The sequence below is a fragment of the Sorangium aterium genome (assembly GCF_028368935.1).
GTDB classification, from domain to species: Bacteria; Myxococcota_A; Polyangia; order Polyangiales; family Polyangiaceae; genus Sorangium; species Sorangium atrum.
In genome coordinates this window covers 1267016-1324686 of record NZ_JAQNDK010000002.1, presented here as the reverse complement: position 1 = coordinate 1324686, position 57671 = coordinate 1267016, and the positions used below count along the sequence as shown (strand labels likewise).

The 57671-nt window shown below is 72.5% G+C and carries 39 protein-coding genes (1 of these 39 cut by a window edge); 25 read left to right on the top strand and 14 right to left on the bottom strand.

The annotated features are described in order from the left end of the window. Positions 1 to 190 precede the first annotated feature (190 nt). From POL72_RS19980 to POL72_RS19970, 3 genes are all read left to right on the top strand, one after another. Positions 191 to 985, top strand: coding sequence for a hypothetical protein (locus POL72_RS19980; protein ID WP_272097053.1), 795 nt, complete (start codon positions 191 to 193; stop codon positions 983 to 985). A 77-nt stretch (positions 986 to 1062) separates the two neighbouring features. Further along, on the top strand, positions 1063 to 2124 hold the full coding sequence (locus POL72_RS19975; RefSeq protein ID WP_272097051.1) for a hypothetical protein: 1062 nt from the start codon (positions 1063 to 1065) through the stop codon (positions 2122 to 2124). Positions 2125 to 2223: 99 nt separating this feature from the next. Continuing rightward, positions 2224 to 2736 (top strand): Fur family transcriptional regulator, encoded by a 513-nt coding sequence (locus tag POL72_RS19970; protein WP_272097050.1) that lies wholly within the window; start codon positions 2224 to 2226, stop codon positions 2734 to 2736. 49 nt (positions 2737 to 2785) lie between these two features. On the opposite strand, the gene POL72_RS19965 is transcribed toward POL72_RS19970, so the two are convergent. Both POL72_RS19965 and POL72_RS19960 read right to left on the bottom strand, forming a co-directional pair. Continuing rightward, positions 2786 to 5224: an HAD family hydrolase gene (locus tag POL72_RS19965; RefSeq protein ID WP_272097049.1), complete on the bottom strand. Its 2439-nt coding sequence runs from the start codon at positions 5222 to 5224 to the stop codon at positions 2786 to 2788. Position 5225: 1 nt separating this feature from the next. Beyond that, positions 5226 to 6488: an aspartate aminotransferase family protein gene (locus POL72_RS19960; RefSeq protein WP_272097048.1), complete on the bottom strand. Its 1263-nt coding sequence runs from the start codon at positions 6486 to 6488 to the stop codon at positions 5226 to 5228. 271 nt (positions 6489 to 6759) lie between these two features. On the opposite strand from POL72_RS19960, the gene grpE reads away from it, so the two are divergent. The 3 genes from grpE to POL72_RS19945 all read left to right on the top strand — a co-directional run bounded on the left by grpE (position 6760) and on the right by POL72_RS19945 (position 13432). Continuing rightward, entirely contained in the window at positions 6760 to 7344 is a 585-nt protein-coding gene (gene grpE, locus POL72_RS19955) for a nucleotide exchange factor GrpE (protein WP_272097046.1), read from the top strand. Positions 7345 to 7531: 187 nt separating this feature from the next. Continuing rightward, on the top strand, positions 7532 to 9394 hold the full coding sequence (dnaK, locus tag POL72_RS19950; protein ID WP_272097045.1) for a molecular chaperone DnaK: 1863 nt from the start codon (positions 7532 to 7534) through the stop codon (positions 9392 to 9394). Between the two features lie 120 nt (positions 9395 to 9514). Next, positions 9515 to 13432, top strand: a complete 3918-nt coding sequence (locus POL72_RS19945) for a serine/threonine-protein kinase (RefSeq protein ID WP_272097044.1) — start codon at positions 9515 to 9517, stop codon at positions 13430 to 13432. Between the two features lie 126 nt (positions 13433 to 13558). Here the strand turns inward: POL72_RS19945 and dnaA are convergent, their stop codons facing one another. Then, positions 13559 to 14974, bottom strand: a complete 1416-nt coding sequence (dnaA, locus tag POL72_RS19940; protein ID WP_272097043.1) for a chromosomal replication initiator protein DnaA — start codon at positions 14972 to 14974, stop codon at positions 13559 to 13561. 819 nt (positions 14975 to 15793) lie between these two features. On the opposite strand from dnaA, the gene POL72_RS19935 reads away from it, so the two are divergent. From POL72_RS19935 to POL72_RS19895, 9 genes are all read left to right on the top strand, one after another. Next, positions 15794 to 16852, top strand: coding sequence for a hypothetical protein (locus POL72_RS19935; RefSeq protein ID WP_272097041.1), 1059 nt, complete (start codon positions 15794 to 15796; stop codon positions 16850 to 16852). Between the two features lie 233 nt (positions 16853 to 17085). Then, on the top strand, positions 17086 to 17682 hold the full coding sequence (locus tag POL72_RS19930; RefSeq protein WP_272097040.1) for a MiaE family protein: 597 nt from the start codon (positions 17086 to 17088) through the stop codon (positions 17680 to 17682). A gap of 33 nt (positions 17683 to 17715) precedes the next feature. Further along, complete coding sequence (locus tag POL72_RS19925; protein WP_272097946.1) at positions 17716 to 19170, top strand: hypothetical protein; 1455 nt, start codon at positions 17716 to 17718, stop codon at positions 19168 to 19170. A 271-nt stretch (positions 19171 to 19441) separates the two neighbouring features. Continuing rightward, positions 19442 to 19924: a F0F1 ATP synthase subunit B gene (locus POL72_RS19920; protein WP_272097039.1), complete on the top strand. Its 483-nt coding sequence runs from the start codon at positions 19442 to 19444 to the stop codon at positions 19922 to 19924. Then, complete coding sequence (locus tag POL72_RS19915) at positions 19921 to 20913, top strand: F0F1 ATP synthase subunit B (protein WP_272097038.1); 993 nt, start codon at positions 19921 to 19923, stop codon at positions 20911 to 20913. The genes POL72_RS19920 and POL72_RS19915 overlap by 4 nt, the downstream gene beginning before the upstream one ends. Then, positions 20910 to 21452, top strand: coding sequence for an ATP synthase F1 subunit delta (gene atpH / locus POL72_RS19910; protein WP_272097037.1), 543 nt, complete (start codon positions 20910 to 20912; stop codon positions 21450 to 21452). Before POL72_RS19915 ends, atpH begins: the two co-directional genes overlap by 4 nt. A gap of 116 nt (positions 21453 to 21568) precedes the next feature. Further along, positions 21569 to 23461, top strand: coding sequence for a F0F1 ATP synthase subunit alpha (gene atpA / locus POL72_RS19905; RefSeq protein ID WP_272097036.1), 1893 nt, complete (start codon positions 21569 to 21571; stop codon positions 23459 to 23461). Positions 23462 to 23467: 6 nt separating this feature from the next. Beyond that, positions 23468 to 24439 (top strand): ATP synthase F1 subunit gamma, encoded by a 972-nt coding sequence (gene atpG, locus POL72_RS19900; protein WP_272097035.1) that lies wholly within the window; start codon positions 23468 to 23470, stop codon positions 24437 to 24439. Between the two features lie 202 nt (positions 24440 to 24641). Further along, the gene (locus POL72_RS19895) at positions 24642 to 25247 is read left to right on the top strand and encodes an L-threonylcarbamoyladenylate synthase (protein ID WP_272097034.1); all 606 of its coding nucleotides are present in this window, start codon (positions 24642 to 24644) and stop codon (positions 25245 to 25247) included. A 69-nt stretch (positions 25248 to 25316) separates the two neighbouring features. On the opposite strand, the gene POL72_RS19890 is transcribed toward POL72_RS19895, so the two are convergent. Both POL72_RS19890 and POL72_RS19885 read right to left on the bottom strand, forming a co-directional pair. Beyond that, positions 25317 to 26255: a DNA-methyltransferase gene (locus POL72_RS19890; RefSeq protein ID WP_272097033.1), complete on the bottom strand. Its 939-nt coding sequence runs from the start codon at positions 26253 to 26255 to the stop codon at positions 25317 to 25319. Then, the gene (locus POL72_RS19885; protein ID WP_272097032.1) at positions 26252 to 27160 is read right to left on the bottom strand and encodes a penicillin-insensitive murein endopeptidase; all 909 of its coding nucleotides are present in this window, start codon (positions 27158 to 27160) and stop codon (positions 26252 to 26254) included. Before POL72_RS19885 ends, POL72_RS19890 begins: the two co-directional genes overlap by 4 nt. 580 nt (positions 27161 to 27740) lie before the next feature. Here POL72_RS19885 and POL72_RS19880 point away from each other — a divergent pair. Next, positions 27741 to 29306 carry a hypothetical protein gene (locus tag POL72_RS19880; protein WP_272097031.1) on the top strand — a complete coding sequence of 522 codons (1566 nt, stop codon included), beginning with the start codon at positions 27741 to 27743 and terminating at the stop codon, positions 29304 to 29306. Between the two features lie 223 nt (positions 29307 to 29529). Here the strand turns inward: POL72_RS19880 and POL72_RS19875 are convergent, their stop codons facing one another. Then, on the bottom strand, positions 29530 to 30861 hold the full coding sequence (locus POL72_RS19875) for a hypothetical protein (protein WP_272097030.1): 1332 nt from the start codon (positions 30859 to 30861) through the stop codon (positions 29530 to 29532). Here POL72_RS19875 and POL72_RS19870 point away from each other — a divergent pair. From POL72_RS19870 to POL72_RS19845, 6 genes are all read left to right on the top strand, one after another. After that, complete coding sequence (locus POL72_RS19870) at positions 30815 to 36133, top strand: tetratricopeptide repeat protein (protein ID WP_272097029.1); 5319 nt, start codon at positions 30815 to 30817, stop codon at positions 36131 to 36133. The two genes, POL72_RS19875 and POL72_RS19870, sit on opposite strands and share 47 nt — an antisense overlap. Before the next feature lie 538 nt (positions 36134 to 36671). Then, positions 36672 to 38174 carry a serine/threonine-protein kinase gene (locus tag POL72_RS19865; RefSeq protein ID WP_272097028.1) on the top strand — a complete coding sequence of 501 codons (1503 nt, stop codon included), beginning with the start codon at positions 36672 to 36674 and terminating at the stop codon, positions 38172 to 38174. A gap of 172 nt (positions 38175 to 38346) precedes the next feature. Continuing rightward, positions 38347 to 40740, top strand: a complete 2394-nt coding sequence (locus tag POL72_RS19860; protein ID WP_272097027.1) for a hypothetical protein — start codon at positions 38347 to 38349, stop codon at positions 40738 to 40740. Positions 40741 to 40899: 159 nt separating this feature from the next. Beyond that, positions 40900 to 42003, top strand: a complete 1104-nt coding sequence (locus POL72_RS19855) for a serine/threonine-protein kinase (protein ID WP_272097026.1) — start codon at positions 40900 to 40902, stop codon at positions 42001 to 42003. A gap of 7 nt (positions 42004 to 42010) precedes the next feature. Beyond that, on the top strand, positions 42011 to 42661 hold the full coding sequence (locus POL72_RS19850) for a hypothetical protein (RefSeq protein ID WP_272097025.1): 651 nt from the start codon (positions 42011 to 42013) through the stop codon (positions 42659 to 42661). Between the two features lie 8 nt (positions 42662 to 42669). Further along, positions 42670 to 43668: an MBL fold metallo-hydrolase gene (locus POL72_RS19845; RefSeq protein WP_272097024.1), complete on the top strand. Its 999-nt coding sequence runs from the start codon at positions 42670 to 42672 to the stop codon at positions 43666 to 43668. Positions 43669 to 43672: 4 nt separating this feature from the next. Here POL72_RS19845 and mobA read toward each other — a convergent pair whose 3' ends face one another. Next, the gene (gene mobA / locus POL72_RS19840) at positions 43673 to 44332 is read right to left on the bottom strand and encodes a molybdenum cofactor guanylyltransferase (RefSeq protein ID WP_272097023.1); all 660 of its coding nucleotides are present in this window, start codon (positions 44330 to 44332) and stop codon (positions 43673 to 43675) included. 126 nt (positions 44333 to 44458) lie between these two features. Here mobA and POL72_RS19835 point away from each other — a divergent pair, with 126 nt between their 5' ends. Beyond that, positions 44459 to 47101, top strand: a complete 2643-nt coding sequence (locus tag POL72_RS19835) for a DUF8189 domain-containing protein (RefSeq protein WP_272097022.1) — start codon at positions 44459 to 44461, stop codon at positions 47099 to 47101. A 32-nt stretch (positions 47102 to 47133) separates the two neighbouring features. Here POL72_RS19835 and POL72_RS19830 read toward each other — a convergent pair whose 3' ends face one another. Further along, positions 47134 to 48024 carry a LysR family transcriptional regulator gene (locus tag POL72_RS19830; protein WP_272097021.1) on the bottom strand — a complete coding sequence of 297 codons (891 nt, stop codon included), beginning with the start codon at positions 48022 to 48024 and terminating at the stop codon, positions 47134 to 47136. A 124-nt stretch (positions 48025 to 48148) separates the two neighbouring features. Further along, positions 48149 to 50035, bottom strand: a complete 1887-nt coding sequence (locus POL72_RS19825) for an FAD-binding oxidoreductase (protein WP_272097020.1) — start codon at positions 50033 to 50035, stop codon at positions 48149 to 48151. 232 nt (positions 50036 to 50267) lie between these two features. On the opposite strand from POL72_RS19825, the gene POL72_RS19820 reads away from it, so the two are divergent. Continuing rightward, positions 50268 to 51563 (top strand): CapA family protein, encoded by a 1296-nt coding sequence (locus POL72_RS19820; protein WP_272097019.1) that lies wholly within the window; start codon positions 50268 to 50270, stop codon positions 51561 to 51563. 164 nt (positions 51564 to 51727) lie between these two features. Here POL72_RS19820 and POL72_RS19815 read toward each other — a convergent pair whose 3' ends face one another. Next, positions 51728 to 52858, bottom strand: a complete 1131-nt coding sequence (locus tag POL72_RS19815) for a glycoside hydrolase family 11 protein (protein ID WP_272097018.1) — start codon at positions 52856 to 52858, stop codon at positions 51728 to 51730. Between the two features lie 25 nt (positions 52859 to 52883). On the opposite strand from POL72_RS19815, the gene POL72_RS19810 reads away from it, so the two are divergent. Continuing rightward, a complete protein-coding gene (locus tag POL72_RS19810) occupies positions 52884 to 53153 on the top strand; it encodes a hypothetical protein (protein WP_272097017.1) in 270 nt (89 codons plus the stop codon). Positions 53154 to 53498: 345 nt separating this feature from the next. Here POL72_RS19810 and POL72_RS19805 read toward each other — a convergent pair whose 3' ends face one another. The 4 genes from POL72_RS19805 to gspC all read right to left on the bottom strand — a co-directional run. Continuing rightward, complete coding sequence (locus POL72_RS19805) at positions 53499 to 53741, bottom strand: DDE-type integrase/transposase/recombinase (protein WP_272097015.1); 243 nt, start codon at positions 53739 to 53741, stop codon at positions 53499 to 53501. 72 nt (positions 53742 to 53813) lie between these two features. Then, positions 53814 to 54656, bottom strand: coding sequence for a hypothetical protein (locus POL72_RS19800; protein WP_272097014.1), 843 nt, complete (start codon positions 54654 to 54656; stop codon positions 53814 to 53816). 60 nt (positions 54657 to 54716) lie between these two features. After that, a complete protein-coding gene (locus POL72_RS19795; protein WP_272097013.1) occupies positions 54717 to 56567 on the bottom strand; it encodes a vWA domain-containing protein in 1851 nt (616 codons plus the stop codon). Positions 56568 to 56839: 272 nt separating this feature from the next. Next, positions 56840 to 57671, bottom strand: partial view of a type II secretion system protein GspC gene (gene gspC / locus POL72_RS19790; RefSeq protein WP_272097012.1) — the 3' portion only. It continues 137 nt past the right edge of the window; 832 of the gene's 969 nt are visible here — the last part of the coding sequence; its start codon lies beyond the right edge, outside the window; its stop codon occupies positions 56840 to 56842.

Below are 57671 nucleotides of genomic sequence, written 5' to 3'. Positions count from 1 at the left end.
ACCCATTTTGAGGCGATCGCGCGGCCCGGTCAAATGTCGCGGTAGGATCGGCGAGTAGCCACCCCGCGCACGGGGCCCCGCTCCGTGGGATGGCGGCGCGATCGGCCACGTGGCACGTGGTCGCTCGGCCCCCCGAGAGGCCCCGAGAGGGCCTGCCTGCCTTGCTTCGCACGAGGGATGTACCGCAACGATGCCGCCCGCACGCCATGCCGCCGCTGCCTGCGCGCTCGCCCTCGCGCTCGGCCCCCTCGCCGCCGCGCCGAGCGCGCAGGGCAAGCCGAAGGTCAGGTACCACCAGGACTGGGCGAAGCACCCGTCGGCGCGCTACGCGGCCATGAGCGCGGCGCAGTGCCGCGCGGCGCTCACGCAGCGGAAGATCGCGTTCGAGCCGGTGCCGCGCGCGCCGGGCGTGCTCGCTCCGGTGCGGCTGATGCAGGGGGTCGGCGGGGTCCTCTACCGGACGGCGCTGCCGGCGCATCAACGCGCGGACAACCCGTACGACGTCTTCGACTGCCGCCTCGCGCTCGCGCTCTCGGACTTCAGCCGGATCCTCCGCGCGCACGACATCGACGAGGCGCTGATGTTCTCGGCCTGGCGGCCTCCGTCCAGGATGTGGCCCGAGGGCAGGCTCGCCACGCGGCACCCGGGCGGGCTCGCGATCGACCTCTACAGGCTCATCAAGGAGCCCGTCGGCGGCGGGTTCGCGGAGGATTGGCTCGACGTGGAGCGCGACTTCGTCGGCAGGCGCGGCGCGCCGGTCTGCGGCGAGAGCGCAGGCCCGGCGGGGAGGCCCCGCGGGGCCGGCAAGGGGGCGGGCAGCGGCCCTCCAGCGGACGCGGCGGCGCGAGAGCTGCGATCCATCGTGTGCGAGGCCGTGGATCAGCACATCTTCACGTCGATCCTCACGCCCAACTACGATCGGGCGCACAAAAATCACCTGCATCTCGAGGTGACCCCCGGCGTCCAATGGCATCTCGTGCGCTGATCCGGGACGGGACGTCGTCCGTCCTCCCGCGCGCAAACCCGCTCTCCCTCCGAGGTCGACCCGCTATGTTAGCCCGCGTGCCCGCACGAAGACCCCCGCTCTCCCGCGCGTCCGCCGCGCTGGCGCTCGCCGCTGTCGCGCTGTCGTTCACGTTCGTCGGCTGCCCCTGCGTCAGCGGCCCCGTGAACGCGAGCCCTGGCCTCCGCTGGTTCCTGTTCTCGAACTTCGGGGCCAGCAAGATCTGCCCCGAGATGCTGAAGAGCGGGGTCTCGCTGCGCCTGCAGGACAGATCGGCGTCCATCGGGCGGTTCTTCCCGATGCAGTGCTCGTACGACGTCAACGACGCGGCCCAGACGATCACCGTCCACATCGCCGGCACGGGGTACGGCTACATGCAGCCGGCCAAGCGGGTGGGCTTCTCGCTCACGACGTCCGTCGAGTACCGACCCGACTTCCAGCTCGCGGACGACAACGTCTACGTGTGGGGACGGCTGAACCGGATCGTGCAAGGCCCGAGCTTCCAGCTGGGCTACGTCGAGAACCCCGTCATCGACGTGATGGCCAACGTCCCGCCGTTCGGAGGGCTCGCCAACCTGCTCGGCAACCAGATCGTCGCGGGCGAGCTGACCCGCGGGTTCACCGTCCTCTACAACGAGGAGACCGGGAAGGATTTCACGCTGGGGATCCTCACGCCGCCCCAGCGACCGCACCACCCGTTCGAGGCCGAGGACGAGGAGCGGTACACCTTCGCGAACGAGACCATCGAGGTGCACGCGCACCAGCGCGACTACCTCGGGCCGTTCGAGATCGCCGACTCGGACCAGGCGCTCTACCTCAAGGTCAGCGCGCAGGGCGCGCCCGTGGACCTCATGATCGTCGACAAGCCCACCGGCGACGCGTGGCGCGAGGCGTACCAGACCGGCAAGCCGCTCGGCCCCCCGCCAGGCCCGGTGCAGGCAGGCGGCCCTCTCCAGCCCGGGATCATCGAGACGCGCCGCTACGCGCTGCGCCCGGGCCTCTACTACGTCGTCGTCGACAACACGGCGGCGGCCGGCCTGGTCGCGCCTCCCATCACGCTGCTCAGCCCCCTCGGGGGGCCGGCCGCTCAGGTCAGCTACATGGCGCAGGTCGGCGAGTAGCGCCGGCGCGCGGGGGCACGGACAGCGTCGGCGAGATCACGCCACGGGGGCTCGGTCGCCGGCCTTGACGCGGTTCGCCGCGAACGGGATAAACTTGCCATGGCCGTCATGGAGAGAGAGGGGAGCAGCGCCAGCCACGTCGACCAAGTTGCCCTCGACCGGCTACGCGCTCGCCTCCAGGCGTACATGGCCAAGAAGGGGCTGAGATCGACGGCGCAGCGCCGGCTGATCGTCGACACGTTCTTCTCCGGCGCCCCGCACATGACCATCGAGGACCTGCTCGCGGAGGTGCGCGCGCACGACCGAGGCATCGGGTACGCGACGGTGTACCGCACGCTCAAGCTGCTCGCGGAGTGCGGCGTGGCCTCCGAGCGCCGGTTCGGGGATGGCCTTAGCCGCTACGAGCTGGCGGACGACGCCAGCGCGCACCACGACCACCTGATCTGCGTCAACTGCGGGAAGATCATCGAGTTCGAGGAGCCGCGGATCGAGGCGCTCCAGGAAGAGATCGCCGCGAAGTACGGCTTCGAGGTGACCTGGCACAAGCACGAGATGTACGGCGTCTGCGCGGACTGCCGCGACGGCAAGGACACCACGCCCGACGTCTCGTAGCCCGCCGCGGCGCGGCGAGGAGCCCCGCGCCGGCGACCGCGCCCGGCGCTCAGCTCTTCGCGTCGAGCGCGCGGGCGTGGACGACCGCCATGACGCCGCCGAGCAGCGAGGCGATGGGCGCGTAGGCCGGCGGGAGCACGAACGCGGCGATGACCGCGGCGCCGACGAGCGCCGGGGCGACGCTGAGCGCGAGCCCGACGCGCGCCTCGAGGCGCGTGCGGTGCGCGAGCGCGAGGGAGAGCGCGGCGTCGCGGACGTCGTCCGACGCGAGGACCGTGGAGAAGTCGGCGGGCGCCGAGCCGGCGGCGCCGAGCGCCACGGAGACGTCGGCGGCGCCGAGCGCGGCGTCGTCGACGCCCGCGTGGCCGAGGACGGCGACGCTCGTGCCCGCGTCGATCAGGCGACGCACCTCCGCGCCGCGATCCGCGGGGAGGATCTCGGGGCGGATGTGATCGATGTCGAGCGAGCGGCCGATCGCCTCGCACGTCTCGCGCGCGTCGCCCGACATCAGCACGGGCTCGATCTGCGCGTCGAGCAGGTGCTGGATGGCGGCCCGCGCCCCGGGGCGCAGCCCGTCCTGCAGGCCGATGATGCCGACGAGGCGAGCGCCGACCGCGACGAGGACCACCGTGCGCCCGAGCGCCTCGAGCTCGGCGACGCGGCTCTCGGCCGCGGCGATCGAGATCCGCTGCTCGAGCATGAGCGCGCGGTTGCCGACGCAGAGGTCCTCGCCGGACGAGGTGACGGCCGTCACGCCGAGGCCGGGGTGGAAGTTGGGGTTGCGCACGCCGTCGGGCCGCAAGCCGCGGGCGCGCGCGGCGCGGACGATCGCCGTCGCGACGGGGTGCTCCTCGGTGCGCTCCGCCCCGGCCGCGAGCGCCAGCACGTCGCTCGGCTTGAGCTTCTGCCCGGTCGCCTCCAGCTCCGCGAGCTCGGGCTCGCCGAGCAGCAGCGTGCCGCGGGCGCAGAACACGGCGACCGAGGTCTTCCCTGCGCGATCCCAGGCGTCGGCGCTCTTGTAGACGATGCCCCGGCGGAGCCCGAGCAAGATGCCCCGCGCGACGTGCACCGACGCGATGGATGCCGTGATCGCCGTGGACAGCGCGGCGAGCACGGCGGCCGCGGTCATCGCGATCTCGACCGGAGCGCGCCCGGCGACGAAGGCGGAGAGCGCGCCGATCGCCGCGGCGCCGATCGCCCAGCGCTCGGTCAGGGCGCGGGAGGCCTGCGCGATGGGCGCGAGGGCGTCCGCGCGCCGGCGGGCGTCGAGCAGGACGCGCGCGACCGCGCGATCGCCGCCGGAGAAGGTGCACGCGCCGACGAGGCGACCCCGGACCACGGTGGCCCCGGCGACGACCGGGTCGCCGTCGCGGCGGCGGGTCGGCGTGGTCGCGCCGATCCAGGGGAGGACCTCGACATCGCCGCCCGTGACGACGAGGTCGACGGGGACGACCTCCCCCGCGTCGACCTGGACGCCCTCGCCCGGTCGCAGCTCGTAGAGCTCATCCCCGGCGCCCTCGAGAGAGCCGCCGTCGCTGCCGCGCTGCGAGGCGCGGTCGGCAGGCGCCTGACCCTGCGCCCACGCGCCAGGCGGCCGGCGCGCCGGCGTCGAGAGCACGGATCCGATCCACGCCCGCTCCGCGAACACGCGATGTCGGGCGCTCTCGATGAGCCACGCGCTGATCGCGCTGGCGGTGGCGATCACGCCGGCGAGCGACGCGGCCTCGGCCGCGAGGGCGCGGTCCTGACCGAAGAGGGCCCAGACGGCGGCCACGAGCCCACCCAGGACGGGCGCGAGCATCGGCGCCGGGTGCGGATCGGTGGCGTCGCGCGCGGTCGTGGCGGCGCGGCCGAGGAGCATCCCGGCGCTCACCGTGGCGAGCACGATGCGCGCGCCGATGACGAGCTTCGCGTCCCCGGCGAGGGTGAGCGCGACGGCCAGCGTCCCAGCGATGATCGCGAGCACGAGCAGGAGCGCGCCGATGTCCCGCGCCTCGACCGCATCGTAGCGCTGCGGCTCCTCGCTCAGGATGGTGTTCCCGATGGGCTCGAGCAGCGCGCGATCGTCGTCGAGGACGGGCAGGTCCGGGAGCTTCTCGTCGAGCGACACGGGCGGGAACGCGTCGACGATCGGCGCGTCGAGGTCCGCGACGCGCGCCGCGCCCTCGTCGGCGCTCGCCCGCGCGGGCTCGGCGCGCGCCGCGGAGGCGTGGTGCCCGCCGGCGCCGGGCGGCGCGCCCGACGGGAGCCCCCGGGGAGGAGCGCCGGCGAAGGGCGCGCCCGACGCCGCGAGGCCAGCAGGCCGGCCGTCGCCCGGCGCAGGCGCCGCTTCACCGAGGAAGGCGTGGCGGCACCGCGCGTTGCAGAAGTAATGGAAGCGCTGATCGAAGATCGCCACCTGCCCCGCGCGCAGCGGATCGATCAGCTTGCTGCAGCCCGAGCACGGGACGGGGGCGGCGGCGGGACCCGCGGCGCGCGAGGCGACCACCTCAACCCGCAGCCGGCGTCTCGGCGAGCGCGGCCTCGACCTCGGCCAGCGCCTCGTCGATCTGCGCCTCGCTCACGATCAGGGGCGGCGTGAACCGGAGCACGCTGTTGCCCGCGATCGTGAGCAGCACGCCGCGATCGCGCACGCGGCCGAGGGCGGCGCGCGCGTCGACGGTCGGCGCGAGGATGAGCCCGCGGAGCAACCCGCGCCCGCGCTCGCCGAGGCACACGCCCGGCAGCCGCGCGGCGATCGCGGCGAGGCCGCGGCCGAGCCGCTCGCCGCGCTTCAGGGCGGCCTCGCACAGCTTCTCTTCCTCGATGACCGCGAGCACCGTGCGCGCCGTGGCGGAGGCGAGCGCGTTGCCGCCATAGGTCGAGCCGTGCGAGCCCGGGGGCAGCGCGCCGTTGAGCCGCTCCCGCAGCACCAGCGCGCCGACCGGGAACCCGCCGCCGAGCCCCTTCGCGAGCGCCGCGGCGTCGCTCTGGACGCCGTCGTACGCCGCGCCGAGCCAGTGCCCCGTGCGCCCGATGCCGGTCTGCACCTCGTCGACGAGCAGCAGCGCGCCGTGCTCGTCGGCGATGCGCCGCAGCTCGGCGAGGAACCCCGCCGGGGCCGGCAGCACGCCGCCCTCCCCTTGCACCGGCTCCACGAGGATCCCCGCGACGTCCGGGCCCATGGCGGCGCGCACCGCGGCCACATCCCCGTAAGGCACGTGCGTGACGCCGTCGAGCGAGGGGCCGAAGCCCTCGCGGTACTTCGGCGTCCCGGTCAGGGCGACCGCGCCGAGGGTGCGGCCGTGAAACGCGTTGTCGAACGCGATGATCCGGTAGCGCCCCTCCTCGCCCCGGTTGAAGAAATGGCGGCGCGCGAGCTTGAGCATCGCCTCGTTCGCCTCCGCGCCCGAGTTGCAGAAGAAGGCGCGATCGAAGCCGGTCTTCTCGCAGAGCTCCTCGGCGAGGCGGAGGTTCTCCGCGTTGAAGAAATAGTTGGAGACGTGCATCAGGCGGCCCGCCTGCTCCGAGATGGTCGCCACGAGCCGCGGGTGAGCGTGCCCGAGCGAAGCCACAGCCACCCCGGCGCACATGTCCAGGTACCGGCGCCCCTCCGTGTCGAAGAGCTCGCAACCCCTGCCGCGGTCGAGGACGAACGGCGGCTGGCGGTAGTTGCCGAGGAGGTGCTTCTGCGCCGCGAGGAGCGGCGCGCTGGCGGGCGTCGAGGCGTTCGCCGGAGGGGGTTCGGCGGCGCGGCTTGTGGCGATGCTCATGGATGGCGATCTAACGCCGGGCGGGGCCTCGGAGCAAACGGTCGATGCGGCGCCCGCAGCGGATCGTGGAGACCCGGGCAAACCATGCGTCCGGAGCGCCTCCGGAGCGCCTCTGGAGCGCGTCCGGAGCGCCCGGGCGCCGACCCACGCGGGCGTCCTGGGCCGGGGCGGCGGCACGCGCCGGCGCGCTCGGGCGCCGGCGCTCGCCTCCTGCCGACCATGGGCGTGGCGATTGCCAGCGGATCGCGGCTGGTTATAGTGCCGCCGTCCTATGAGCGATTCGGAACAAAATGGGTCGAACCAGAACACGGGGGAGACGGCGGAGGCGCAGGCTGAGCGCGCAGAGCCTGCGGAGCAGCAGGCCCCCGCCCCCGAAGACAAGCTAGGCGAGGTGCAGGCGGAGGCCGCGCGGATGCGCGAGCAGCTGCTGCGCACCGCCGCGGATTTCGACAACTTCCGTAAGCGCTCCCGGCGCGAGGTCGAAGAGGCGCAGCGCCGCGGCCGCGAGGCGATCCTGAAGGATCTGCTCCCGGTCTTCGACAACCTCGAGCGCGCGGCCAGCCACGCCGAGAGCGCGCCGGACGTGAAGTCGGTCGCCGAGGGCGTCCGGATCGTGACGAAGCAGTTCGTCGACACGCTGGAGCGCATGGGCATCAAGCGCATCGCCGCGGTCGGCAAGCCCTTCGATCCCAGCGTGCACGAGGCCATCCAGCAGCTCGACTCGACCGAGCACCCCGCCGGCGTCGTGATCGCGGAGGTCCAGCCGGGATACATGCTGGGCGATTACCTGATCCGCGCGGCCATGGTCGTCGTCTCGAAGGGCTCGCCCGTCGAGCCGGCGCCCGCAGCGAACTGAGCCTCCGCGCGGCGTCGCGCCGGCTCCCTCGGCGCACACCTCCGGCACGGTGCGCATCCTGGCGGTGATCCTGTCCGGGATCTGCCGTGCCCCGCTACCTCACCGCACGATCTCCCCAAATATCGCGGGCGCCCAGGTCGTCTCCCCACCCGGCGAGCATCCAGGCCTGTAGTATCTTTCGCCGCATATGGGGAAGGTGATCGGCATCGATCTCGGGACGACGAACTCGTGCGTGGCTGTCGTCGAAGGGGCAGGCGTCGCCTCGGCGAGCGATGTTCGGGTGATCCCGAACGCCGAGGGCGCGCGCACCACGCCTTCCGTGGTCGGCTTCCCCGCGAGCGGCGAGCGCCTGGTCGGGCAGGTCGCGCGCCGCCAGGCGGTCACGAACCCGCAGAACACCATCTATGCGGTGAAGCGGCTGATGGGCCGCAAGTTCACCGCGCCCGAGGTCAGCAAGCAGATCAGCCTCGCGCCCTACAAGATCGTCGAGGCGCCGAACAGCGACGCGTGGGTCGAGGTCAAGGGGCGCAACTACTCGCCCCCCGAGATCTCGGCGGTGATCCTCGGCCAGATGAAGCAGGTCGCCGAGCGGTTCCTCGGCGAGCCCGTGACGGAGGCGGTGGTCACCGTCCCCGCCTACTTCGACGACGCCCAGCGGCAGGCGACGAAGGACGCAGGGCGGATCGCCGGGCTGGACGTGCGCCGGATCATCAACGAGCCGACCGCCGCGGCGCTCGCCTACGGCCTCGACAAGGTGAAGGCCGAGACGATCGCGGTCTACGATCTCGGCGGAGGCACGTTCGATATCTCGATCCTCGAGATCGCGAGCGGGGTCTTCAGCGTCAAGGCGACCGGCGGCGACACGCACCTCGGCGGCGAGGACTTCGACCAGCGGATCATCGACCTGCTCGCCGACGAGTTCGAGGGGAAGAGCCGCATCGATCTGCGCCGGGACCGCATGGCGCTGCAGCGGCTCAAGGAGGCGGCCGAGAAGGCGAAGCACGAGCTCTCGTCGTCGCTCGAGACCGAGATCAACATCCCCTTCATCGCCGTCGGCCCGGGCGGCGGGCCGCTCCACCTCGAGCGGACGATGCGGCGCAACGAGCTCGAGATGCTCTGCGAGGGCCTCATCCGGCGGACCATCGACGTCTGCCGCGCGACGCTCGGGGACGCCAAGCTCCCCGTCTCCGCCGTCAACACGGTGGTCCTCGTCGGCGGCATGACCCGGATGCCCGCGGTGCAGGCGGCGGTGCGCGAGTTCTTCGGCCGGGAGCCGAACAAGGGCGTGAACCCCGACGAGGTCGTCGCGGTCGGGGCCGCGCTGCAGGGCGCCGCGCTCTCCGGACAGGTGGACGAGGTGCTGCTCCTCGACGTGACGCCGCTGTCGCTCGGCGTCGAGACCGGCGGCGGCGTGAGCTTCAAGCTCATCCCGCGGAACACGACCATCCCCACCGAGCGGAGCGAGATCTTCACGACGAGCGTCGACAACCAGAGCTTCGTCCCCGTGCACGTGCTCCAGGGCGAGCGCGAGATGGCCGCGGACTGCCGGAGCCTCGCCCGCTTCGAGCTCACCGGCATCCCTCCGGCGCCGCGCGGGCTGCCCAAGATCCAGGTCACCTTCCGCATCGACGAGAACGGGATCGTCCGCGTCGAGGCGCGGGATCTCGGGACGGGGCGGGTGCAGGAGATCCGGGTGACCCCCACGAGCGGCCTCACGCCGGACGAGGTCGATCGGCTCGTCTCGGAGGGCGAGCGGTTCAAGGAGACCGACGCGCTCCGGCGCGATCTCGCCGAGCTCCGCAACCAGGCAGAGACCCTCGTCTACACGACCGAGCAGGCCCTCGAAGGCTACGGCGATCTGCTCGACGCCGAGCTCCTCGGCGAGGTCCACGCCGAGTGCGCGGCGCTGCGGAAGCTGCTCGAAGGCGGCGGCGACCTCGACGCGCTCCGGGACGCGTACGCGCGCCTCGAGGGGGCGGCGTTCCGGATCGCGGAGTCGATGTATGGAGGGGACGATGACGCCGGCGCGAACAAGGCCGTCGAGACATGACGCGCGGCTAGGCGACGCGGCCGGGGCGACGGCGCCGGCTCGCGCGCCGATCGCGGGCCGTCCCCTCCGGAGCGCCGCGCGCGCCAGAGGCGCGAGGCTGCGTGGCGCGCAGGCGGGGCGATGCTGAGCGAGACCTTCGGGCGGTATCGCTTGCTCGAGCGCCTGGGCGAAGGCGGCATGGCCGAGGTCTTCAAGGCGAAGAGCTTCGGCGTCGAGGGGTTCGAGAAGGTCCTCGTCATCAAGCGCATCCTCCCCAAGCTGGCCGAGCAGGGGCGCTTCGTGGACATGTTCGTGCACGAGGCCAAGCTCGCCGTGCGCCTCTCGCACGCGAACATCGTGCAGGTGTTCGACCTCGGCCGCGTCGACCATCCGAACGGCGATCCGACGAGCTACTTCATCGCGATGGAGTACGTCCCAGGGCTCGACCTGGCGACGCTCCTGGCCCGCTGCCGGAGGGCGAAGAGGCCGATCCCCCTCGCCATGGCTGTCTTCATGACGGCCGAGATCGCGAAGGCGCTCGATCACGCGCACCGGCGGCGCGACGAGCAGTCGCGCCCCCTCGGCATCGTCCACCGCGACATCTCTCCGCAGAACATCCTGCTCTCCTGGGAGGGCGAGGTGAAGGTCACCGACTTCGGCATCGCGAAGGCGACGCAATCGATGACCGACGAGGAGGTCGGCGAGAACCGCGCAGGGAGGATCCGCGGGAAGCTCGCCTACATGAGCCCGGAGCAGTCGCGCGCCGGCGCGATCGACGGCAGGAGCGATCTCTTCTCGCTCGGCACGGTGCTCTACGAGATGCTCGCCGGGTCGAACCCGTTCGCGGCGCCGACGGCGTTCGAGATCATGCGGCGGCTGCAGGCGAGCGAGTATCCGCCGCTCGCGCTCGTGCGCCCCGACGTGCCCCGGTCGCTCGTCGACGTCGTGAGCACGATGCTCGCGAAGAACCCGGAGGATCGGTTCCCCGACGCCGGGCGGCTGCACGAGGCGCTCCTCGGCTTCTTCTATGCGACGGCCGAGCGGTTCGGGGCGAACGACCTGGCCGAGTTCCTGGAGCCGTTCCACGAGGAGAAGAGCGCCGAGATCCAGGCGGGCGCCGTGCTCCAGGAGGAGCCGAACGGGGCCAACGAGCGCACGCCCGTCGAGGTGCCGCACACGACGAGCACGCGCAGCCGCTCGGCGTCGGGGCTCCTCCAGCTGCTCGAGAAGCCCGACAGCGGCCCGGCCGCGCGCGGGCTCGGCGAGCGGCGCGAGGTCACGGCGCTCGTGCTCATCTTCACGGGATCCGAGGACGACGCGGCGAGGCGCATGGCGCGGGCCCGCGATGTGCTGGCCCGCTACGGCGCGCTGCTGCTCGAGCAGGAGGCGTCGCAGCTCGTCGCCGTCTTCGGGCTCGGCGACGCCGACGGCCGCGACACGGAGGCCGCGGTGCGCGCCGCCCTCGTGATCCTGCGCTCGCGCGGCGGGGGCGCCGCCGTCTCCGCCGGCATCCACCTCGCCCGCATCCTCGTCGACAGCGCCGGCGCCCCGATCCGCGACGAGCGGCTCACCTCGCTCATCGCCTCGGCCCAGGCGCTCGCCCGCGCGACCGAGTCCCAGGTCGCCGTGTCGAACCTCACCGGGCGCGTCCTCCGCAACGCGTTCACGACCGAGGAGCTGCCCGGCGCGGGCCGGACGGCGCCCGAGGGGGGGCGCGTCGTCACCTCCGCGCAGCCCCCGGACGGCGCGTACGGCCGCTTCATCGGCCGCCGCGACGAGCTCAAGCAGCTCGGCGACATCCTGGCCGCCGCCACGAGGAAGCGCGCGCAGATCGTCGTCATCCAGGGCGAGCGCGGCATCGGCAAGACGCGGCTGCTCGCCGAGATGGAGCGGCGGCTCTCCAAGGGCGACTACAACGTCGGTGTCTACGTCGCCTCGTGCCCGCACAACGGCGCCGACGTCCCGTGGAGCGGCCTCACCGCGATGCTCCAGGTGCTCTGCGGCATCCAGGAGGGCGACGACGAGGAGCGCATCCGCGCGGTGCTGCCGCGGCTGCGGGCGCTCGGCCTGCGCGAGGACGAGTCCGCGGCCGTCCTGGGTCAGCTCGGCGCGGCGCTCGCCGAGCGGCGGGCGCCGCAGGGGACGACCGCGATCCTGCGCACGGCGTTCCCGCGCATGGTGCAGAGCCTCTGCGAGGATCGCCTCCACTGCTTCGCGTGGGACGACGCGCAGGCGATGGACCAGCTCACCGCCGAGACCCTGCTCGCCACCGCGGGCCGCGCCGGCGGGCTCCGCGCCGTGCTGATGCTGGCGACGCGCAGCGACCCGCCGCCGCTGCTCGAGGCGCACCCCCACTTCTACCGGCTCAAGGTCGGGGAGCTCTCGGACAGCGACAGCGCGCGCCTCATGTCGGCGCGCATCGGCGCGACCTTCCTGCCGCCCGACGTCGTCGCCTTCTGCCGCGAGCGCGCCGGCGGCCACCCGCTCTTCCTCGAGGAGCTCATCAAGGAGCTCCTCGACTCCGGCGCGCTCAGCGTCGCCGGCGGCGTCGTGAAGGCGCGGCTCGACGGCGCGTCGGCGGTGCCGCGCTCGCTGCGCACGCTCATCGCGACCCGGGTGCGGCGGCTCGACCCGAGCGACCGCGCCGTGCTCCAGGCGGCGGCCATCCTCGGCGATCCGGTGCCGACCGAGGTCCTCGCGGCGCTCCTCCAGCAGAAGCTCTCGGTGGTGAACCGCGCGATCTCCGGGCTCGCGACCCGCGATCTGCTGCGGCTCAAGGGCCCCGCGCAGGCGAGCTTCGCGTCGCCCATGCACGGGGAGATCGTCCTCGACGCGATCCCGCCGGAGCTCCGCCGGGAGCTGCACGCCGCGGCCGCGGCGGCGTACGTCGCGGTCGTCGGCGAGGAGAGCGCCGAGCACGCCGAGCGCATCGGGCAGCACTTCTACCAGGCCGGCGATCGCGACCGCGCCGCCACGTTCTACGCGCGGGCGGCGCTCCACAAGATCCGCGCGAGCCAGCTCGATCCGGCGCTCCGGCTCATCTTCCAGGCGCTCGATCTCGGCGACCACGCCCACCGCTCGCCGGCGGAGCTCTCCGCGTGGCTCGGCGCGCTCGCGGACGTCGTCGTGCGCGTGCGCTCCGCGCCCGATCTCGCCGACGTCGCCGCCCGCACGCTGAGGCGCGTCGACGAGGCCGGCACGCCGGAGCAGAAGCTCTCGGCCCGCGTCGACCTGGCGCGCGCCCTCGGCGCGGTGGATCTCTTCGCGGACGCGTACGCGAGGCTCGAGGAGGCCTACGCCCTCGCCGGCGATCGGGAGGACCTCCGCCGCAAGGCGCTCGCGTGCGAGACGGAGATCGGCGTCCGGACGGGCGACTTCGCGCGCGCGGAGCGCGCCGTCGAGCAGCTCGAGGCGACGGGCGCGATCGACGATCCGAGGCTCTTGCTCGCGATCTCCCAGACGCGCGCGGCGACGGGCGACATCGCGGCGGCGCTCCGCGCCCTCGATCGGGCGGAGGCGCTCGGCGATCCGGGCGACCTCGCGGCGGCGAGCGAGCGCGAGAAGCAGCGCGTCCTCGTGCACGTGTTCCTGCGCGACTTCGACGCGGCGGTGAAGAGCTCCGCCCGCGCCGTCGACCTCGCCCGGTCCGCGGGCCTGCGCTTCGAGACCGCCGCCGCGCTGCACAACCTCGGCGACGCGAGCCGGCGGCTCGGCGATCTGCCGCGCGCCTACGCGTCGCTCACCGAGTCGAAGGAGCTCGCCGAGGAGAGCGGCCACGAGCGCCTCGCCTCCATCAACCGCGCGCACCTCGCCTACCTGGACGGGCTGAGCGGCGCGGCCGGCGCCGGCGAGCTCCTGCGCGAGCTCGCGCGCTACGCCGACGCGCGCTCCTACCGCACCGACGCCCTCGAGAGCCGGTACCTGCTCGGCGCGCTCCTGAAGCAGCGGGGCCTGGTCAAGGAGGCGCGGCGCGAGCTCGCCGAGGTGCTCGATCTCGCGTCCGCGTACGGCAACAAGCTCGTCGCGGACGACGCGCGCTCGGCGCTGTCCGAGCTCTGACCCCTCGCGCTCGTCGCTCGTCGCGCGGCGATCCACGCGACGAGCGGCCCGCCGGCGGACAGAGGGCCCGTCAGCCGGCAGGTCGCTCTCGTGCCGCGCGCGCCTTCCGCGTCGCGCGCGCGGGGGTCACTCGTCGGCGAGCTTCTTCTCGAGCGCCTCGAGGTGGGCGCGGACCTGCGGATCCGAGTCCCGCTGCGCCTCGATCTTGCGGACGGCGCTCATCACCGTCGTGTGATCGCGGTTGCCGAAGGCCCGCCCGATCTCCGGGAAGCTGCACTTCAGCCGCTGCTTGCAGAGGTACATCGCCACGTGGCGCGCGAAGGCCACGCTCTTGTGGCGGTCCTTCGAGGTGAGGTCGATCGAGCGCAGGTGGAAGTGGTGGCACACGGCGCGCTGGATGTCCTCGACGCTCATCATCTGCGCGCGCGGCGGCGACGTGGCCGTGATCTCGGCGCGCGCGAACGGGAGGTCGACGGGGCGGCCCGTGAGCGAGCTCTTGGCCGCCAGCCGGATCAGCGTCCCCTCGAGCTCGCGGACGTTGGAGCGGACCATCTGCGCGAGGTAGAGCGCCACGTCGTCCGTGAGCGCGATACCCTCGAGCGCCGCCTTGTTCCGCACGATCGCGACGCGCGTCTCGAGCTCCGGCACCTGGATGTCGGCGACGAGCCCCCAGGAGAACCGCGAGACGAGCCGCTCTTCCATGCGCTCGAGGTTCTGGGGGTACTTGTCGCTCGTCACGACGATCTGCCGGTCGAGCGTGTGGAGCGCGTTGAAGGTGTGGAAGAACTCCTCCTGCGTCTGCTCACGTCCGGCCAGGAACTGGATGTCGTCGACGAGCAGCACGTCGCAGCTCGACCTGTACCGCGTGCGGAACTCGTCCATCCGGTGGTGCTGGATGGCCGTGATGAAGTCGTTCGTGAACTTCTCGGCCGAGACGTAGATGATCCGCGCGTCCGGCCTGCCCTCGAAGACGCGGTGCGCGATCGCGTGCATGAGGTGGGTCTTGCCGAGCCCCGTGCCGCCGCAGATGAAGAGCGGGTTGTAGCGGCGTCCCCCGCCGCCCGCGGCCGCGATCGCGGCCGCGTGCGCCAGCTGGTTCGAGGGGCCCACGACGAAGCTCGCGAAGGTGTGCTTCGGGTTGAGGTCGTCCGGCATCGACGGGACGCGCCGGAGCGTCGGCTCGGGGCGGGGCGCCGGCGCCGGCGCCGCGCTGGTCGGCCGCACCACGAGCGCCCGCGGACGCACCGGGGTGAGCTCCACGCGCTGCGCGATGGGCGAGACGAGGTTCTGATCCACCGTCCACGCGACCTGGACCGACCAGCCGGTGAGCTCTCGGATCTTGTCCGTGAGCGCCGGCAGGAAATTGTCCCTGACCCACTCGAGGACGAACTCGTTCTGGACACGCAGCGTCAGCACGCCGTCGGTCAGATCATCGAACTGAACTCCCCCGAACCACTGATCGAAAGTGGCCGGGGAAAGCGCCCGCGTATGCTCGATCGCCCGATCGAAGACCTCGCGCGGCTCGTGTTTCGGAATCGTCATCGCTGCTCTGAAGTCCGCTCCACGAAAATAGGTTTCGGGGGCGACCGAAAGAACCGTCGCCCCCAACTTATCCACAGGTCTCACAGCGAGGACTCGCCTCTAACTCCTGGAGATCTCTATGTTATTCTGAATGTAATCGAAGGGCGTGTCGACTTTTCAACAGTCCGCCCACGGCCGCTTCGTCCTCGGGGAATCATCCGCATGCCCCCGCAAAATGCGGGCGGACAGTACAGCCCTCCTGTACCGGGACCCGGCCCGGCCGCAGCCGAGCACGTCGATCGAGGTGGGGGTACAGCCGTCGCGTCGAGGTCCATCGCATTGAAAGACAGATCGGCACAGCCGTCCCCCGTACCGCCTCACAGAGCTCGGTAACTCGCAGCGCCCCTTTCGAGGCCACCCTTTGGAGGACCCGGTGCGGCACGGAACCGCCCCGAGGACGAATCGGAGGTAGCACCGGGTGAGTCCGGGCGTCTATCCCCAACTGCGAAACTTGGCTCAAGTATCCGATAGTATTGTTATAAATTCAGTCCCTGACACACTGCGAAGCCGGCTTCGCGTCGACCGAGCTCTGGCTGCCGGACACGAGGCGCCAAAACTCCCGACGCGGGGCGGTGATTTTTACGACGCGCTCACGATTGCAGAGCAAAACCCGCTCATTTCGTCGTCAAGAGGCTCGACGTGGCGGCTTTTCCAGCTTTCTGAGGAAGGCGGAGTTCGTCCAGTACAGAGCGACCGAGGTGCGCCGGTTTTCAGGAGCCAAGAATTTGCCCCCAGGGTCCAGGTGTGCGGTATGGCGAGGCGATGTCGTCGGGGATCCGGTTGACAAGGGGGGCACTCCTGGCGCAGCGGTCGGAGCGGGCGTCGCGCCGGGCGGCGGCCGCCGGGCGGGCCAGGGCCCTCTCGGCGGCAGGCGCGCTCCTGATGGCGTCGGCCGCAGGGCCGGCGGCGGCCGACGAGCTGCCGCCGCAGCTCGCCTATGGCTACGGCGAGAATGAGACGCCCCGCGCCGCGGCCTTCGGGGGTGCGCTGCGCGCCCTCGGGAACGGGACGTCGGCCGTCTTCCTCAACCCGTCCGCCATGGTGGAGACCCGCGTCTATCACCTCCAGGGGCTCTTCCAGGGGAGCCCCGAGGCCGGCCGGCACGCCTATGGCGGCGTCGTCGTCGACTCGGTCACCGGCAAGCTCGCCGGGGCGCTCTCCTTCGTGGGCGGCTTCGTCGACATGGACGGCGGCATCGAGCGCTCGTACCTCGACGCGCGGGCAGGCCTCGCCTACCCCTTGACCGACCGCGTCTTCGCCGGGCTCACCGGCCGCTACGCCAAGATCACGCAGGACGGGACGCTGCGTGAAGGCGGCCTCGGCGACAGCCCCGTCTCGGGCGGGCTGCGCGAGTGGGAGAACGGGAAGCTCGTCGGTCGGCACTCCTTCGTCGACACGTTCACGTTCGACGCCGGGCTCACCGTCAAGGCGACCGACAGCCTGCACATCGCGGTCGTCGGACAGAACCTCACCTACCCCGACCACGGGCTGCTGCCCACGACGGTCGGCGGCGGCGTCGGGTTCGGCACCGCCGACTTCTCGATCGAGGTCGACGGGCTCGCCGACCTCAACTCTTACCGCGACACCACCTTCCGCTTCATGGCCGGCGGCGAGTACCTCGTCGCCGATCACTTCCCGCTCCGCGCCGGCTACCGCTTCGACCAGGGCGCCGACCAGCACGCGCTGTCGCTCGGCCTCGCCTACGTGGGGACCCAGTTCTCCGTCGAGGGCACCGTGCGGCGGGCCCTCGCCAGCGGAGGACCCACCACGTTCGTGGTCGGGCTCGCGTACCACCTCGAGTCGAGCGGGCTGACCCGCGGCTCGTCCGACAGCTTCTAGAGCGGCGGTCACCCGCTTCGGATACGGGCCCATCTCGACGTTTTCGGTGCGCAAGCGCACCGGAGTGCGCTTGCGCGCCGAAAACGCCGATCTGGGCCCGTCTCCTGTGCGGGTGACCGCCGCTCTGCGACGCGTCCGGAGCGAGCTTCGACGGCCGATCGGCGCGCCTGCGCCGACCTCGGGGGCCGGCTCCCCCTTCTCGCCGCGGCGCGCCTGCTCTAGGTCGGCCCTGCGTGCTGTGCCTGACCCTACCGACCGATCCACGCTGGGCTGACGTGGCGCTCGCCGATCTGCCGGCGCTCCTGACCGACCACGCGCACTGCGAGATGAAGGCGGCGTCGAACGCCCTGTCCCTCGCCGCGCGCTGGCCGTCGCTCCCGCGCCTCGCGCGGGCGCTCGTCGACCTCGCCGAAGAGGAGCTCCGGCACTTCCGCGCGCTGCTCGACGTGATCGAGCAGCGCGGCCTCGCGCTCGGCAAGCCGGAGACCGACGTCTACGCGAGCGAGCTGCGCAAGGCGGCCACGAGCACCTGCGCGCGCAACGCGAAGGCAGCGCTCATCGATCGGCTGCTCGTCGGCGCGATCATCGAGGCCCGCTCCTGCGAACGCTTCAGGCTGCTCGCCGACGGGCTGGCGGCGCGCGACCACGAGCTCGCGCCTCTCTACGAGGAGCTCTTCGCGTCGGAGGCCCGGCACTACCGGACCCTCGTCGACCTCGCCGTCGAGGTCGCCGGCGACGAGGGCGCCGCCCGGAGCCGGCTGGCCGACCTCGCGCGCGCCGAGGGCGAGATCGCCGGGCGGCTCGGGACGGCACCGGCGGTGCACGGGTAACATGCGGAACGTGCGTAACGTGCGTAGGTGAACATGGAGATCGATCTGATCCGCCTCGACCGGGACGTCGCCCGCGCGGAGCGTGCGTGGCGCGCGGCGCTCGGCGACCTCGTCAGGCGCGGTCCGGCGCCGCCCGGCACCGACGAGGACGGCCCGAGCGCCGCCGAGGCGAGGGCCAGGCTCGAGAACCCGCTCGATCCCTTCCGGCGCGTCAGCTCGCGGACGACCTACCTCGAGCTCACCGGCAAGACCCCCGGCCTCGGCGCGGAGCTCGGGCTCGCGAGCCCGACGCCGTCCGCCGCGCCGGACCCGACCGGCCTCGCGGCCCCCCTCGCCGACTGGGTCTGCGCGCTCACGCTGGAGCGCGTCGTCTGGGCCGACCGCGTCCGGCTCGCCGCGGCCTGGCACGCGCCGCTGGTCACGATCGACCTGCCCGAGCCGGCGCGGATGTCGCCCCACGAGGCGCGCCTCAGGCTGCTCGCCGACCCGACGAGCGCCGGGCGGCAGATCTTCGCCGAGGCGCTCGCCCGAGGATCCGGCGCGGTCGCCGACGCCGCCCGCGTCCTCGTCGAGCGGAGGCACGAGGCGGCGCGGCGGCTCGCGGAGGAGGGCCTCCGCGCGATCGAGCTCCCCTGCGACCCTCCCGGCGCGGCGATCGGCGCCGCGGACGCGCTGCTGCGCCGGACCGAGTCGGTGATCGAGCTCGAGCCGACCTGGCACGCCGCGCTCGGGCGCGCCGTCGGCCGCGACGCGGCGTCGGGGTGGCCAGCGCGGCTCGGCCCGCGGTGGATCGAGGAGCTGTTCCGCGCGACGAAGCTGACCGACGGCGTCGCGATCGATCTCGGACCGCTGCCGCGGCCGCTCGGCGCGGCGTCGTTCGCGCGCGCGCTCGCCCGCTTCGGCGCGGCGCTCGCGCGTGGTGGTGGAGCGCGCGGGCCGTTCGCGCTCTCCCGCGCGCCGTTCGATCTCCGGCAGGCGCGCCGCGCCGCGCTGTTCGGCGGCCTCGTCGCCGATCCCGTCTTCTGCGCCCGCGCGCTCGGGCTCGGCCAGGGCCGCGCGCTCGATCAGGCGCGCGCCACCGCGCGCAGCCTCCTCCTCTCGCTGCGCCTCGACGCCGCGACCGTGGCGCTCGTGTTCGGCGCCGGCCAGGGCGGAGGCGGGCACGTGCTGCTCCGGGCCTCGCGCGATCGGAGCGACCGCTTCGAGGAGACCACCGCGCGCGCGCTCGGCGGGCCCATCCCGGGAGCGCTCGCCGGCGTCATCCCGGCGCTCGATCCCGGCGCGGCGGTCCGGCTCGCCGGGGCGCTCCTCGCAGCGCGCGATCGGCGCAGCCTGATCGAGCGCTTCGACGAGGACTGGTTCCGCAATCCGCGCGCCGCCGAGGCCATCCGCGACGAGGACGGCGCGCGCGCGCCGGCGCCGCGCGCCAGCGAGGGCGATCTCGAGGCGGGCCTCGGAGAGATGATGCGCTCGCTCGCGGACCTGTAGCGCTAGCATCACCCGCGCTCGCACGCCTGGAGCGCGACCGTCACCCGTTAGCGAAGCGTGCGATCACGAGCCTGTGGCGCCCGTCACCCGCGAGCGGCGCGCGGCCGCGTCGTCAGGAGACGTGATGTTAAAGAGGGGCTCGTCCGCCCTGCGAGAACCCTTCCAGCTTTGACTGACACGTGCTAGTGCCGGCTCGCGAAATCGCCCCCCCGAGGGGCGTGGGGCAGCGAGCGGCTCGCGCTGCGCCGCCCTCGTCGCCGAACAAGCACCCGTGAACCCGAACGCAATGCACCCACTCCTCGCGTCCGGCGCCAGCCCCATCGCCGTCGACTTCGATCTGACGTTCCTGGCGCAGGTCGTCCTGTTCTCGACGTTCGTCGTCGTGCTCAAGCCGCTCCTGTTCGATCCGCTGCTCCGCGTCTTCGAGGAGCGCGAGCGGCGCACCGACGGCGCCAAGCGGGAAGCGCGCGAGATGGACGAGCGCGCCGGCGAGCTGCTCACCCGCTACGAGGCCGAGATCGAGAAGGTCCGGCGCGAGGCCGGGATCGAGCGAGAGCGGCTCCGCGCCGAGACCGCGAAGATCGAGGCGCAGATCATGGCCGAGGCCCGCGCGGAGACGGCGCGGATCCTCGAGGACAGCAAGGCGAAGATCGCGGCCGAGGTCGCCCGCATGCGCGGCGAGCTCGCCGCCGCCCAGCCCGCGCTCGCCGCGGAGATCGCCGCCAGCATGCTCGGCCGCGAGGTGCGCCAGTGAAGAAGCCGCTCCTCCGCTCCTCGCTCGCGCTCGGCCTGGCCACGGCGCTCGCCGCCGGCACCGCGCTCGCGCAACAGCCGGGCTCCGAGCCGGCGCTGCCCCCCGGGCACCCGCCCATCCCGTCGCCTGCCGAAGGGCAGCCGGGCTCGCAGCAGATGCCGCAGCGCCCGCGCGACATGCAGCCCGGCCGGCCGCTCGGGCCGGGCGGCCGCCAGCTCCCGTCGGGCCACGGGGTCCGTCAGCCGGGCATCCTGCCCGGCCGCGGGCGCCCCACGCCGCCGCCGGCGCCCGAGCCGGCGTCCCACGGGGAGGAGCACTGCCCCGGGCACGGCCCGACGGATCCGCCGCCGCACGTCAACTGGTGGCACGGCCTCATCGGCGTGAACAACGAGGCGGCCGCGAAGGGCGGCGTCAACGCGCTGCTCTGGCGCTACAACAACGAGCAGAACCCCTGCGATCCGAAGAACGAGCCGCCGCCGTTCCTCGCGTCGGTCCTGAACTTCGGGCTGCTCGCGTTCATCGTCGTCCGCTTCGGGAGGAAGCCCATCGCGGAGGCGCTCAAGAAGCGCAAGCAGACGATCACGCAGGAGCTCGACAACGCGTCGCGCCTCAAGCAGGAGGCCGAGCAGCGGCTCGAGGACTACGAGGACAAGCTCACGCGGCTCGAGGAGACGCTCGCGGAGCTCAAGGCCGAGCACGCGGCGCAGGCGGAGGTCGAGAAGGCCCACGTGCTCGCCGAGGCGGAGCAGCGGCGCGTCCGGATGCGGCGCGACGCCGAGTTCCGCGCCGAGCAGGAGCTCAAGGCGGCGCGCGCCATGCTCCTCCAGGAGGCGGTGCAGAACGCCGTCGCCGCGGCCGAGGAGCTGCTCCGGCAGCGCATCGGCCAGCAGGACCTCGACCGGGTCAACGAAGAGTACCTGAAGGCCATCCCCGCGGCCGTCTCCGCCGGCGCCCCCCGCGGAGCCCAGACCACCGGAGCAGCGACATGAGCTACGAGTCCGTCGCCCGACGCTATGGGCGCGCGATCTTCGAGATCGGCAAGGAGACCGGGACCCTCGCGGCCCTCGCCAGGGAGATCGGGGACGCCAGCGCGATGTACTCGGCGAGCGAGGAGCTCCGCCTCGTCCTCGACAACCCGCTCATCCCGGAGGCCTCGCGCGAGGAGCTGCTCCGTGAGATCGCCGGCCGCGCCGCCTTCTCGGACGTGACGAGGAACACCCTCCTCCTGCTGGCGCGGCGCCGGCGGCTCGCGGCGCTGCCCGAGATCGCGCGGCAGCTCGCGCTCCTCGTCGATCAGGACCAGAACGTCGCCCGGGCCGTGGTGACGAGCGCGGGCCCGCTGACCGACGGCTACCTCGAGCGGCTCCGGGCCGAGCTCGAGAAGGCGACCGGCAGGAAGATCTCGGTCACCCACAGGCAGGATCCCTCGCTCATCGCGGGCGTGGTGACCCAGATCGACGATCAGGTGATCGACGGCAGCCTCCGGACCCGGCTGTCGAGCTTCCGTGACAACCTGCTCCGAACCTGAGGGGACGCGAGCAAGCACCCCTGTTTCATGATGGGTCTTGGCCCGGCGCTCGCCGCCCCCTCGACCTTGACGACGTTGATTCCGCAGCCCAAGCGTCTCCCCACAGAGGACTCCGCATGCAGCTCCGCGCCGAAGAGATCTCCCAGATCATCAAGAAGCAAATCCAGAATATCGACAAGGCCGCTCAGGTCACCGAGACGGGCACCGTGCTCACGGTGGGCGACGGCATCGCCCGCGTGCACGGCCTGAGCCGCGCGATGGCCGGCGAGCTCGTCGAGTTCACCGGCTCGGAGGGCGGCAGCCTGATGGGGCTCGTGCTGAACCTCGAGCAGGACAACGTGGGCGCCGCCATCTTCGGCGACACGAGCGCCATCAAGGAGGGCGACGCCGTCAAGCGGACCGGGCGCATCATGGAGGTGCCCGTCGGCGAGGCGACCCTCGGGCGCGTCGTGAACGCGCTCGGCATGCCGATCGACGGCAAGGGCCCGATCGATACGAAGGAGCGCCGCCGCGTCGAGGTGAAGGCGCCCGGCATCATCCAGCGCCAGCCGGTCACCGAGCCGATGCAGACCGGCATCAAGGCGATCGACGCGATGATCCCGGTCGGCCGCGGCCAGCGCGAGCTCATCATCGGCGACCGGCAGGTGGGCAAGACCGCCGTCGCCGTCGACGCGATCATCAACCAGAAGGGCAAGGGCGTCATCTGCGTCTACGTCGCGATCGGCCAGAAGCTGTCGACGGTGCGCCAGGTCGTGGACAAGCTCGATGCGCACGGCGCGCTGGAGTACACGATCATCGTCGCCGCGACCGCGAGCGAGACCGCGCCGCTCCAGTTCATCTCGCCGTACACCGGCGTGACCATCGGCGAGTACTTCCGCGACAGCGGGCGCCACGCCCTGTGCATCTACGACGACCTCTCGAAGCAGGCGGTCGCGTACCGCCAGCTCTCGCTCCTGCTCCGCCGCCCGCCGGGCCGCGAGGCGTACCCGGGCGACGTCTTCTACCTCCACTCCCGGCTCCTCGAGCGCGCCGCGAAGATGGCCGACATCTTCTACGTCGTGTCGAAGGGGACGAAGATCGAGGGCGGCGACGCCTCGTACCGCGGCGTCGACGGCAAGGCGCACGTCGGGGCGCACGGGATGCACTCGGCGAAGGACTCGCTCTGGAAGACGATCGACGGGGCCCTCTTCGAGAAGCTCGAGCAGGCGCGCAAGGACGAGAAGAAGGACGAGATCAAGAAGCTCGAGCAGCAGCTCTCGGACAAGGCGAAGGCGAGCGACTACGAGATCGTCCGTGATCCGAAGTCGGGCGGCTCGCTCACGGCGCTTCCGGTCATCGAGACGCAGGCGGGCGACGTGTCGGCGTACATCCCGACGAACGTCATCAGCATCACGGACGGGCAGATCTTCCTCGAGGCCGACCTCTTCTACTCCGGCGTCCGCCCGGCCATCAACGTCGGCATCTCGGTCAGCCGCGTCGGCGGCAACGCGCAGATCAAGGCGATGAAGTCGATCTCCGGCACGCTCCGCCTCGATCTCGCCCAGTACCGCGCCATGGCCGCGTTCTCCCAGTTCGCCTCGGACCTCGACGCGAAGACCCGCGCGCAGCTCGAGCGCGGCGCGCGCCTCACCGAGATCCTGAAGCAGGGCCAGTACGTGCCGCTGGCGGTCGAGAAGCAGATCCTCATCATCTACGCCGGCACGCAGGGCCTGCTCGACAGCCTGCCGGTGAGCTCGCTCGGGCGCTTCGAGGAAGAGCTCTACAAGTTCATCGAGGCGAAGCACCCCCAGATCTTCGTGGACATCCGCGAGAAGAAGGTCCTCGACGACGACCTCAAGTCGCGGATGACGAAGGCGATCGACACCTTCAAGAAGCGGTTCGCTGTGGAAGCGGCCGGCGCCTCGACCGCGGCCGACGAGGATGGCGCGGGCGACGACGAGGAGGAGGCGCCGGCGCCGAAGGCCAAGTCGAAGAACGGGAAGAGCGCCTCGAAGGCAAAGGAAAAGTAGGCAGCCGTGCCCAGCCTCAAGTCCATTCGCAAGCGGATCTCCAGCGTCAAATCGACGCAGAAGATCACCCGCGCCATGAAGATGGTCGCGGGCGCCAAGCTCAACAAGGCGCAGCAGCGCATCACCGAGCTGCGGCCCTACGCCGTGAAGGTGCAGGAGGTGCTCTCGGCGATCACGCGCGACGCGGCTCCCGCGGCCGAGGCGCTCGCGGCGGAGGGGCACGGGGTTGAGGGGGAGGCGGGCGCGCTCGCCGGTGGCGAGAAGGCGCTGCACCCGCTGCTCGTGACCCGCCCGGAGCGGCGCGTGCTGCTCCTGGTGCTCACGAGCGACCGCGGGCTCTGCGGCGGCTTCAACACCAACATCAACAAGCGCGCCGAGCGCGAGTGGAAGAGCCGGACGGAGGCGGGACAGGAGGTCCAGCTCGCGCTCATCGGCCGCAAGGGCCGGGACTACTTCAACCGCCGCGGCGCGCCGATCCTCGAGTACCTGGCCGGGGTCTGGGACAAGCTCAACCTCGAGACGGCCCAGGCCGTCGGCGCGAAGCTCCTCGCCCCGTTCAACAAGGGCGAGGTCGACGCGATCTACCTCGTCTACAACGAGTTCAAGAGCGCGATCACGCAGACGGTCGTCGTCGAGCGGCTCCTGCCGCCCGCCGGCGGTCCGGCGAAGGAGCAGGAGCAGGGAGACGAGGGCGGCCACGGCGCGCCTTCCGCGGCGTCGGAGTTCCTCTACGAGCCGGACAAGGGCGCGCTCCTGGAGCGGCTCGTGCCGATGTACGTGGACATCTCGATCCTGCGCGCGCTCTACGAGTCGATGGCGAGCGAGCTCGGCGCGAAGCTCACGGCGATGGACGCCGCGAACAAGAACGCCAAGGAAGTGATCGACAACCTGACGCTCGAGTACAACAAGGCGCGTCAGGCGGCGATCACCAAGGAGCTCATGGAGATCATCGGCGGCAGCGAGGCGCTCAAGGAGTAGCGAGCCGCGCTGCACGCCGGGATCTTCGATCTCCGCCTCGGGGCCGGTCGCGCGCGCTACCGGCTCGCGTTTCGGGGGCTTCGCCCCGCCTCTCTTCACTCGAATCACCCGCAGCGCCCGCCCCCGGCTGCCCGGCGCTGGGCAAACATCCGAGCAGCCAGCACTGGCGGAGCTGACCGGGCGGCCCCATGGTTGCGTTCCCGTGCTCCAGCCCATCAACCCCGATCACCCGGAACCCCGCAAGATCGCGCGAGCGATCGATCTCATTCAGAAGGGGGAGGTCATCGGCTACCCGACCGATACCGTGTACGGGTTCGGGTGCGACCTGATGAACAAGGCCGCTATCGAGCGGGTGTATCAGATCAAGGGGATGCGCCAGAACAAGAACCTGGCGTTCATCTGCCCGGATCTGAGCGACATCGCGCGCTACGCGATCGTCGAGAACCAGGCGTACCGCATCCTGAAGCGCTTCCTGCCCGGGCCGTACACCTTCATCCTCCCCGCCACGCGCGAGGTGCCGAAGTACGTGCACCTCAAGCAGAAGACGGTCGGCATCCGCGTGCCGAACCACCCGGTCGCGCTCGCGCTGGTCCGAGCGCTCGGGCGGCCGCTCATCAGCACGACCGCGGCGCCTCCTGGGGAGGATCCGATCATCGATCCGGGGGAGATCGACGATCGGTTCCCGGGGCTCGCGCTCGTCCTCGACGCAGGGACCGGCGGGGCCGTGCCCACGACCGTGATCGATCTGAGCCAGGGCGATGTGCAGATCGTCCGGCAGGGCGCGGGGCCGACGGACGATCTCGTCTGAGCCAGGGCGAGAGGGAGAGAGGGGCATCCGAGCCGCCCGGCCCGAGGAGAGGGAGCTCGTAGAGCCCAGTCAGGGACGTTCCGGCTCGCCGTCCGCGGCTGGAACGGACTCGTACGCCGTGTACACGATCCCCTCGCGGTCGAGCCGCTCCCGCGCCGTCGCGAAGGCGAGCGGGCTCCTGTCGCCGCCGACGAAGCGGCGGCCGAGGCGCGCGGCCGCGACGAGCGTGGTGCCGCTGCCGCACATGAGATCGGCGACGGTCGCGCCGGGCGCGGAGGACGCGCGGACGATGCGCTCCAGCAGCCGCTCCGGCTTCTGCGTGGGGTAGCCGGTGGCCTCGCGGCGCAGCGGGGTGTTGGCGACCATCCCGGGAATGTCGCTCCACACGCTCCCGAGCCGGCGGCCCTCGTCGGCGTAGTACCGGTACGCTTTGCCGCCGAGGATCCGCTCGCGGTACAGGCGGCCTTCCTCGTCGCGGTGCTTGAAATGCATCGCGAGGCTGGTCTCGGCGTACGGCTCGCGGAGCATCGGATCCGCGACGTTGTAGACCACCTGGCCGCGCTCGCCCGCGGCGCGCGCGTAAAGGAGGATCGTCTGGTGCGTGACGGAGAAGCCGCGCGCGCCCCGGCCGCCGTTGCCGGGCGCCCAGATGATCTCGCCGAGGAAGGCGCCGCGGCCGAACAGGCGATCACACGCGACCTTCGCGTCGTGGACCGCGCGGTGATCGAGGTGCAGGTACAGCGTCGCGCCCTCGGTCATGCGATCGCGGATGGCCGCGAGGCGCGGCTCGAGCATCGCGACGAGCGCGTCGGCGCTCGCGCGATCGTCGTACGCGTCGGGCCCGCTCTCCGGCCGGCGCCGCCCGCGCGCCTGGCCGCGCGCCGCCCGCGCGGTCATCGTCGTCCCGACGCCGAAGGGAGGATCGAGGTAGACGAGATCGAACCGCACGTCCGCGGGGAGCGCCGCGCAGACGTCGGCCGCGTCGCCATGCGCCAGGAGGTGGCTCACAGGGCGCTGTCCGGAGCCGCCACGCGAGAGCCCGCGGCGGCGCTTCCAGGCAGGAGGTCGTCGAGCAACGCGGCGGCGAGGTCGCCGTCCGACGGCGCGATGAGCTGCGGCACGGCCGGCAGCCATGGCCACTGCGGGCCGCCGCCGAGGCAGCCCGAGAGGGCTTCGTCGGGCGTGCACGCGACGCGGAGGTGGATGTGATCGGCGTGCGCCGTGCTGTCGCCCGGCTGGAGCAGCACGCTCTCGGCATACCAGATGAGCTCCGGGTCCTCGCCGAGCGCGCGGGCGTACTCGATGAGCAGCGCCTCGAGCCAGCGGGCCACGAAGAGCCACTGGACGTGCGCGTCGGGCGAGCGGACGAGCGACTTCACGAGCAGCCACTCCCGCTCGACGTCGAAGCGGACGTACTGCGGCGCGCCCGCGCGCGGCGACGCGGGCTCCTCGGCGCCATCGCTGATCCGCGCGAGCCCGTCCGGCCCGAAGGCGACGAAGCCCGGCGAGCGCACAGGGCGGCCGTCCGGGGTCAGCGCGTAGAGCAAGAGGTCGGCGTCGCGCCCGGTGCGGTGGGACCGGTGCCCCCGCGTGGCGCCGCCGTAGCGCGCGGAGAGGTCGCCGACGACGAGCGGCTCGCCACCCGGCCGCGCCAGCGCCACCTCCGCCGCGGCGCGCTGGACCGCGGCGACCAGCCCCGCCGTCCCCCACCGGATGCCGTTGCTGCGGAGCAGCCGGTAGCCTGGGCCCTGCTTCGGGAGCTCGACGGCGTCGGTGATGACGCCGTGGTGCGGGACGCCGATCGAGCCGCGGAGCGAAGGGGCGAGCGGCGTGGGCGAGGAGCCGACGCAGGCCGCGCAGCAGAGCGCGACGAGCCCGAGGAGGAAGGTGGCGAGGAGAGGACGGCTGGGCATCACGACGAAAGAGAGGAGGGCCGCGGCGCCAGGCACCGGACGGACGAAGCTGACACTGACAGCCGCTCGTTAGCCGCGCGGGCGGCGGAGGGGAAGTTCTCGGCTCACCGGGGTGCCCGAAGCGCGGCGCGCACCGCGATCGTGGGTCCAGCCGGCGAGGCAGATGAGCTCGCCTGCGCGCGTCCGCTCCCCGTGGTTGTTCAGGTCGTTGATCATCCATAGAGGCCCGTCGTGGGGCAGATCGGCCTGGTTCAAACGCACACCGGGCTCGGGAACAACATGGCTGTTTCGGTGATCGCTCGTCCTCCTGGCGGAGGTGATATCGCAGGGTCCTGCGTCCCGAAGTGGTCTCTCGACGGTCGATATCGAGCATCGATGGATATCCGCACGACTCAGCGCGTGCGAACCGGCGTCGCGTCGGGCCACGCACAGGCGGCCAAACTGCCACACGGATCTGGCGATTCCACCAGACGAGGTCGCGTCCCATCGCGAGCTCGCGCGCAGCGGCCACGCTCGCGGCGCCGCGCGGCTTACGCTCCCCCTGCCCTCGCGGAGCGATCAGCGCTAACACCCTCGCGCCATGGATCCCGAGCAGCGCGCCACCCAGCGGAACACCAGCCAGGGGAGCACGGGCGCAGATCGACAGCCGCCGCCGGCGGAGGAGCCCGAGGGCGTCGCCTGGAAGGGCGCGCTGGCCGTCGCCCTCGTCGTCGGTGGCCTCGTTGTGTGGCGCGCCTGCTCCACACCGGGAGGCGCCGCGAGCGACACGCCCGCGCCGCCCAGCGAGAGCCCCGCGGCGTCCGCGCCGAGCGACACCGACGATGCCGGCGCGGCGCAGGAGCCGCCGCCCCCGCGCTGCACGCCCGCGAGCCCGCCGCCGTTCGTCATCGGCGACGCGCCGCCGGCCGCGCGCGGGGCCGAGGAAGGCGCGGGGGGCGGCGGCGCGGACAGCGTTGAAGACATCGCGCCGTTCGCCGTCGAGGTCGGCCGCGGGACGACGTTCTCCGGCGGGTTCGCCGTGGGCGCCCAGCGAGAAGCCGAGGGCGGGACCGTCGCGATGGTGGCCACGCTCTCGGCCGACGGCGCCCAGGGGAAGCTCGTCCGGCTCGCGCGATCGCGCGGGGACATGGATCCTCCGGTCGTCGCAGGCGCCGGGGGCGCCATCCTCGCCGCGATGCTCGAGCCGAACGCGGGCGGGCGCGCGATCAAGGTCGCCAGGGTCGAAGGGGACCACGTCACGTGGGGGGCCGAGCTCGCCGAGGGGCGCGACGAGTCGCTCGCGCTCGACATCGCCGCGTCCGGCGAGCGCGCGGTCATCGTCTGGGACGACGTGACCCGCGACGGCAAGCGCTCGCGGATCATGCTCGCCTCCGCCGACGTGGGCACGCTGCGCTCCGTGACGTCGGCCCGCCCGGTCTCCCAGCCGAGCACCGACGCCGAGACGCCGCGCGTGATCGGCCGGCCGGGCGGCTACTGGCTCGCGTACATCGCGCGCGCCGAGGAGCCGGCGCGAAAGGCCGCGGCAAAGAAGGACGACGGCGACGAGGACACGGCCGCGGCGGGCGAGACGATCGCCCACCAGTGGATCGAGGTGGTCCCCCTCGACGAGACGGGCGCGCTCACCGCGACGCCCCGCGCGGTCACCCCCAAGAACGGACACGTGCTCGCGTACGACCTGACGCTCGGCGAGGACGACGGGCTCATCCTCGCCTTCCGGGACGACGACACCCCGAGCGGCTCGATCGGAGGGCGCATCAGCGCCGTGCTGGTGCGGCTCAGCGGCGCCAGCGAGCCGCGCGTGCTCGTCGGCGGCGATCGCGACCAGGACGCCCCGCCCGAGGCCGCGCTGGGCCTGGGCGCCGGGGTGCCGGCGCTCCTCCCCGGCGCTCGAGGCACGGGCGGGCAGGACCCGGCGAAGGCCGCAGCCGCGGCATGGCTGGCGATCGCGAACGCGTCCGGCCCGACGCAGCTCGCGGCGCTCACCGCGAGAGGCGAGCTCGAAGGCGGGCTGCGCGCCGAGCCGGCCCTCGGGCGCGGCGAGCCGATCGCCGCCTCCGCAGAGGCGCTGCTCGTGGCGCAGCCGGCCGGAAAAGCGATGAAGCTCGCCTTGCTGCGCTGCGCGTCGACAGCACCGTTCAACAAGTAGGTCGCCCCTGTATCGGTAAGCGCGCGACGCCAGCGAGCAGGCGCATCGACTGTAGATTGAGGGCGCGTGGATGTGTAGCATCCGCGGCGGTGGCCCACGGGGACGATCCGCAACACGAAGCGTCGCGCCGGCCTGGTTTGCCGAGCTTGTCCGGATCGCCGGACGAAGCTGGCTGGGAAGCCAATGCCGACAACGCTCAAATGACGCGCGCGAGCGCGCAACCTCAGCCCGGCGCGAAGACGCTGCTCGTCGGCACGAGCACGTCGAGGCTCGACGCGCCGTCGAGCGCGAGCGCGCCGACGGACGGCGAACCGCTGCCGGCGGCTGCGAGCGCGCCGACGGACGGCGAACCGCTGCCGGCGGCTGCGAGCGCGCCGACGGACGGCGAACCGCTGCCGGCGGCTGCGAGCGCGCCGGCAGGCGGCGAACCGCTGCCGGCTACCTCAAGCCCGCTGCCGCCGCCGAACCCGCTGCCGCCGCCGAACCCGCCGCCGCTGCCGAGCGCGCCGCTCACCTCGAGCCCACCGCCGCTGCCGAGCGCGCCGCCGCCAGGGCCGAACAAGACGCCGGCACCGAGCGTACCGCCGCCAGTTCCGAGCAGGCCACCGCCGCTGATCCGCCGCAAGGACGGCAGCGTCGCGAGCGCGCCGCCGCCGGCGCCGCCATCGCTTGCGCCGCCGTCGAGGCCACCGCCGCCGATGCCTCCGGGAGGCGCGTCCAAGACGACGGCGGCGCCCCCTGGAGCCAGCCCGGCCCGCCCTCCGGCGCGCGGCCCAGGCCAGCGCCCGCCGAGCCCGAACCGCGCCGCAACGCAGCCCGCTCCAGGCTCCGCCGCGAGCGCGGGGAAGCCGGCGCCTGGCTCCCAGCCGGGCGCCCCTGCCCAGGCGATCGCCGCCTTCGACGCAAGCACGACGCCGATGCCCATCTCGGTCGAGCCGACGGCGACGCCGCTGCCCATCTCGGTCGACCCGACGGCGACGCCGCTGCCCATCTCGGTCGAGCCGAGCTCGTCGCCGACGCCCATCTCGGTCGAGTCGATCGAGCCGGCGCTCGCGCAGAGCGCCGCGCCGGCATCCACGCGAAGCGCCGCGCCGGCGCAGAGCGCTGCGCCGGCGCCCGCACCGAGCGCTGCGCCCGCACCGAGCGCTGCGCCTGCACCGAGCGCCGCGCCGGCGCCCGCACCGAGCGCTGCGCCTGCACCGAGCGCTGCGCCCGCACCGAGCGCCGCGCCAGCGCCCGCACCGAGCGCCACGCGCACGCCTTTGCCAGGCGGCGCGCCCGCGCCGGGCGCCACGCGCACGCCTTTGCCAGGCGGCGCGCCCGCGCCGGGCGCCACGCGCACGCCTTTGCCGGGCGGCGCGCCCGCGCCAGGCGCGCCACGCGCGCCGATACCGGGCGTCACGCCGAACGCCGCGCATGCGCCGGGTGTCACGCCCGCGGCGCCCGCGCAGAGCGCCGCGCATGCGGCGACCGTGCTGCACGCGCCGAACGCCGCGCATGCGGCGACCGTGCTGCACGCGCCGAGCGCCGCTCCTGCGCCCGCGCCGAGCGTCACGCACGCGCCCGCCTCGCCCGCCCAGCCGCCTCCGGCCCCGCGCTCGCAGCCGAACGCGCCCGAGGCGCCCGCGCAGAGCCCGCAGCTCGCCGCTCCGGACCTCGCCACCGAGCTCCAGCAGCGCGCCGATCGGCTCAAGGGCAGCGATCCGGTCGGCGCGGCGCGCGCCCTCGTCGAGCTCGGCATCCACGAAGAGCGGGCGCTCAAGAACCCCGCCGCCGCGCGCCGCTCGTACGAGCGCGCGCGACAGCTGTCCCGCACGCTCGAGCCGGCGCTCTCGCGGGTCCACCGCGTGCTCGACGCGCGCACCGAGCTCGCCCTCGCGCTCGAGGTCGTCGAGGACAAGCTCCGCGTCGCCGAGACCGACGCCCTCCGGGCCGACCTCCTCGCCGAGCGGGCGCGCCTGCTCCAGGCGCTCGGGCGGACGCCCGAGAGCTGCGAGGCGTTCACCGAGGCGCTGCGGCTCGTCCCGCTCCACGCCGCGTCGCTGCGCGGGCTCGAGATCGCCCTCCGGCGCGAGAGCGCCCGCGGTGCCGAGCAGGCGGCCAAGGACCTCGCCGCGCACCTCGACCGGCTCTCCGCCGCCTACGCCCCGGGGCGCGGGCGGCCGGACGGCGACGGCCAGCTCACCGCCTGGATCCACGTCGAGCGCGCCGCCGTGCTCGATCGGAAGCTCTACAAGCCGGAGCTCGCCCTCGCGTCCCTCGAGGGCGCGATCGCGTTCGATCCAGGGCCCGGACCCGTGCGGGAGGCGCTCCGCCGCCACCTCGTGCACCACGACGGCATCGTCGGCCTCGTCAGCGCGCTGTCCCTGGAGGCCGATCACGAGAGCGACGACGACCGCGCGGCGCGGCTGCTCTACACGGCGGCGCGGCTGCTCATCGACAAGATCCGGTCCCCGGCGGACGCGGTGCCCCTCCTCCGGCGCGCGTCGACGCGGGCGCCGGCCGGCTCGCCGACCGCGCGGCGCGTGGTGGGCGAGCTGATCCGCCTGCTCGAGGCGAGCGGCATGCTCGAGCTCGCCGCCAACGTGCGCCAGAAGGAGCTCGCGCTCCTCACCGACAAAGAGGCGATCATCCACGAGCACGTCCGCCTCGCGGAGATCTACGACACCCTCGGGGACGCAGAGCAGGCCGCGCTCCACGCGACGCGCGCGCTCGAGCTCGATCCCGAGGACAGCTCGACGCGGGAGCGGCTCGACCGCGCCCTCCAGCGCCTCGGCCACCACGCCGAGCGCGTGGAGGTGTGGACCGCCGTCGCCAACGCGGACCGGCCCGCGCCCGTCCGGGTGGCGGCGCTCCTCCGCGCCGCGGACATCTCCGAGCGCCACCTGAAGCGGCGCGACGAGGCGCTCGCCATCCTGCGCGCCGCGTGGGCGATCGAGCCGGGCAACAGCTCGGTCTTCGACGCGCTCTCCGCCCTGCTCACGCCGGACGCCCTGGCCGTCGAGGAAGATCCGCGCGGCGTGCAGGCGCGGCTCGACCTCTACACGCAGGCCGCGAGCGCGACGGAGGACCCGACGCGCAAGATCGGGCTGCTCGAGAAGCTCGTCTCCATCTGGGAGGACGAGCTCGCCCAGCCCGCCCGCGCCGTGGAGGAGATCGAGAAGATCCTCGAGATCGACCCGGAGCGGCGCGCCGCGATCCTCGCGCTCCAGCGCAACGCCGCGCGCGCGGGGGACGCGCAGCGGCTCGCGCGCGCGCTCTGCGCCGAGGCCGAGCTCACGAGCAGCCCGCGCGAGCAGCGCAGGCTCCTCCTGCGCGCCGCCGACGTCACCGAGCTCAGGCTCGGCGACCGCGACCGGGCCTCGTCGCTGGTCGACCGCGCGCTCGCGATCGATCCGACCGACCCCGACGCGCTGCGCGCGCGCGTCCGCCTCGACGAGCGCGCCGGCCGGTACGAGGAGGCGCGGCGCGCGCTGCTCAAGCTCATCCAGCGCGACCCCGCGGGGGACGCGGCGTTCAGCCTCTGGATCGAGGTCGCGGGGCTCGACGAGCGGCGCCTCAAGCGGCCGCACAGCGCCGTGGAGTCGTACCGCGAGGCGGCGCGGAAGAAGCCCGCTCACCCGCTGCCCCGGATCGAGATCGCGCGGCTCCTCCGCGAGACAGGCAACTACGAGAAGCTCGTCGAGGTCCTCAGCTCGCTCGCCGACGAGGCGCAGCGGCCCGACGACCACGCGCGGCTGCTCTTCCAGGCGGCCGAGGTGCAGGAGCTCGCCCTCGGGCGCGATCAGGACGCCCTCCGCCTCCTCGCCCGCGCCGACGCGGCGCTCGCCTCGGGCCAGCACGATCCGGCGATCCTCGACGCGATGGAGCGAATCTACGTCCGCGCCGGCGGCGCAGGCGTCGGCGTCGGCCTCGGCGCGCCCGTCGCGCAGCGGCCCGCGACCGGCGCCCGCGCGTCCAGCCTGCCGGGGATGTCCGCCTCCATGATCGCGAGCGAGCTCGCGGGGCTGTATGCGCGCTGGCTCGAGCGCAAGCCGCCGGCGCTCGTCGATCACGCGCTCCGGATCTCCCTTGCGCTGGTCCTCGCGGACAGCAGCCCGCGCCAGGCCGTCGAGATCCTGGAGGGGCTCGTCGGGGTGGTGCCGAACCACATCCCGGCGCTCCGCATGCTGGAGCAACTCTACCGGCACCTCGAGGCGCCGACGTCGCTCGCGACCGTCCTGCGCGCGGAGGCCGACGTGTTCACTTCCTCCACCGCGCGCGGCGGCGCCCTCTGGGAGATCGCCTCGCTCGAGGAGCAGCTCGGCCCGAGCGCCGCGCTCGAGGCGCTCGCGCGCATCGTGAAGGAGGCGCCCGACGACGCGGCCGCCCACCTGGCGATCCTCCGCATCGCCGCCAAGGCGAGCCCCGCCGATCCGATCGCGCCGCGGGCGCAGGCCCTCTTCGCCGGCGCCATCCGCGACAGCCGGGAGCTGACGCCCGATCCCATCGCGCGCGCCCTCTACAGCGTCGAGGAGGCGCTCCTCGCGGAGGCGCAGGCCGACGCGGACCCCGCCGCCGCCCGCGCGGCGCTCGCCGGCTTCCGCAACGCCCTCGGGCTGTGGCCCGAGAGCCTCATCGCGGCGCGCGGGCTCGATCGGCTCGCGCAGCGCCTCGGCGACCGCGCGAGCGTGATCGCGGCCCAGCTGGCGCTCGCCGACCTCGTCCTCGGAGCGCCCGCGCGCGCGACGCACCTCGTGCGCGCGGCGGAGCTCACCGCCGAGGACGCGTCCCCCGAGGGCCGCGCGCGCGCGCTCGAGCTGTACGAGAGCGCGCTCCGCGCGGATCCGAGCTGCGTGGCCGCTGCGCGCGCGCTCGCCAGGGAGCTCGCGGGCGAGCCCCAGCGGCTCACCGACCGGCTGGGCGAGGCGCTCGGCAAGGCCGCGAGCCGCGAGGCGATCTCGCTGCTCGGCACGGAGATCGCCCGGTCGGTGCTGCAGCACCACGGGCGCCCGGGCGCGATCGACGCCGGCGTGGGCATCGCGGCCGTCCGGCGGGTGATCGAGGCGCTCCCGAACGACGCGGCGGCGCTGCTCCTGCTCGCGCGGCTGCTCACCGCGCAGCGCGTCTGGCTCGAGGCCCGCGACGCCCTGAAGCGCGCCGTGGCCGCCGCGACGGACGCCGAGACCAAGATCGCGGCGCAGTTCCTCATCGCCGATCTGTACGAGGGGCCGCTCGCGAACCCGGCGCTCGCCCAGGACGCGCTCCAGGCGGTCCTGTCGCTCGACGCGCAGAACCGGCCCGCGCTCGAGCGGCTGCACAAGCTCGGCGTCACGCGCGGCGACCACGCGCTCGCGCTGCGCGCGCTGGGGCGCCTCGTCGAGCTGTCGCCCGACCCGGGCTCCCGCGTCGAGGCCGCCCTGCGCCTCGCGGACGCCTACCGCGACGCCGGCGACACGGCCGGCATGGTCCGCACGCTGTGCGACGCGATCGTGAGCGCGCCCGGCGGCGACACGCGCGGGTGGGTGGCGCTCGCCCGCCTGTACCGCGTCGACACGAGCGAGGGCGCGACGGCCTACGCCAAGGCGCTCGCGCAGCTGCTCGAGGTCGCCGAGTCGCGCCGCATCCCGGCCGATCCGCGCTGGCTGACCACGCTCGGCCTGCTCGAGTCGACCCTGCTCGTGCGGCCTCGCGACGGGCTCGCGCGCCTCCAGCAGGCCGTCGCGCTCCCGGGCGCGCCGCCCGAGTCGCGCACCGCGCTCGGCCGCGGCCTCGAGGCCGCGGGGCGCAACGCGGAGGCGGTCCAGGTGCTGCGGGACGTGCTGACGCCCGATCCGGAGGTCTTCACCCGGCTCCCGGACCTCGGCCCGGCGCTCGCCGCGCTCGAGGCCGCGCTCGCCAAGGACGGGCGCGCGGAGGAGCGGATCACCGTGGAGGAGGTCCGCGCCTGCCTCGGCGAGGTGTCGCTGGACCGCATGGCCCGGCTCAGGAGCCGGCGCGTCCCGTCGGAGGCGCCGTACGCCGGGGCCTTCGCGGGCCCCGAGATGGGCCGGCTGCTCCTCCCGGAGGCCCGGAGCCCCTGGATCGACGTGGCGCTGGCGATCGCGCCGATCGCGGCCAAGGCGATCCGCTTCGAGCTGAGCAACTTCGGCATCAGCTCGCGCGAGCGGATCGGCCCGCGCGACAACCACCCGACGCGGCATCTCGCCGAGCGCGTGGGCCGCGCGCTCGGCATCGAGGCGTTCGAGCTCTACCTCGTCCCCTCGTGGCAAGGGGCCGCCCGCGTCTTCCCGGGTGATCCCCCTGCCCTCGTCGCGCCGACGTCGTTCATGGAGCTCCCGGAGCTCGAGCAGACGTTCGCGCTCGCCCGCCTCTTCGCGCGCATCGCGGTCGGCTTCACGTTCCTCGACGAGATCCCGGCCGAGGCCACCGACGGCCTGCTGCTGGCGTCGATCCGCACGATCGATCCCGGCTTCGGGTCGGGCGCGATCTCGCCCCCGCGCGAGCACGCCGCGCAGCAGATGCTCCCCGGCGTGCAGCGGGCGATCGGGCGCCGCCAGCGCAAGATGCTCGAGGAGCTCGCGTCGACCGTCGCGGTGTCGTACGACGCGCGCGCCTTCGTCCTCGGCCTGCGCCGGAGCGAGCACCGCATCGGCTACCTGCTCTGCGGCGACGCGCTCGCCGCGATCGACTACCTCCGCCGGTACGATCGCGACATGGCCCGCTCGACCGAGGAGCCCCGCCTGCTCCTTCAACACCCGGTGTCGAACGAGCTGCTGCGCTACGCGCTCTCGGCCGAGGCTTACACCGAGCGCCGACGCGCCGGCTCCATCTGGCCCGCCGTCTGAGCGGCACGCGCCCGCTGCGGATACGGGCCCATCTCGACGTTTTCGGTGCTCGGCGTACGGGAGAGTACGCCTGCGCGCCGAAAACGCCGATCTGGGCCCGTCTCCTGTGCGGGCGCGCGCCGCTCGGCGGGGCGCGTTCCGGGGCGGATGAGCTCGGCGGCGGCGAGTCACTACAGATGAGCCTGGTGGGGGCGCGCCACGATGAACGAGCGGTGGTGACGCGGGTTGGCAAGGTGTGTTTCATGACCGGTGATATTCGGTATCGAGAAGATATCGACGCTTCCGCGGTGACACGGACGTACAGTTGACCGGTGATGTTATGTGGCTCCCGGGATCGCGGTGGGCAATCGAACATCCGTGTTGAAAAATCACTGCGGTTCTGCGGCGACAGGGACGTACACGCGAATACCCATGTCGTATGGAGCGGCGGGGCGGCGGTGCTGCGTCGAACTCGTAATTGTCCGACCGGAGCGGTGTCGGGGCGTTTGAGGCGCGCGGAGAAGGTCAGGAGGACGGCGCGTGGTATCCTGAGCTTTGCGTGAGCAATCCGCTGATGCCAGGCGCCCTGGTGGCGAGTCGCTATCGGGTCGATCGCCAGCTGGCCGAGGGAGGCATGGGGGTCATCTGGGCCGCCACCCACCTCGCGAACGGCGAACGTGTGGCGCTGAAGCTGCTGCGCCCCGGCACGGCGGATGACGCGTCGACTCGGCGGCGCCTCGTCCGGGAAGCGCGCGCGGCGGCGGCGGTCGATCACCCGAACGTGCCATCCATCCACGACGTGCTCGAGCTCGACAACGGGACGCCGTTCCTCGTCATGGATCTGCTCGAGGGGGAGTCGCTCCGCGACAAGCTGCTGCGCGAGGCGCAGATCCCCCTCCCCGAGCTGTCGCGCATCCTGCTGCCGGTCATCTCGGCCGTCGGCACCGCGCACGCGCTGGGCATCGTCCACCGCGACCTGAAGCCCGACAACATCTTCCTGCTCACGCCCGACGCGGCCGCGCCACGCGGCTCGCCCGGCGCAGCGGACGCCGCCGCCGAGGAGCACCCGAGCGGCGCGGCGGCGCCGGGCTCCGCGGATTCGCCGGCGGCCGCGCAGCACGACGCCCGCGTCCGGGTCCTCGACTTCGGCATCGCCAAGGTCACCGCGGCCCACGGCGAGAGCAGCTGGTCGTGGGGGCGCACCGGGACCGGCGAGATGCTCGGGACCCCGTACTACATGTCGCCGGAGCAGATCCTCGGCGAGCACGACGTGGATCACCGCGCCGACATCTGGTCGCTCGGCGTCATCCTCTACGAGTGCCTCACCTCCGTGCGGCCCACCGAGGCCGAGAACATGGGCAAGGTGATGAAGCGCGTCCTGACCGGCTCGATCCAGCCGATCGGGGAGAGCGCGCCCACGCTGCCCGCCGACGTCGCGGCCATGATCGATCGCATGCTCAGCCCGGATCGCGCGCAGCGCCCCGCCGATCTCCGCGAGGTCGGCGCGCTCCTCGAGCGCTACGCGGCCGTCGCCCTCCGCCCCTTCGGTCCCCCGGCGGCGCCCAGGGAGCCGGAGAGCGACTCGCTCGTACCCAGCGCCCGCGCCAGCGACCCGCTCGTGCACAGCGCCCGCCTCAGCGGCTCGCTCGCGCCCGACGCCCGCACCAGCGACGCGTTCCCGGCCAGCACCGCCGATCTGGACGGGGAGGCGTCGATCGCGACGCTGCGCGCAGGCAGCCTCCTGCCAGCGCCCCCCTCGAGCAACCGGCTGCGCGCGCGCAGCGCCGGAGCGGCCTCCCTGGAGGCGCCGCCCGACGCCGCGGCGCTCTCCACGCCGGAGGCGGCCGACGACGCCGCCGCCCTCGCCGAAGAGGGAGCGATCGCTCCGTCGGCAGCGGCGCGCCGCGCGAAGCGCGCAGGGCTCAAGCTCGTCGCCGCCGGCGTGCTCATCGCCGCCGGAGCAGGCTTCTCGCTGCTCCGCTGCTCCGCCTCGTCAGCGCAGGAGTCGCCCCACCACCGCGTCATCGCGCCACAGACGCACGCTCCATCGAACGATGAGTGATCGGGGCAACTCCGGATCTGCCGGAGAGCCCTTGAGGGAGCCGCCTGAACGAGCCAGTGTCGAGCTCGCCAAAATCCGGTTGTGACGCGGTACGACCGCGTTCTGCCCGGTCGGATTCCTGTTGCGCCGGGATCTTGAACGCGGCCACGCTCTCTTACCTCAGGAGAGCTTCATGCCCAGCGATGTCACCGTCCGGATCCGTTCGCCCCGAGGGTTCGTCGACCTGCCTGGCACCGTGGATGCCGTCGGGCCAGCCGCGTCCTCCGCCTTCGAAGAGCGAAAGTCCGCGCCAGGCATTCACCTGCTCGCGGACGCGGTGAGCGACAGCGCTTATGCCATCTCGCTCTCGGCGCCGGTCCCCGGGGAGAGCCTCGCGGCGCTCCGGGAGCGCGAGGGCAGGGCGCTGCTCATCGTGTTTCCCGGCCACTCGCCCGTGCGCAGGCGGCTCTGCGCCGTCGCCGTCTCCAACGTCGAGGTCGTACCGGATCCGGGCGTGGCGTCGCAGGCGGCGCCGCTCGACCTGAACGCGGGGCGCGAGGGCGCCGCGCCGCTCTGGCTCCTGCCCGCCGGGGTGTTCAGCGCGAGCCCGACCCTCGGTCCCGACGGGCCCGCCGCCCGGGATGCCCTCGTCACCGCGGCCCGGTGGATCTCGTCGCGCCGGACGAGCACGCTCACGCAGCTCTTCCCGCCGAGCGCGTTCCACCCCGAGGAGCCGGTGCGCAAGGAGCGGCTCTCGGCGCGCCGGGGCGCGGCGCTGCTGGATCAGGCGCGCGCGGCGCTCGAGATCGCGGCCGTGGGCGGCGACGAGGCGAGGCGCGATCCGACCGCCGCTGCGACCCTCCGCTCGGCGGCGACGACCATCCTCTCGCACCTCATCGCGACGTCGCTGGACGACCGCGGCTTCGCGCCGGTCGCCGAGCGCGCCGCCGAGGAGATCCTCGCGCTCATCGACAGGGAGGCGGGCGACGAGACGGCCCGGCCGGCGCTGCGCGCGCACGCGATCCACCTGCTCCAGCTGCGCGCCCCGGGGCTCACGTCGGCCCAGCAGGAGCGAGCGCGGGCGCTCGTCCGCGGGCTGCTCCGGGAGGCGCCGCCGTACGACGAGCTCACGGGACCGTGGAACCTCGCGATGTGCGGCGCCTCGGAGTTCCACGAGGGCGAGTGCAACATCCTCGTGTCGACCCACGGCTTCAAGGAGATCGCCCTCCCGCCCGAGGCGCCCCCGTCGCCGAACGGCTGGAGCCCTTACCGCGCCTTCGAGGCCCCCTTCAAGACGCCGGCCGGCGAGCCCATCCGCGTCTTCGCCCGCGCCGCCGCCCCGCGCGACGAGAACCTGGAGATGGGGATGGCGTTCTTCATCGGGCTGCTCATCAACCGGCACGCCCAGCTCGGCGCCTTCGACCTCCGCGCGGCCGCGGTGCAGGTGAAGCAGGAAGGGTACAAGCTGATGATGAACTCGCAGTGCGCGGGGCTCACCACGCGCTTTGCCATCTCCCAGATGTTCCCCGACGCGGACATCTACTCTTCGTGGGGCTCGACGTATTTCAGGACCGGATCGGACGGGGTGGTCACCTCCTCCGAGGGGGTCGACTGCTTCGTCGCCGCGCTGCGCGGGATGAGCGAGCGCGCGTCGCACGCCGAGCTCGACGCGCGCCTCCGGAAGGCGCAGTGGCCCCACCCGCAGGCGCGGGTCCCCGGGTTCTCGCAGTTCGTCGGGCCCTCGCACCCGCTCGTCGTCGCCCGCTACTCCGACGTGAACCGGGACGGGCGCGCGGATTACTACGACGGCTTCCTCGACTTCCAGCTCACGGACATCGCCGAGGACATCGAGGCCTCGATGACGCCGCGCGACCCGGGGGTGAGCGCGTCGCAGATCGGCGGCGACGGCGCAGCGGGCCTCGACTGGGCGGCGGGCAGCCTCAATCGCGTGGCGCAGTACTCGGACATCTGGGCGGGGCTCACGGGCCAGAGCGAGCTCTACTATGCCTTCCAGTCGGGGGGCTTCTTCAGCCACCGCGAGCCGCCGCTCGACGTGCCCACGGGCGACGCCGTCCAGCAGGATCTCGGGCGGCTCCCGGCCGTCACCCGCTTTCAGCAGAGCAAGGAGGCGCTCGGCGGCCTCTCGGTCGAGGTCATGTTCCACAGCCACCTGAGCCACGCGGCAAAGGAGCTGAAGCGCCTGCTCTGCGCGGCCGACGCCATGCGCCGCGCCTTCGATCTCGGCCACCTCGCGGGCGAGGAGGCGCTGTCGACGCCGCGAGGGCAGCGCTGCGCCATGCTCCTCACGATGGCCGGTCTGCTGGAGTTCCCGGCGGACCAGAACCGCATCGACGGCCTGTGGTCGATGGCGCTCAGGGCGCTGCGGCTCCCGGAGGTCTCCCGCAGCGCGGTGCGCGCCTGCATCACCGAGGAGGACCACGAGCTGTCGAACTACTACGGATCGCGCCGCGGGCTGGGGCAGCTGCTGGCGGCGCTCGAGAAGAGCGACCCCGTCGCCTTCGAGCAGCTCGGCGCCGACGACCCGCTCGTCGGCAGGCTCGCCGAGCTCGACGCCGGCGCCGTGTGACGACGCTATGTTGACCCAGCGACCCAGCGACCCAGCGACCCAGCGACCCAGCGAGCCGACGAACCAGCGAGCCGACGAACCAGCGTGACCGCGCCGACCGGCGGGGACACGGGCCTTGCAAAGAGGGCCTTGGAGGGGCTATGCCCGGAATGGGACTTCATGCTGTGCCCTCGTTGCCATCGGCGGTACGCGGATGACCACCGCTTCTGCCCGCACGACGGAGAGAAGCTGGTCGCGAGCCACGACATCCGGCGGATCCGGTCCCAGCCCACCGAGCATGTGGGCACGATCGTCGCCGAGCGCTACCGGGTGCGGGGCCTGATCGGCAGCGGCGCCATGGCGCAGGTGTTCCTGGCGGAGGACACGAAGAGCGGCGCGCCCGTCGCGCTGAAGCTCCTGGAGCAGAGGTTCCGCCGCGAGCCCAAGGTGAAGGCGCGGTTCCTCCTGGAGGCCAAGGCCGCGGCCACGGTCGTTCACCCGAACATCGTCGAGGTCCTCGATATCGGCCTCCATGAAGGGTCGCCCTACCTCGTGCTGGAGTTCCTCTTCGGCGAGTCGCTGAGCTCGCTGCTCCTGCGCGAGAAGCGGCTGTCCCCGGAGGCCGGCGTCCCCTTCCTCCTGCAGGCCGCGGCCGGGCTCGGCGCGGCCCACCGCGCGGGGATCGTCCACCGCGACGTGAAGCCCGCCAACGTGTTCCTCGTCGGGGAGAAGGGCGACGCCTGGGCGGCCAAGGTCGTCGATTTCGGGTTCGCGAAGCTGTACGAGCACTCGGGGCTCACGCAGGCCGGGGTGACCGTCGGCACGCTGGAGTACATGGCGCCGGAGCAGACCGTCAGCGACCCGCCCGACGGGCGCACGGACGTCTACGGCTTCGGCATGCTCATGTACCGGATGTTCACCGGCCGGCTCCCCTTCAGCGTCACGCGGAGCTCCTCCCCCGCCCTGGCGCCCGCCATGGACGAGGCCGTGGTCCTGGCCAATCAGCTCGTCACGCCGCCCCCGCCGCCCAACCTGGGTGAGAGCCCGGCGTCCCGCGCGCTCGAGGCGGTGATCGCGAAGTGCCTGCGCAAGCGGCCGGAGAACCGGTATGCCTCGATGGAGGCGCTCTGCGAGGATCTCGCCCGGCTCGGGCGGCCAGGCGCGCTGGCGGCGCACGCGCCGATCGCCTCGCCCGACGTGTACGCGGCGCAGACGCCCTATGGCGAGCACGCGGCGCGGTTCCTCTACAAGCAGCTCGGAAGGGTGTACGGCGCAGCGCCGTAGCCGCGGCATGCCCGGAGCGCGCTCCCTCACGCGACGCACCGGTGCGCGCTCCCTCGCGCGACGCCGCGCTCCCGCGCTGGCCCCTTGCGCCGCCGCCCTCGGCTGGCTGCTCTGGCCGCTCGTCGCGGGCGCGTCGCCCGAGGAGCCGCTGCAGGCGGCGCCGGCGGCCGCCGCCACGGAGCCCGACATCCGCCCCACGCTGGCGTGGCTCCTCGTCCAGCTCGTGCCGAGCCCCGAGCTGTGGCTCGAGCCGGGCGAGGCGCACTTCGGGTTCCGGTGGCAGGTGACGCCGCTGCTCTACTCGTTCGGGATCAACCGCAAGCTCTCGCCGTGGCGCGCCTTCATCGCGGAGCCGCTCACGCGCCACTCCGGCTCGATCGAGCTCTTCGGCTCGCCCGGGTACGTCGCCCGTCCGGGCGCGTTCGCCGATCGCTGGCTGATCCGGGGCGGCGTCCGCGCTTATTTCCCGCTCCTCGATGGAGGCGACTACCTGTCCTGCTCGCTCGGCGGATCCGCGCTCTTTGCTCGAGGGCACGTGGCGGCCTCGTACGAGGCGGGGGTCTATACCCTGTTCGGCGCCCTGGGCGCGCAGGTGGCGACCACGCCGACCGCCGCCTTGCGATCGACCACGTTCACGCTCAGCATCCGCTACTTCTGACGCCGCGCATGGCCACGCGCCCCTCCTCGTCGCCAGCTCGCCTCTTCGCCGCGGCGCTCCTCGCGCTCACGGGCCTGTCGTGCAGCGTGCCCGCGCGCATCCTGGAGAGCAACGTGGCGAGGCTGTTCGCGAGCCCGCTGCCCGTGCCGGACAAGGTGCGCGCGCCGTACCGCCCCGAGGCGCGGCTCGCCGCGCTGTGGGTCGGGCACGCGACCGTGCTCGTGCAGATCGACGATCGATGGATCCTGACCGACCCCGTCTTCACGTCGACGGTGGGCCTCATGGTGAAGCGGCTCGTCGAGCCGGGGCTCGCTCCGGAGGATCTGCCGCCCATCGACGCCGTGCTGATCTCGCACATGCACCTCGACCACCTGTCGCTCGGCTCGCTGTCCCTGATCGAGCCGAAGGTCCGCGCGCTGCTCGCGCCTCGGGGCGGGCTCGTCTACGTGCCCAACTATAGCTTCGCGTCGTTCGAGGTCCCGACCTGGACGACATGGCGGCAGGGTGATCTGAAGGTCACGGCCGTCCCGGTGCGGCACTCCGGCTATCGCTACGGGCTGGACCGGGACTGGATGACGGAGAGCTTCACGGGCTATGTCGTCGAGTACCATGGGATCGCGGTCTACTTCGGCGGCGACACCGCCTACGACCGCGACGACTTCGTGAAGACGCGCGCGCGATTCCCCTCGATCGATCTGGCCCTCTTGCCGATCGCGCCGGTGGGGCCGCGCGAGTTCATGGAGAGCAAGCACGTCGATCCGGCGGAGGCGGTGCAGGCCTTCCTCGACCTCGGGGCGCGGCGGATGATGGCCATCCATTTCGACACCTTCATCAACAGCACCGATACGTTCGGAGAGGCGCCCCGCGAGCTCCGGCGCGTCATGGCCGCGCGCGGGCTGGGGCCGGATCGGGTGTTCCTGCCCAGGCACGGCGAGCAGCGGGTCCTCATCGCGAGGGGCGAGCCCGGGGGCGCGGCGGCGGCGAGCGCGGCGGCGCGCGGCCAATAACGGGTCAGTCGAGCTCGCGCAGCGCCGCCGCGTAGTCCTCGGGCGTGTTCAGGTTGCGCAGCGATCGCAACGCCGGATCCGCAGCGCGGAGCCGAGGATCCGAGAGCAGGAGCTCCGGATCCGCGACCAGGGTGCGCGCCCGCTCGAACAGCGTGGAGAGCCGCAGCCTGCCCTCGGCGAGCAAGGCCGCCACCTCGCCGCGCACCGAGCACGCGTACACCGCGGCGAGCGGGTGATGGTGCCCCTCCGCCCGCGGCACCGCGATGGCGTGGCCGCCCGCCTGGAGATCCGCGAGGCGCCGCACGAAGGCGGGGTGCAGGAAGGGCGAGTCGGTCGAGGAGACGTAGGCCCGCTCGGCGAGCGGCGCGATCGCATCGAGCCCGGCCGCGATGCCCTGCAGCGGCCCGCGGCCCTCCACCGGATCGCGCGCGAGCAGCACCCCGTCCGGCAACGGCGGCAGCTCCTGTCCCGGCGCCGCGACCACAACGATCGGCCAGGCCGCCTCGCCGAGGCGCCGCACCACCCGCTGGAGCAGCGCCTCGCCCCCGAACGGCAGCCATGCCTTGGGGCGCCCCATCCGGCTGCTCTGCCCGCCGCACAGCACGACGCCCGCGAGCCCGGCCACGCGGCCCGCGCCGTCGCCGTCCTCCGAGGGCGCTGTCATGAGCTGCACCGCCGCCCTGCATACCACCCCGCCTCGGAACATGCGCTCGCTGCGCGCGCCGAGCGCTGCCGCCGATGCCCCCGTGCCACGGCACAGACACTGCGTCACCTCGCGGACGGGGGCAAGATGCTGGTGTCGCTCGCCGGCGCGATGAGCACGGCCGAGCTGGGGGTCTCCCTCGCCGAGATGATCCGCCAGGGAAAGGTGGACATCATCTCGTGCACCGGCGCCAACCTCGAGGAAGGGCACCTGCTCGGTTGGGTGAGTGTCCCGAGGCGGTGCGTGCATTTTTGCACCGGCCTGGGCGCGCATTGCGAATCGACGGTTCGTCCGCCGGCGGGTACCAAAGCCTTACAACGACGGCAGGGCGGGCCTCGCGCCGCCCGCCCCTTCGCGGGGGTGCGCGCCGCCCCGACCCGTTCAGGGCGCCGTCATCCCACGCACCAAGGAACCCCAATGACACTTCGGCCGACTCACCTGTCTTTCGTGGCACGCGCCCTTCCGGCGTCCATTCTTTTGTATACAGCTTGCGGCACCCCCGGCGTCGATCTCGAACCCGCACCCGACGGCGCCCCTGCGGCCGAGGTGTCGGCCGCGCTATCGTCTTCGACGACCGTCATCAATCGAGAGATTCCGATTCGGTTCGTTCAGTTCGTCGACGGAACCAACGACTCGCTCGGCCGGACCGCCCTGAACGAGCAGATTGCCGGCGCGAACGCCGCCTTCGTCAAGGCGGGCATTCGCTTCTCGCTGGCCGCATCGGTCGTCGTCACGAGCCCGACCTTCACCAACATCGGCGGCAGCTACGCCTGGCCCTCGCCCCCTTCGTCGGCGCCCCCCGTCGCTTTCAACCCCGGCTGCGCGGCCCCCGGGCTGAGCGGCACCGAGTCGGAAGAGATGGCCCTCTTTCGCGCCGCCTCGCTCTGCGGCAACGAGAACGAGATCGTCGTCTTTACCGTGCGCTCGAGCAGCCAAGCCTGGGGCGCCTACCCCTGGGAGGGCAACGGCATCATCGTGCAACGCTACAACATGGGCGCGGGCAACCGCACCTTCGCCCACGAGCTGGGGCACTACTTGGGCCTCTCGCACTCGTTCCGCGGCGCGGGCCTCGGCTACGATCTGTCGAACCCCAACCTCAAGAACCCCGCGACCGGCGCCCCCGCCAAGCTCGCCGACTTCTGGGACCTCGTGTACAAACCCGCCGACCTGCCCCCGGCGACCACGACCAACGTCTACTTCTCGAGCCGAGTGCAGGCGGCGGGCTACCCCGAATCGTCGCTGCGACCCATTCAAGGCAACAGCGGCTGGGCGCAGAACCCGCTCGGCTTCGCCTGCTTCGGCTCGCTCAACAACTGTCCCCCGGCCGAGCCCGACCGCACGTTGCGCTTGGCCGTGCCGCGCACGGGCTTCGAGTACGCCGACTGCAACCAGGCCGACCCCGGTTACAGCCAAACGTGCCTTTGCGTCAGCTTCCCTTCGGCCTGCGACATTCTTTATACGGGCGACGACGGATTGAAGGGCCTCGGCCTCACGCTGCCCGGCCACACGCCGTCGGCGCCGAACCTCGGCGCCAACCTCATGAGTTATAACTACGATCCGGGCTACACCGGCGACCGCTGGTCGCTCAGCGACTCGCAGGTCGAGCAGGTGAAGCGCGTTCTGACCCACGACGTCGACTCATCGTGGTTCGCCGGCGCCAGAGGCAAGAGGCCCGCGCTCGGCATCGGCAAAGGCTGGAGCGACTGGGAGCCCGTCGGCGCCGGGGTAAGGGGGCTTCCGGCCGCCGCGACCAAGCCGTCGGGCCAGCTCGATCTCGTCGTTAGAAACGCCGACGCCACCTTCGGCAGCAAGGTGCAAAACCCCGGCTCGACCCCCTCATGGTGGCCGTCGCAGCTCGGCCTGGCGGGCCTCGGCGGCTCGTCGAGCAAAGCGCCGGCGCTCGTCAGGCGGGGCGACCACCTGAGCGCCTTCATGCTCGGCAATGACAGCTCGGTTTACCACAAAGTGTGGGACCCTATCCTCGCCGGCTGGTGGCCCTCGCAAACCACGTGGGACTCTCTCGGGGGACCCGCTTCGGCACCGCCGGTCGCCGTCTCGCCCGACCCCGACTCGCTCGACGTATTCACGCTGAGCGCGTCGGGCAAGGTCTTGCACAAGTCGTGGTCGACCTTGACGGGCCAGTGGTCGCCCTCTCCATCTGGCTGGAACGACCTTGGCACGATGGGCTCCGCGCCGACGGCCGCCTCGTGGGGCGCCGGCCATATCGACGTCATCGCGCTCGACGCCAGCAAGCGGGCGTACAACAAGGTCTATAACGCGTCGGCCGGCTGGTGGCCCTCGCAGACGGGCTGGCAGGGCCTCGGCGGCAAGCAGTTCGCCGAAACCCCGGTCGTCGATTCGTGGGGCGCCGGCCACCTCGACATCGTCGGCCGCGGCGCCGACGGCCGCGCGTACAACAAGGCTTGGGAGGCGTCGGGTTGGTCGCCCAGCCAGACCGACTGGTATGACATGGGCGGCGACCTCGCGGGGCCCCCGTCGGTGGTCTCGTCGGACGTCGGCCACCTCGAGGTCGTCGCCCGGAGCACTGACGGTCGATTGCTTTACAAAGAGTGGAGCGCGGGCAGCTGGTGGCCCGGGCAGACCGACTGGGCGACGCTCGCCGTCGACGTCGGCGGCGACCCCATCCTCGCGAGCTCGGCCCCGGGCAGGCTCGACGTCTTCGTCGTGGGCCCCGACGGCACCCTCTGGCACCGTTCGCGGGACCTTTAACCCCGAATGGCCCCGGGGCAGGGCGCCGCTCATCAGCGGCGCCCTGGGGTCCCAAGGTGCCCGCGCAACGCCTCGGTGACGAGCTCGATGACCGCCCTCACCGGCTCGGCGAGGGACGCCTCTTTGCGGTATACGATCGAGAGCCGGCTCTTGCCGAGGCTCTCGCCCGTGAGCCGCCGGAGCGAAGGCTCGAGCGAAGCGAGAATGCAAGGCAAGATGGTGATGCCCATGCCGGCGACGCAGGCGGCCAGAAGGTCGCTCACCTCGCGGTACCGCATGAGCACGCGGGCGCCTTCGCTGCGCTCTTCGAGCCACCGGGCCAGAGGGGCGTTGCTGATGCCGACCTCGAACCCCAACAGGTCGTGCCCCCGAAGGTCGCGCGAGCCGACCGAAGCCGGGTGCCGCGCCAGGTAGGCTTCCGATGCATACAGCGACCAATCGAGCTCGCCGATCTTCTTGGCGATGAGATCGTCGCCGTCGACCGTGCCCGAACGCAGCGCGACGTCGGCCTCGCCCCTTCTGAGGTCGGCCGGGCGGCTGCCGCTCAGTATCTCCAAGACGATTTCGGGGCGGGCGGCCTGGAAGGCGCCAATGTGCGGGGCGAGCAAGCGGCCGAAGGCTGAGGGGGTGGCCAGCTTGATCCGAACCGTTTGCGACCGCACGGCCGCTTGCACCGCGAGCGCCGCCTGATCCATTTGCTCGAGCAGCGGCGCGACCGTCTGGCCTATCGCCGTGAGCGAAAGCCCCTCGGGGCCGCGCGTGAGCAGCGGGGCGCCCAGCGCAGCTTCGAGCGCCACGAGCCTGCGGCCTACCGTCGAGTGCTCGACGCCCAGCGAGCGCGCCGCGCCAGCCAACGTTTTGGCCCTCACGGCCGCGAGGGCGTAGCGAAGGTCATTCCAGTCGAGGTCCGACGGCTTGGTCACGAGGGGTACAGCTTAGCCCAGGTGTGCCTTCGGCTGGAACGTCACGAAGCTGGCCGGCACGGACAGCGCGCGCGGTAGGTCGTCGTGCGGCCAGCAAAGCACACACGCGGCCGCGCCGCCCAGGTCAAGGCGAGGGCGCTCGCCCCTGCTCCTCCGCGCTCGACAGCGCGACCTCGCCGAGCACGCCGTGGTTCGCCGCGCCGAACACGTTGTCCGGATCGACGGCCTGCTTCACCTGCCGCATGAAGGCGCGCGCGCCGTCGGAGTAGATGTCCTTCACGAAATCCTGCCGGATCTTGCCGATTCCATGATGGTGGGAGAGCGACCCTCCGGCGGCGAGGATCTCCTCTCGCGCGGCGTGCTCCATCTCGGCGTAATGGCGCACGGGGTCGTCGACGCCCTTCGCGTAGAAGCCGAGATAGAAATAGATGCAGACCCCCGTGGGGTAGACCTGGGTGATGCGCCCGGTGAAGAACGGCTTGCCCGGCAGGCGCCGCTGCTCGTGCTCGCGCAGGACGCGCTGGCGCACCCGGTCGTAGAGCTCGAGCGCGCGGCTCCACGGGACGCTCGTCTCGAAGCTCTCCGCGATCGCCCAGTGCTCGAACGTGAGATCGCGGATGTACGCGATGCCGAAGGTGAGCTGATAACCACGCTCGCCGTTCGCCGCGCCCGCCTTCATCCCGCCGTGCTGCGCCGCGATGCGGTAGAGCGTCTTCTCCTGGAAGTCGACCTCCTCCTTCGTCCCCTCGAACACGAGGGTGGCGACGGCGAGCTGGTGCGGATCGAAGCCCTTGATCCGGGTCACAACGAGCTTCTCCGCCTCGCTCTTCACCCGGGCGAGCACCCCGGACTTCTTCGGCTTGAGCGCCTGACCGAAGTGGAACTGCGTGTTGTCCATGACGCGCACGCTCGCGGGCAGCGCGCCGGCGCCCTGCAGGTCATAGAGGAACGCGAGCCCGCGCGCGAGGTCGGGGAAGATGACGCTGCCGTAGCGCTGGACCTCGGGCAGGGGGAACAGCTTGACGACAGCGCTGGTGACGATTCCATAGTTGCCCTCGCTGCCGAACATGCAGTTCTTTGGGTTGGCGCCGACGCTCTCGCGCGGGGCCACGTGCGGCCGCTCGACCACGCCATGCGCGGTCACGACTTGCATGTCGAGGACGAGATCCTCGATGTTGCCATAACGGTTCTTCTTCATCCCGCTCGCGTTCGTCGCGATCCAGCCCCCGAGCGTCGAGAACTCGAGGCTGTCGGGCTCGTGCCCCATGGTGAGCCCGTGCTTCTCGAGCTCCGCGACGATGTGCCGCCCGGTCGCGCCCGCCTCGATGCAGGCCATGCGGTTCACGGGATCGAGCCAGAGGATCCTGTTCATGCGCCGCATGTCCACCGCGATCACGGTCCGCTCCTCGTGGATCGACAGGCGCAGGGCGTCCGTGACGTTGGTGCCGCCGCCGAACGGGACGAGGCACGCGCCGTGCTGCTTGGCGATCTCGGTGACGCGCACGACGTCGTCGTGCGACGCGGGGAACACGACGAGATCCGGGACGCGCTCGAGGCGCTCGTAGCGGATCGCCCAGATCTCGGCCCCGGTGTGGCCGTGGCCGCGCCGGAGGCGCACGAGCGGATCCTGCGAGATCTGATCGTCCGCCAGGAAGCCGCGGAGCGCGGCGAGCAGCTCGCTCGCGACCTTGGCGTCGGGGATTTGAGGCGGGTAATGCGGCTCGTTGCGGTTCTCGTAGGAGAGCGGCGCGGCGAGCGTGGCCGACATCCACGGGATCAGCGACGGCAGCTCGACGTTGCTGATGCTGTACCGCGTGCCGGTGAGCACGACGCTGCCGCTCGGCTTGACGACGAACCGGGTGTCGGCAAAGCCCCAGCCGTCCTTGCGCTCCTCGTCGCGCGCCTCGTCGCGCGCCGCGGGGCCCGGCACGATGCGCGTGCTCGACGGCGTCGCGCCGCGCGAGGAGAGCAGCGTCGAGCCCGAGGGAGTCTCACGTCTTCGATTCACCATGGAGATAAGACCTTCCAAGCAACCCGCGCACGAGCGCGCGTCCAATCCGGCGTAGATCGCGCTGGAGCGGGCCGGACATCCATCGAGGGAGCGCGGCCGCCGATCGACGCCGCGGCTCCTCTGGGCCTGCTCAACGCGCGGCGATGGTGGCACGAACGTCTGCGGGCGTACCACCGGATACTTGGGCGTGGCCGCGGGCCCGTGGATAATGCGCGCAGAGACGCCGCTCGCGATGCGCCCTGCCCCTTTCTTCCTCGCGATGTGCGCAGCGGCCGCGCAGATCGGCTGCGAGCGGCCTGCCAACGTGGGCGCCGGGCTCGCGCCTCCGCCCATCGTCGCGCCGGCCGCGCCCCGCGACGTCGCGGAAGCGACCCGGGAGGCCCGCGCCGCGCCGGCAGACGCCATCGCCGCGCCGGCCGCCACCGCCGCGCCGGCAGACGCCACCGCCGCGCCGGCCGCCACCGCCGCGCCGGCAGACGCCACCGCCGCGATCACGTTCCTCGCCGGCGGCGACGTCTGCCTCGGCAAGGCGCTCGGCCAGGAGCTGCTCCGCGATCCGGCGTACGATCCGTTCGCCTCCGTCGCGGCCCTGTTCGCGTCCGCCGACGTGCGCTTCGTCAACCTCGAGAACCAGCTCAGCGACCAGGGCGGAGAGACCCAGCACGCGCGCCATCCGCTCGTGTTCACGGGCCCTCCGGCCGGCGCAGACGCGCTCGCGCGCGCCGGCATCGGCGTCGTGTCGCTCGCGAACAACCACATGTGGGACTACGGCAAGGGCGCGTTCCTCGAGACGCTCGGCCATCTGGAGCGCGCGGGCGTCGCCTACGTGGGCGCCGGCCGGACGCGGCTCCAGGCGTACACGCCGGCCATCATCGAGCGCCGCGGCTTCCGCGTGGCGCTGCTCGCCGTGACCGGCATCTGGAACCAGGGCTCGCTCTGGCAGCACCCGGCGCGGGAGTTCGTCGCGGGCGCGGAGCGGGACGGGCTCGCCGCCGCGGTGCGCGCCGCGCGCAAGCAGCCCGGCGTGGACGCTGTCGTCGTGAGCTACCACGGCGGCACCGAGTACCTGGACACCCCGCTCCCTCAGGCGCGCGCGCTCGCCGGCGCCGCCATCGACGCGGGCGCCGACGCCTTCGTCGGCCACCACCCGCACGTGCTCCAGGGCATCGAGCTCCGCCGCGGCCGGCCCATCTTCTACAGCCTCGGCAACTTCCTCATGAAGGTGAAGAGGACCGGCCCCGCGGTCGAGCTCGCGATGCTTGCGCGCCTGCGCCTGCGGCGGGGCGCGCCGCCCCTCGCGGAGATCTGCCCCGTGCGCAGCGAGGGCCTCGGGACCGTCCCGCTCGCGGCCGACCCCCGGCGCGCCGAGACCGAGGCTGCGTTCGCCAAGCGGATGCGCCGCGTCTCGGCGTTCGTCAAGGGCGATCCGGCGATCGGCCCCTTCGCCGCCGACGGCTGCGCGCCGCTCGAGCCCGCGGCGAAGGCGGCCCCGGCGCCGCACCCGGAGATCGCCGGCCCGATCCGCTGAGCGACGCGTCGCGGCCTTGCGGCGGGCACGCGCGCGAATCGCTCGGCACCGTCGGTCGGCGCCGGCTGTTGGGCGGAGGCCGCCCGAAAGGGCGCCCGCGAAGCGGGTCGGAGCGAAGCGGAGAGCCTCGATGGCGTCGAGCACGGCGCCATCGAGGCATTGGATCAGGGCGTCGCGTTCCAGACGCGACCAGACGCAGTTCCATTGCTACCGGGGTTGAACACCTCGACGGCCAGGACCTGATAGGTGGGATCGTCGCTCGCGTCCAGGTTGTTCGTGTTCGGAAGGATCCAGCCGTTGTCGGCCCATGCCTTCACGTGATCGGCGAATACGATCTTGTGATCCTGCCCGAGAGCCTGCGGCTGAGCAGGCTTGCTCCAGTATTGGTAGAAGGTGGAGCGACCATTGATAGAGGGCTGCTGCTGCCGCGTCGAGCGGTACGTGGAATACTGAACTCCATCGCTCGTGAAGGTCTTGCCAGCGGTAGCGCCCTGGCTGGGATCATAACTCCATCGCTGCAGGATGTAATACTCCACCAGGTGTGCCGCGTTGGAAGTGGGCATGGTCTTGTCGTACCCCCAGCCGTACAAAGCGATATAGCTCGCGCCGCTATCGTTATTGAGGCGGTAGCCGATCACCCTCTTCTCATCTCCGTAATGCCATCCTGGACCACCGACATAGTTATAGCCGCCGCCCTGCCAGGTCACGCTGAATTCGCCATTCGGGTCCACGGTCAAAGACGTAGAGCCGCCGTCTTTCCAGTGAGTGAAGAAGAACTCACCGACGTGGCCCGTCGCGTGATTCGAATTGATCACGGTCTTCTCAGTGTATTGCTGAGTGTAGGCTGAGTACTTGGAGAAATCGGGGAGGGGGTCGGGCGTGACCGTCGTATCCAACTCTCCATCGTTGGAGAAAATAGCAAATCCTGCGATGGTCGGGCTCTCCACACCCTTAATCAGCTCAATCGTGACGCTGCCGTCATTCACCGCAATATCCGCGAAGGTCTCCGTGTAGCCCACGTCATGACCAACCTCGGCATAAATATCCAGATCATTGACAACCGTGTTGCCTTCAACCGCAACGCTAAACTTGCGCGAACCAGCGCTGGTTTTATCGATTTCCGCAAAATGCAACTTCACGGTGTATTTGCCATTGGCAGTAACCGGGACTTCATACTTGAACGAACCATACCGCTCTGTTTGATAAAGCTGCCCACCAACGACAGAGTCTTGCGTGCTGTTGGTCGAACCACCGCCAGAGTATTTGTCCGCCTGGTACTCTACGCCATCAACCATTGAACTCGAACTACTACCGGAGTCAATGGCGACCACCAATGCGAGATCGCCGCCAGACGAGCTGGAGCTGCTCGAAGATGAGCTGGAGCTGCTAGAAGACGAGCTGGAGCTGCTCGAAGACGAGCTAGAGCTGCTAGAAGACGAGCTAGAGCTGCTAGAAGACGAGCTAGAGCTGGAGGATGAAGAGCTGCTAGAAGACGATGAGCTGCTCGAGGGCCCTGTGGTATCGTCATCACCGCCACAGGCTGCCAGCGCGACTGACGCGAACGCCAGTATGAACCAACGAGAGAACTGATTCTGCTTTGAATTTTTCATAGATGTTTCCAATGTTTCCCGAAGATGCACACGAAGCGACTCGCCTGTCAGGGACTCTCTGTCGCGCATTGAGACCAGGGGAGACAACGACATTCGCAACTGATCACACAGGATCACGTAGTGCCATTCGCAGAGTCCGAAACCTTATCCGGACACCCATGCTCTCCCTGGAAGATCATGTGGTCCTTCGACTAGATTTATACGCCATGAAGCGACCGCGACACAACGCCATTTTGCGCGGTTTCATTGCTCGTGTTTCTCATCCAACATTGGCACAGAGGGAGCGGAAAATGCCAACAGGACTGAGACAGGCCGGACGAGAATCCTATGAGTGGATCGCGCAGAGAGGCGCGTTCCGGCTCCAGCCGACGGTCATGCGACTGAGCAGGTCGAGGACGACGTACAGGCAGTAGAAGACCCCAGGCAGCGGCCCGCGCAGCCCGGTGATGTCCCACGTCCAGATCTGGTTGGGGGCCGTAGCGGTGAGCGTCGGCTTGGCGTGCTTCATCGGCGCACGCTGGGCGCGCCGCTCGCCGCGCTCGCCGGAGGCGGCGAGCAGCCGGTACATCGCGCGGATGGAGGCGAGATGGACGCCGCGCGACAGCAGCGTCGCGCAGACCTCCGGCGGGGCTGGTCGACCTCAGGCCCGCCCGCGCCGCGCGCCGTCCACCTCGTCGACCGCCTCGAGCGCGCTCTCGATCTCACGGACGAGCTCGTCCGCCGCCTGCTGCTCCCTGTCGGCGCGCGCCTCCACGGCCGACGCGTCGAGGCGCAGCTCCACCCGCCGCAGCACCTCAGCGACCCGCTTGCCCTCCGTCGAGGCGGCGTCCACACGCCGCCGCTTCAGCGCGCCCAGCGCGGCCTCCACGGCCGGCACGAGCGGCGCGGCCACGACCGCGTCAGCGGCCCTCAGCTTGGCCCGGGTGCGCTTCGCAAGATCGAGCAGGCGGCCGCGCGGCGATCGGGCGCGCCGGCGCTGCACGACCCACCCGATCGACGCGAGCACGGAGGCGCCGAGCAGCACGGCCGCGCCCTGCACATAAGGAACGGCCGCGGGCGCGACGGGCGGGAGCACGGCGTCCGGCACCTCGACCGTGATGCCCCCGCGAAGGCAGCTGCCCAGCTCCTGCGCCGTCTGGAGCCGCGAGCGCGCGAGCGGCAGGAGCCGGAGCGGAAGGCACGGGGCCTCCACGCCCGCGAGCGCGCACGCGGGGGCTGGATCCCCGGTCGCGATGGCGTGGACCTCGTGGGTCGCGGGGTCGCGGCTCGTCATGTGGAAGCCGCCCTGCTCGAGGTCGACGAGCCCGCCGCTGTCGACCGACGCGCCGCCCGGCGCGCCCGCGGGCCAGGTCGTCGTCGCCGCGTCGATGACCGAGGCGTCGGTCGAGCAGACCAGCTTGCCGCGAAGGACGATCTCGCCGCCCGGCGCGACGTCGACGTGCTGCGCCGCCACATCGCGCCGGAGTGTGAATGTCTGGGTCATGTCCGCCCCTCGGCTCCGCCCGTGGATCGCCCTCGCGCCATCGTGCCCCGAGCCCCGCCCTCAGTGAAGGTGCGTCCGCGACGCCGTCTCGAGCAGCATCGCCAGCACGAGCGGATCGCCCAGGCCGCCCGCGGCCCCCGCGTGGCCGCGGAGGCGCGCGAGGCGGGCCGCATCCTTGAGGAAGAGCGGCTCCCCGAGCGCCTCGGCCGCGGCATGCAGGATCCCCTCCCGCTCGGAGAGCAGCGCGGCGGCGCGGTCGCGATCGCCGAGCGCGATCTGACGGGCGGCCTCGGCCAGCGTCTCGCCGGCGGCGAAGCCCTGGATCGTGCGGGCGACCGACGGGTCGACGCTCGCCGCGCTGTCCGCGTCGCCGGTCGCGTACGCGACCCGGAGCGGCGCCTCGTCCACGACGTTCTTCTTGGCGACGCGGTCCTTGAACTTGAGCTCGATCGCCGCGATGGCCCGCGTGTCCGCGCCCGCCGGGAGGCCCAGCTTGAAGAGCATCGCGTGGCTGTCGTCGCGCGAGAACGCCGGGATGAAGAACCGCATCCCGCCCTCGGCGTCGTCCTGCCGGTCCCGCTCGATGCCGTCGCGCCGCGCGGACTGCGCGTCCGCCGCGACCTCGATCGTCCGCACGCGCGCCGCCTCCACCTCGTTCAGCCGGCGCGACCCGTAGACCTGGAGCAGCTTCACGTCCGGCTTCAGCCGCACCCGCAGCTCGACCGCGGTCGCGACAGGATCGAGCCGCCTGTCGAGCTCCGTCGCGAGGGCCGGGGCGATCTGATCGGGATCGCGCAGGTAGTAGTACCCGCCCGCGCCGTCGCTCGCGATGGAGCTCATCAGCGCGCCGTCGTAGTCGGCGCCGAGCCCGAACGTGCTCGTCTGGACGCCGCCCTGGAAGGCGTCGAGCGCGAGCCTCGAGAGCCGCTCCGAGCTCGTGATCCCGGAGTTCGCGCGCCCGTCGGAGAGCAGCAGCACGACCTTCACCGCGCCCTCCGGGATGCCCGGCCGGCCGGCCTGCGCGTAGCCGAGCGCGAGGCCCTGGCCGATGTTGGTGCCGCCGCCCTCGCGGATGCCGTCGATCGTGGCCTTGATCTCCGCTCGCCGCGGCCCGACGGGCCCATCGTCGATCCTGACGTCGGCGCCGCTCGAGAAGGTGACAAGGGAGAAGTCGTCGTTCGCGTCGAGCTTGTCGACGAGCGCCCGGGCCGCGTCGCGCGCCCGCGCCATGGGCTCACCCTGCATGGATCCGCTCACGTCGAGCACGAGGTGCACCGACAGGTGCGGCCGCGCCGCGGGCGCCTGCGCCGTCGAGCGGAGCGCGACGCGCACGTGCACGGGGCCGCCGCCGGGCGGGACCCGCGTGCGCTCGAGGTCCGTGCGCAGGGCGAGCGCCGAGCCCTTCGGGACGTCGATCGACGGGGCGTAGCGGGCGCCGACGTCGCTGACGAGCTCGCGCCCTTCGGGTGGGACGATGCCGCGCGCGACCGCGGACTCGAACGCGGCGAGGTGGCCGCCGCCGGGGCGGTACGTGGTGGCGAAGCGGCCGTTCGGGTCGAGGCCCGCGGCCTCGGGCGCCGCGGCGCGGGCCGCGCCCTCGCCCGGCGCTCCGGTGGCCGACGGGGCGGGGACCACCAGGCCGTCGACGCCCGCGCGCCCCTTCCCGCCCGCCATGTCGAGAGTGGGGGCGGCGGGCTCACGCGCCGCCAGGGGTGCGGCGGCCGACCCCACGGCCTCGCTCTTCGCCTCGGCGGCGTTCCCCAGCGGCATCGATGCCGGGGACGCTTCCGAAGGCGCCGACGTCATCGGGGCTTCCTTCGTGCTGCACGCGATCCCCGCCCCCGAGAGCCCCAGCACGAGCGCGCCGCCGAGGAGCGCTCGCTTCACCCACGCGATTCCGAGTTCGTTCATGGTCTTCCCCTCCCGCGGACAGAGCGGGTGCTCGGTCTGACGGGTGAGCGCCGCATCTGTTCTGTCGCACCGCTCCCGAGCGACGGCCTCGGCCGCCGCCGGGCGCTCCAGCCAGAGACAGCGGCGATCGCACATTGTTCGGCAGGAGTCGTCCGTGCGCCGGCATTCGACCTCCGCGTGCCCGGCCGCCGCCTGCGTGTGCGACAAGCCCGGAGGCGCTCGGCGTCGCTCCTGCACGGAGCGCGGCTGCCGGCCCGGCCCGCCTCCCCGCCTCAGCGGATGTTGACCCTGAGCCTCGTCGGGCGGCCGTCGCGCTCGACGACGACGGACAGGCTCTTGTCGGAGCGCATGCGCGAGTAGGCCAGCATGGCCTTCTGTGGGTCGGTCAGGTCGATGCCGTTGACCGACTTCACGAGATCGCCGCTCTGCAGCCCGAACGACTCGAGCACCGAGCCGGGCTTGATCATCATCTTCAGCCCGACCACCTTGTCGTCCCGCATCTCCGGGACCGCCGCCGAAGTCTGCGTCACGAGCTCGGGCTGCGCGAAGATCTTCTCGGCCGCCGAGCGGTCGATGTCGATCTCCGTGTCGCTCACCCGCTGCATCCGCGAGGCGATCTCGGGCGGGACATCGCTCCTGCTGCTCGGGCGGTACGTCGCGCGGGACGGAGCCGGCGGTGCCGCCTGCGGCTCGGGCTCCTTCTTCCCGCCTTCTCCGCCCTTCTTTCCGAGCTGCATCTGGCAGCGAGCGCCCCCCGAGGTCGAGGTCATCCACACCCGATCCCAGGCGATGTCCTGGACCTTCCGGCCGCCGATCTCCCCGCCTCGCCGCCCGAGCGCCGTGTGTCCACCATCGCTCTCGAAGGCGGCGAACGACCATTCGGGGTCCTCGGACATGGCGATCAGCACGACGCGGCCCGTATCGCAGGGTGGAGCGAGGTAGGGGTCGAGCTGCGAGAGATCCGCCGGGACGGCGGGCGCGGCGCTCGGCGGGGGTACGAGCGGCCCTGTCGTCGAGTCGAACGGATTGCGCTCCAGGATCGGCGCCGCGCTCGGCGGGGGATCCTCGGAGAGCGGCGCCTCGACAGGATCTGCGACCGGGGGG

Excerpts from the sequence above, each read along its gene's own strand:
- dnaA (WP_272097043.1), bottom strand. The coding sequence starts at position 14,974 with ATGACGATTCCGAAACACGAGCCGCGCGAGGTCTTCGATCGGGCGATC.
- POL72_RS19885 (WP_272097032.1), bottom strand. The coding sequence starts at position 27,160 with ATGCCCAGCCGTCCTCTCCTCGCCACCTTCCTCCTCGGGCTCGTCGCG.
- POL72_RS19945 (WP_272097044.1), top strand. The coding sequence starts at position 9,515 with ATGCTGAGCGAGACCTTCGGGCGGTATCGCTTGCTCGAGCGCCTGGGC.
- grpE (WP_272097046.1), top strand. The coding sequence starts at position 6,760 with ATGAGCGATTCGGAACAAAATGGGTCGAACCAGAACACGGGGGAGACG.
- POL72_RS19960 (WP_272097048.1), bottom strand. The coding sequence starts at position 6,488 with ATGAGCATCGCCACAAGCCGCGCCGCCGAACCCCCTCCGGCGAACGCC.
- POL72_RS19860 (WP_272097027.1), top strand. The coding sequence starts at position 38,347 with ATGCCCAGCGATGTCACCGTCCGGATCCGTTCGCCCCGAGGGTTCGTC.
- POL72_RS19850 (WP_272097025.1), top strand. The coding sequence starts at position 42,011 with ATGCCCGGAGCGCGCTCCCTCACGCGACGCACCGGTGCGCGCTCCCTC.
- POL72_RS19835 (WP_272097022.1), top strand. The coding sequence starts at position 44,459 with ATGCTGGTGTCGCTCGCCGGCGCGATGAGCACGGCCGAGCTGGGGGTC.
- POL72_RS19855 (WP_272097026.1), top strand. The coding sequence starts at position 40,900 with ATGCTGTGCCCTCGTTGCCATCGGCGGTACGCGGATGACCACCGCTTC.
- POL72_RS19800 (WP_272097014.1), bottom strand. The coding sequence starts at position 54,656 with ATGACCCAGACATTCACACTCCGGCGCGATGTGGCGGCGCAGCACGTC.
- POL72_RS19880 (WP_272097031.1), top strand. The coding sequence starts at position 27,741 with ATGGATCCCGAGCAGCGCGCCACCCAGCGGAACACCAGCCAGGGGAGC.
- POL72_RS19810 (WP_272097017.1), top strand. The coding sequence starts at position 52,884 with ATGGCGACCACCAATGCGAGATCGCCGCCAGACGAGCTGGAGCTGCTC.
- POL72_RS19805 (WP_272097015.1), bottom strand. The coding sequence starts at position 53,741 with ATGTACCGGCTGCTCGCCGCCTCCGGCGAGCGCGGCGAGCGGCGCGCC.
- POL72_RS19970 (WP_272097050.1), top strand. The coding sequence starts at position 2,224 with ATGGCCGTCATGGAGAGAGAGGGGAGCAGCGCCAGCCACGTCGACCAA.
- POL72_RS19815 (WP_272097018.1), bottom strand. The coding sequence starts at position 52,858 with ATGGTTGATGGCGTAGAGTACCAGGCGGACAAATACTCTGGCGGTGGT.
- dnaK (WP_272097045.1), top strand. The coding sequence starts at position 7,532 with ATGGGGAAGGTGATCGGCATCGATCTCGGGACGACGAACTCGTGCGTG.
- POL72_RS19845 (WP_272097024.1), top strand. The coding sequence starts at position 42,670 with ATGGCCACGCGCCCCTCCTCGTCGCCAGCTCGCCTCTTCGCCGCGGCG.
- POL72_RS19980 (WP_272097053.1), top strand. The coding sequence starts at position 191 with ATGCCGCCCGCACGCCATGCCGCCGCTGCCTGCGCGCTCGCCCTCGCG.
- atpH (WP_272097037.1), top strand. The coding sequence starts at position 20,910 with ATGAGCTACGAGTCCGTCGCCCGACGCTATGGGCGCGCGATCTTCGAG.
- POL72_RS19925 (WP_272097946.1), top strand. The coding sequence starts at position 17,716 with ATGGAGATCGATCTGATCCGCCTCGACCGGGACGTCGCCCGCGCGGAG.
- mobA (WP_272097023.1), bottom strand. The coding sequence starts at position 44,332 with ATGACAGCGCCCTCGGAGGACGGCGACGGCGCGGGCCGCGTGGCCGGG.
- POL72_RS19825 (WP_272097020.1), bottom strand. The coding sequence starts at position 50,035 with ATGGTGAATCGAAGACGTGAGACTCCCTCGGGCTCGACGCTGCTCTCC.
- POL72_RS19795 (WP_272097013.1), bottom strand. The coding sequence starts at position 56,567 with ATGAACGAACTCGGAATCGCGTGGGTGAAGCGAGCGCTCCTCGGCGGC.
- atpA (WP_272097036.1), top strand. The coding sequence starts at position 21,569 with ATGCAGCTCCGCGCCGAAGAGATCTCCCAGATCATCAAGAAGCAAATC.
- POL72_RS19820 (WP_272097019.1), top strand. The coding sequence starts at position 50,268 with ATGCGCCCTGCCCCTTTCTTCCTCGCGATGTGCGCAGCGGCCGCGCAG.